At 70.6% G+C, this 54,504-nt stretch carries 56 protein-coding genes, 1 tRNA gene and 1 pseudogene (2 of these 58 only partly in view); 26 read left to right on the top strand and 32 right to left on the bottom strand.

The window, feature by feature from the left end:
* A protein-coding gene (locus ACIBI9_RS10450; protein ID WP_397221668.1) for a serine/threonine-protein kinase crosses the window boundary here: on the bottom strand, positions 1-78 show its start. 1,461 nt of this gene lie to the left of the window's left edge; only the first 78 of its 1,539 coding nucleotides appear in the window; it begins with the start codon at positions 76-78; the stop codon falls past the left edge of the window.
* A gap of 119 nt (positions 79-197) precedes the next feature.
* Here ACIBI9_RS10450 and ACIBI9_RS10455 point away from each other — a divergent pair, with 119 nt between their 5' ends.
* Positions 198-1,319 carry a CaiB/BaiF CoA transferase family protein gene (locus tag ACIBI9_RS10455; RefSeq protein ID WP_397221669.1) on the top strand — a complete coding sequence of 374 codons (1,122 nt, stop codon included), beginning with the start codon at positions 198-200 and terminating at the stop codon, positions 1,317-1,319.
* Here the strand turns inward: ACIBI9_RS10455 and ACIBI9_RS10460 are convergent.
* A complete protein-coding gene (locus ACIBI9_RS10460) occupies positions 1,274-2,503 on the bottom strand; it encodes an FAD-dependent monooxygenase (RefSeq protein WP_397221671.1) in 1,230 nt (409 codons plus the stop codon). The genes ACIBI9_RS10455 and ACIBI9_RS10460 overlap by 46 nt on opposite strands.
* 77 nt (positions 2,504-2,580) lie before the next feature.
* On the opposite strand from ACIBI9_RS10460, the gene ACIBI9_RS10465 reads away from it, so the two are divergent.
* On the top strand, positions 2,581-3,099 hold the full coding sequence (locus ACIBI9_RS10465; protein WP_397221672.1) for a TetR/AcrR family transcriptional regulator: 519 nt from the start codon (positions 2,581-2,583) through the stop codon (positions 3,097-3,099).
* Here ACIBI9_RS10465 and ACIBI9_RS10470 read toward each other — a convergent pair.
* Positions 3,096-3,548, bottom strand: coding sequence for a GyrI-like domain-containing protein (locus ACIBI9_RS10470; protein WP_397221673.1), 453 nt, complete (start codon positions 3,546-3,548; stop codon positions 3,096-3,098). The genes ACIBI9_RS10465 and ACIBI9_RS10470 overlap by 4 nt on opposite strands.
* Positions 3,549-3,645: 97 nt before the next feature.
* Between ACIBI9_RS10470 and ACIBI9_RS10475 the strand changes: the two genes are divergently transcribed.
* Positions 3,646-5,085: a GuaB1 family IMP dehydrogenase-related protein gene (locus ACIBI9_RS10475; protein ID WP_397221674.1), complete on the top strand. Its 1,440-nt coding sequence runs from the start codon at positions 3,646-3,648 to the stop codon at positions 5,083-5,085.
* Between the two features lie 11 nt (positions 5,086-5,096).
* On the opposite strand, the gene ACIBI9_RS10480 is transcribed toward ACIBI9_RS10475, so the two are convergent.
* On the bottom strand, positions 5,097-5,852 hold the full coding sequence (locus tag ACIBI9_RS10480; RefSeq protein ID WP_397221675.1) for an SDR family NAD(P)-dependent oxidoreductase: 756 nt from the start codon (positions 5,850-5,852) through the stop codon (positions 5,097-5,099).
* Positions 5,853-5,924: 72 nt separating this feature from the next.
* On the opposite strand from ACIBI9_RS10480, the gene ACIBI9_RS10485 reads away from it, so the two are divergent.
* The 3 genes from ACIBI9_RS10485 to ACIBI9_RS10495 all read left to right on the top strand — a co-directional run bounded on the left by ACIBI9_RS10485 (position 5,925) and on the right by ACIBI9_RS10495 (position 9,239).
* Positions 5,925-6,299: an FKBP-type peptidyl-prolyl cis-trans isomerase gene (locus ACIBI9_RS10485; RefSeq protein ID WP_185078082.1), complete on the top strand. Its 375-nt coding sequence runs from the start codon at positions 5,925-5,927 to the stop codon at positions 6,297-6,299.
* Positions 6,300-6,660: 361 nt separating this feature from the next.
* Positions 6,661-8,184: an ATP-dependent DNA ligase gene (locus tag ACIBI9_RS10490; protein WP_397221677.1), complete on the top strand. Its 1,524-nt coding sequence runs from the start codon at positions 6,661-6,663 to the stop codon at positions 8,182-8,184.
* Positions 8,185-8,516: 332 nt separating this feature from the next.
* The gene (locus ACIBI9_RS10495) at positions 8,517-9,239 is read left to right on the top strand and encodes a septal ring lytic transglycosylase RlpA family protein (RefSeq protein ID WP_397221678.1); all 723 of its coding nucleotides are present in this window, start codon (positions 8,517-8,519) and stop codon (positions 9,237-9,239) included.
* Between the two features lie 290 nt (positions 9,240-9,529).
* Here ACIBI9_RS10495 and ACIBI9_RS10500 read toward each other — a convergent pair whose 3' ends face one another.
* Positions 9,530-10,078: a DUF1707 and DUF4870 domain-containing protein gene (locus ACIBI9_RS10500; RefSeq protein ID WP_397221679.1), complete on the bottom strand. Its 549-nt coding sequence runs from the start codon at positions 10,076-10,078 to the stop codon at positions 9,530-9,532.
* Positions 10,079-10,258: 180 nt separating this feature from the next.
* Here ACIBI9_RS10500 and ACIBI9_RS10505 point away from each other — a divergent pair, with 180 nt between their 5' ends.
* Both ACIBI9_RS10505 and ACIBI9_RS10510 read left to right on the top strand, forming a co-directional pair.
* Positions 10,259-10,606 carry a hypothetical protein gene (locus ACIBI9_RS10505; RefSeq protein WP_397221680.1) on the top strand — a complete coding sequence of 116 codons (348 nt, stop codon included), beginning with the start codon at positions 10,259-10,261 and terminating at the stop codon, positions 10,604-10,606.
* 1,446 nt (positions 10,607-12,052) lie between these two features.
* Positions 12,053-12,958, top strand: coding sequence for an alpha/beta hydrolase (locus tag ACIBI9_RS10510; RefSeq protein WP_397221681.1), 906 nt, complete (start codon positions 12,053-12,055; stop codon positions 12,956-12,958).
* Positions 12,959-13,062: 104 nt separating this feature from the next.
* On the opposite strand, the gene ACIBI9_RS10515 is transcribed toward ACIBI9_RS10510, so the two are convergent.
* Entirely contained in the window at positions 13,063-14,124 is a 1,062-nt protein-coding gene (locus ACIBI9_RS10515) for a DUF4192 domain-containing protein (RefSeq protein WP_397221841.1), read from the bottom strand.
* Between ACIBI9_RS10515 and ACIBI9_RS10520 the strand changes: the two genes are divergently transcribed.
* A complete protein-coding gene (locus ACIBI9_RS10520; RefSeq protein WP_397221852.1) occupies positions 14,102-14,290 on the top strand; it encodes a hypothetical protein in 189 nt (62 codons plus the stop codon). The two genes, ACIBI9_RS10515 and ACIBI9_RS10520, sit on opposite strands and share 23 nt — an antisense overlap.
* A 662-nt stretch (positions 14,291-14,952) precedes the next feature.
* Positions 14,953-15,222, top strand: coding sequence for a 30S ribosomal protein S15 (gene rpsO, locus ACIBI9_RS10525; RefSeq protein WP_393172660.1), 270 nt, complete (start codon positions 14,953-14,955; stop codon positions 15,220-15,222).
* A 724-nt stretch (positions 15,223-15,946) separates the two neighbouring features.
* On the opposite strand, the gene ACIBI9_RS10530 is transcribed toward rpsO, so the two are convergent.
* From ACIBI9_RS10530 to ACIBI9_RS10550, 5 genes are all read right to left on the bottom strand, one after another.
* Complete coding sequence (locus ACIBI9_RS10530; RefSeq protein WP_397221682.1) at positions 15,947-16,681, bottom strand: EI24 domain-containing protein; 735 nt, start codon at positions 16,679-16,681, stop codon at positions 15,947-15,949.
* Positions 16,682-16,691: 10 nt separating this feature from the next.
* On the bottom strand, positions 16,692-17,273 hold the full coding sequence (locus ACIBI9_RS10535) for a Maf family protein (protein ID WP_397221683.1): 582 nt from the start codon (positions 17,271-17,273) through the stop codon (positions 16,692-16,694).
* 34 nt (positions 17,274-17,307) lie between these two features.
* A complete protein-coding gene (locus tag ACIBI9_RS10540) occupies positions 17,308-17,949 on the bottom strand; it encodes a DUF937 domain-containing protein (protein ID WP_397221684.1) in 642 nt (213 codons plus the stop codon).
* Positions 17,950-18,016: 67 nt separating this feature from the next.
* Positions 18,017-19,948 (bottom strand): ATP-dependent zinc metalloprotease FtsH, encoded by a 1,932-nt coding sequence (gene ftsH, locus ACIBI9_RS10545; protein ID WP_397221685.1) that lies wholly within the window; start codon positions 19,946-19,948, stop codon positions 18,017-18,019.
* 36 nt (positions 19,949-19,984) lie between these two features.
* Positions 19,985-20,566, bottom strand: a complete 582-nt coding sequence (locus ACIBI9_RS10550) for a hypothetical protein (protein WP_397221687.1) — start codon at positions 20,564-20,566, stop codon at positions 19,985-19,987.
* Positions 20,567-20,953: 387 nt separating this feature from the next.
* Here ACIBI9_RS10550 and ACIBI9_RS10555 point away from each other — a divergent pair, with 387 nt between their 5' ends.
* On the top strand, positions 20,954-21,922 hold the full coding sequence (locus ACIBI9_RS10555) for a DUF3616 domain-containing protein (RefSeq protein WP_397221689.1): 969 nt from the start codon (positions 20,954-20,956) through the stop codon (positions 21,920-21,922).
* On the opposite strand, the gene ACIBI9_RS10560 is transcribed toward ACIBI9_RS10555, so the two are convergent.
* On the bottom strand, positions 21,912-22,571 hold the full coding sequence (locus ACIBI9_RS10560; RefSeq protein WP_397221690.1) for a peptidyl-tRNA hydrolase: 660 nt from the start codon (positions 22,569-22,571) through the stop codon (positions 21,912-21,914). The two genes, ACIBI9_RS10555 and ACIBI9_RS10560, sit on opposite strands and share 11 nt — an antisense overlap.
* Positions 22,568-23,833 carry an MFS transporter gene (locus tag ACIBI9_RS10565; protein WP_397221692.1) on the bottom strand — a complete coding sequence of 422 codons (1,266 nt, stop codon included), beginning with the start codon at positions 23,831-23,833 and terminating at the stop codon, positions 22,568-22,570. The genes ACIBI9_RS10560 and ACIBI9_RS10565 overlap by 4 nt, the downstream gene beginning before the upstream one ends.
* A 71-nt stretch (positions 23,834-23,904) precedes the next feature.
* Here ACIBI9_RS10565 and ACIBI9_RS10570 point away from each other — a divergent pair, with 71 nt between their 5' ends.
* Both ACIBI9_RS10570 and ACIBI9_RS10575 read left to right on the top strand, forming a co-directional pair.
* The gene (locus tag ACIBI9_RS10570; RefSeq protein ID WP_397221693.1) at positions 23,905-24,852 is read left to right on the top strand and encodes a GlxA family transcriptional regulator; all 948 of its coding nucleotides are present in this window, start codon (positions 23,905-23,907) and stop codon (positions 24,850-24,852) included.
* A gap of 69 nt (positions 24,853-24,921) precedes the next feature.
* Positions 24,922-25,752 (top strand): SAM-dependent methyltransferase, encoded by an 831-nt coding sequence (locus tag ACIBI9_RS10575; RefSeq protein ID WP_397221694.1) that lies wholly within the window; start codon positions 24,922-24,924, stop codon positions 25,750-25,752.
* On the opposite strand, the gene ACIBI9_RS10580 is transcribed toward ACIBI9_RS10575, so the two are convergent.
* Together ACIBI9_RS10580 and ACIBI9_RS10585 are read right to left on the bottom strand one after the other, a co-directional pair.
* A complete protein-coding gene (locus ACIBI9_RS10580) occupies positions 25,749-27,194 on the bottom strand; it encodes an FAD-dependent monooxygenase (RefSeq protein WP_397221695.1) in 1,446 nt (481 codons plus the stop codon). The two genes, ACIBI9_RS10575 and ACIBI9_RS10580, sit on opposite strands and share 4 nt — an antisense overlap.
* 9 nt (positions 27,195-27,203) lie before the next feature.
* Entirely contained in the window at positions 27,204-27,809 is a 606-nt protein-coding gene (locus tag ACIBI9_RS10585) for a TetR family transcriptional regulator (RefSeq protein ID WP_397221696.1), read from the bottom strand.
* A 98-nt stretch (positions 27,810-27,907) separates the two neighbouring features.
* On the opposite strand from ACIBI9_RS10585, the gene ACIBI9_RS10590 reads away from it, so the two are divergent.
* The 3 genes from ACIBI9_RS10590 (at position 27,908) to ACIBI9_RS10600 (ending at position 29,893) form a co-directional block, all read left to right on the top strand.
* Positions 27,908-28,471, top strand: coding sequence for a CGNR zinc finger domain-containing protein (locus tag ACIBI9_RS10590; protein ID WP_397221698.1), 564 nt, complete (start codon positions 27,908-27,910; stop codon positions 28,469-28,471).
* Between the two features lie 76 nt (positions 28,472-28,547).
* Entirely contained in the window at positions 28,548-28,991 is a 444-nt protein-coding gene (locus ACIBI9_RS10595) for a VOC family protein (protein WP_397221700.1), read from the top strand.
* Positions 28,991-29,893 carry a pyridoxamine 5'-phosphate oxidase family protein gene (locus tag ACIBI9_RS10600; RefSeq protein WP_397221701.1) on the top strand — a complete coding sequence of 301 codons (903 nt, stop codon included), beginning with the start codon at positions 28,991-28,993 and terminating at the stop codon, positions 29,891-29,893. The genes ACIBI9_RS10595 and ACIBI9_RS10600 overlap by 1 nt, the downstream gene beginning before the upstream one ends.
* On the opposite strand, the gene ACIBI9_RS10605 is transcribed toward ACIBI9_RS10600, so the two are convergent.
* Positions 29,832-30,731, bottom strand: coding sequence for a GNAT family N-acetyltransferase (locus ACIBI9_RS10605; protein WP_397221702.1), 900 nt, complete (start codon positions 30,729-30,731; stop codon positions 29,832-29,834). The genes ACIBI9_RS10600 and ACIBI9_RS10605 overlap by 62 nt on opposite strands.
* A 38-nt stretch (positions 30,732-30,769) precedes the next feature.
* A complete protein-coding gene (locus ACIBI9_RS10610) occupies positions 30,770-31,003 on the bottom strand; it encodes a hypothetical protein (protein WP_397221703.1) in 234 nt (77 codons plus the stop codon).
* Positions 31,004-31,087: 84 nt separating this feature from the next.
* Between ACIBI9_RS10610 and ACIBI9_RS10615 the strand changes: the two genes are divergently transcribed.
* Positions 31,088-31,684: a TetR/AcrR family transcriptional regulator gene (locus ACIBI9_RS10615; RefSeq protein ID WP_397221705.1), complete on the top strand. Its 597-nt coding sequence runs from the start codon at positions 31,088-31,090 to the stop codon at positions 31,682-31,684.
* A gap of 37 nt (positions 31,685-31,721) precedes the next feature.
* Complete coding sequence (locus ACIBI9_RS10620; RefSeq protein WP_397221706.1) at positions 31,722-31,862, top strand: hypothetical protein; 141 nt, start codon at positions 31,722-31,724, stop codon at positions 31,860-31,862.
* Between the two features lie 21 nt (positions 31,863-31,883).
* Here ACIBI9_RS10620 and ACIBI9_RS10625 read toward each other — a convergent pair.
* Positions 31,884-31,956: transfer RNA gene (locus tag ACIBI9_RS10625), tRNA-Ala, on the bottom strand.
* Positions 31,957-32,061: 105 nt separating this feature from the next.
* On the opposite strand from ACIBI9_RS10625, the gene ACIBI9_RS10630 reads away from it, so the two are divergent.
* Together ACIBI9_RS10630 and ACIBI9_RS10635 are read left to right on the top strand one after the other, a co-directional pair.
* A complete protein-coding gene (locus tag ACIBI9_RS10630) occupies positions 32,062-32,745 on the top strand; it encodes a tRNA-dependent cyclodipeptide synthase (RefSeq protein WP_397221707.1) in 684 nt (227 codons plus the stop codon).
* Positions 32,746-32,820: 75 nt separating this feature from the next.
* A complete protein-coding gene (locus tag ACIBI9_RS10635; RefSeq protein ID WP_397221708.1) occupies positions 32,821-33,294 on the top strand; it encodes an EF-hand domain-containing protein in 474 nt (157 codons plus the stop codon).
* Between the two features lie 6 nt (positions 33,295-33,300).
* On the opposite strand, the gene ACIBI9_RS10640 is transcribed toward ACIBI9_RS10635, so the two are convergent.
* The 3 genes from ACIBI9_RS10640 to ACIBI9_RS10650 form a co-directional block, all read right to left on the bottom strand.
* Entirely contained in the window at positions 33,301-34,776 is a 1,476-nt protein-coding gene (locus ACIBI9_RS10640) for a von Willebrand factor type A domain-containing protein (protein ID WP_397221710.1), read from the bottom strand.
* A 151-nt stretch (positions 34,777-34,927) separates the two neighbouring features.
* Entirely contained in the window at positions 34,928-35,431 is a 504-nt protein-coding gene (locus tag ACIBI9_RS10645; protein ID WP_397221711.1) for an isoprenylcysteine carboxyl methyltransferase family protein, read from the bottom strand.
* Positions 35,428-36,549: a type III polyketide synthase gene (locus ACIBI9_RS10650; protein ID WP_397221712.1), complete on the bottom strand. Its 1,122-nt coding sequence runs from the start codon at positions 36,547-36,549 to the stop codon at positions 35,428-35,430. The genes ACIBI9_RS10645 and ACIBI9_RS10650 overlap by 4 nt, the downstream gene beginning before the upstream one ends.
* On the opposite strand from ACIBI9_RS10650, the gene ACIBI9_RS10655 reads away from it, so the two are divergent.
* Positions 36,491-37,462, top strand: a complete 972-nt coding sequence (locus tag ACIBI9_RS10655; RefSeq protein ID WP_397221713.1) for a helix-turn-helix domain-containing protein — start codon at positions 36,491-36,493, stop codon at positions 37,460-37,462. The two genes, ACIBI9_RS10650 and ACIBI9_RS10655, sit on opposite strands and share 59 nt — an antisense overlap.
* A gap of 9 nt (positions 37,463-37,471) precedes the next feature.
* Here the strand turns inward: ACIBI9_RS10655 and ACIBI9_RS10660 are convergent, their stop codons facing one another.
* Complete coding sequence (locus ACIBI9_RS10660; protein WP_397221715.1) at positions 37,472-38,560, bottom strand: methyltransferase; 1,089 nt, start codon at positions 38,558-38,560, stop codon at positions 37,472-37,474.
* Positions 38,561-38,950: 390 nt separating this feature from the next.
* On the opposite strand from ACIBI9_RS10660, the gene ACIBI9_RS10665 reads away from it, so the two are divergent.
* A complete protein-coding gene (locus ACIBI9_RS10665; protein WP_397221716.1) occupies positions 38,951-40,237 on the top strand; it encodes an RNA-guided endonuclease InsQ/TnpB family protein in 1,287 nt (428 codons plus the stop codon).
* Between the two features lie 13 nt (positions 40,238-40,250).
* Here the strand turns inward: ACIBI9_RS10665 and ACIBI9_RS10670 are convergent, their stop codons facing one another.
* On the bottom strand, positions 40,251-40,889 hold the full coding sequence (locus ACIBI9_RS10670) for a TetR/AcrR family transcriptional regulator (RefSeq protein ID WP_397221717.1): 639 nt from the start codon (positions 40,887-40,889) through the stop codon (positions 40,251-40,253).
* Positions 40,890-40,911: 22 nt separating this feature from the next.
* Here ACIBI9_RS10670 and ACIBI9_RS10675 point away from each other — a divergent pair, with 22 nt between their 5' ends.
* Positions 40,912-41,328 carry a hemerythrin domain-containing protein gene (locus ACIBI9_RS10675; RefSeq protein WP_397221718.1) on the top strand — a complete coding sequence of 139 codons (417 nt, stop codon included), beginning with the start codon at positions 40,912-40,914 and terminating at the stop codon, positions 41,326-41,328.
* A 128-nt stretch (positions 41,329-41,456) separates the two neighbouring features.
* A complete protein-coding gene (locus tag ACIBI9_RS10680) occupies positions 41,457-42,815 on the top strand; it encodes a 5'-nucleotidase C-terminal domain-containing protein (protein ID WP_397221719.1) in 1,359 nt (452 codons plus the stop codon).
* A gap of 56 nt (positions 42,816-42,871) precedes the next feature.
* Here the strand turns inward: ACIBI9_RS10680 and ACIBI9_RS10685 are convergent.
* Both ACIBI9_RS10685 and ACIBI9_RS10690 read right to left on the bottom strand, forming a co-directional pair.
* Positions 42,872-43,762, bottom strand: a pseudogene (locus ACIBI9_RS10685) (LLM class flavin-dependent oxidoreductase); the annotation flags it as partial.
* Positions 43,763-45,889 (bottom strand): LLM class flavin-dependent oxidoreductase, encoded by a 2,127-nt coding sequence (locus tag ACIBI9_RS10690; protein ID WP_397221720.1) that lies wholly within the window; start codon positions 45,887-45,889, stop codon positions 43,763-43,765.
* A 51-nt stretch (positions 45,890-45,940) separates the two neighbouring features.
* On the opposite strand from ACIBI9_RS10690, the gene ACIBI9_RS10695 reads away from it, so the two are divergent.
* On the top strand, positions 45,941-46,402 hold the full coding sequence (locus ACIBI9_RS10695; protein ID WP_397221721.1) for a MarR family winged helix-turn-helix transcriptional regulator: 462 nt from the start codon (positions 45,941-45,943) through the stop codon (positions 46,400-46,402).
* Positions 46,403-46,787: 385 nt separating this feature from the next.
* Here ACIBI9_RS10695 and ACIBI9_RS10700 read toward each other — a convergent pair whose 3' ends face one another.
* From ACIBI9_RS10700 to ACIBI9_RS10710, 3 genes are all read right to left on the bottom strand, one after another.
* Positions 46,788-47,180 carry a DUF3224 domain-containing protein gene (locus ACIBI9_RS10700; protein WP_397221722.1) on the bottom strand — a complete coding sequence of 131 codons (393 nt, stop codon included), beginning with the start codon at positions 47,178-47,180 and terminating at the stop codon, positions 46,788-46,790.
* Between the two features lie 35 nt (positions 47,181-47,215).
* A complete protein-coding gene (locus ACIBI9_RS10705; protein ID WP_397221723.1) occupies positions 47,216-47,992 on the bottom strand; it encodes an LLM class flavin-dependent oxidoreductase in 777 nt (258 codons plus the stop codon).
* Positions 47,993-48,083: 91 nt separating this feature from the next.
* Positions 48,084-49,292 carry an FAD-binding protein gene (locus ACIBI9_RS10710; protein WP_397221724.1) on the bottom strand — a complete coding sequence of 403 codons (1,209 nt, stop codon included), beginning with the start codon at positions 49,290-49,292 and terminating at the stop codon, positions 48,084-48,086.
* A 79-nt stretch (positions 49,293-49,371) separates the two neighbouring features.
* Here ACIBI9_RS10710 and ACIBI9_RS10715 point away from each other — a divergent pair, with 79 nt between their 5' ends.
* Positions 49,372-49,716 (top strand): PLD nuclease N-terminal domain-containing protein, encoded by a 345-nt coding sequence (locus ACIBI9_RS10715; RefSeq protein ID WP_397221725.1) that lies wholly within the window; start codon positions 49,372-49,374, stop codon positions 49,714-49,716.
* On the opposite strand, the gene araA is transcribed toward ACIBI9_RS10715, so the two are convergent.
* The 4 genes in view from araA to ACIBI9_RS10735 are tightly spaced (at most 58 nt apart) and all read right to left on the bottom strand, a layout consistent with a single transcriptional unit that may run on beyond the window.
* A complete protein-coding gene (araA, locus tag ACIBI9_RS10720; protein ID WP_397221726.1) occupies positions 49,713-51,167 on the bottom strand; it encodes an L-arabinose isomerase in 1,455 nt (484 codons plus the stop codon). The two genes, ACIBI9_RS10715 and araA, sit on opposite strands and share 4 nt — an antisense overlap.
* Complete coding sequence (locus tag ACIBI9_RS10725) at positions 51,164-51,811, bottom strand: L-ribulose-5-phosphate 4-epimerase (RefSeq protein ID WP_397221727.1); 648 nt, start codon at positions 51,809-51,811, stop codon at positions 51,164-51,166. The genes araA and ACIBI9_RS10725 overlap by 4 nt, the downstream gene beginning before the upstream one ends.
* Positions 51,812-51,819: 8 nt before the next feature.
* Positions 51,820-53,550 carry a ribulokinase gene (gene araB / locus ACIBI9_RS10730; RefSeq protein WP_397221842.1) on the bottom strand — a complete coding sequence of 577 codons (1,731 nt, stop codon included), beginning with the start codon at positions 53,548-53,550 and terminating at the stop codon, positions 51,820-51,822.
* A gap of 58 nt (positions 53,551-53,608) precedes the next feature.
* Positions 53,609-54,504, bottom strand: the 3' portion of a protein-coding gene (locus ACIBI9_RS10735; protein ID WP_397221843.1) for a LacI family DNA-binding transcriptional regulator. Its footprint extends 88 nt past the window's final position; the window shows 896 of its 984 coding nt (coding positions 89-984); the start codon falls outside the window, past its right edge; the stop codon is at positions 53,609-53,611.

Below are 54,504 nucleotides of genomic sequence, written 5' to 3' on the forward strand. Positions count from 1 at the left end.
GACGCCCATGCCCCCGCGGCCCAGTTCGCGTACTAACTGGTAGCGTCCCGCGATGAGCCGGTTGCTATCCGAAACCATGTCCTACCCCTGTTGACCACCCGAACACAGTGGGCAAGTTTCCCATACCTCCCACCTCTTCGCCGGAAGGTCGCGAAGGCCGCTTGCGACAGATCACCGAAGGTTGTTCTACTGGGGAGATGCCTGACGTTCACAGCGGCCCGCTCGCCGGGGTACGCGTACTGGAGCTCGCAGGGCTCGCACCTGGGCCGTTCGCCGGGATGATGCTGGCCGACCACGGCGCCGAGGTGCTGCGCATCGACCGGGTCAAGGCGGTCTCCGACCGGCCGCGCGGCGATGTCATGGACCGCGGCAAGCGCACGATCGGGCTGGACCTCAAGTCCCCCGAGGGCGTGGCCGCGTTCAAGGAGCTGGCGCGGCACGCCGACGTCGTGATCGAGGTGTTCCGCCCGGGGGTGGCCGAGCGGCTCGGCATCGGCCCCGACGACCTCCACGCGGTGAACGAGCGGCTGGTCTACGGCCGGATGACCGGCTGGGGCCAGGACGGCCCGCTCGCGCCCACCGCCGGCCACGACATCGACTACGTCGCGATCTCCGGCGTCCTGTCGATGCTGGGTCGCGAGGGCGGTCCGCCGACCCCGCCGATCAACATCCTCGGCGACTTCGCCGGCGGCGGGCTGATGCTGGCGTACGGGGTGCTGCTGGCCCTGTTCGAGCGGGAGCGCACCGGCAAGGGGCGGGTGATCGACGCGGCCATGGTCGATGGGGCGTCGATCCTGTTCTCGATGTTCTACCAGGCGGCGCAGGGCGGCTACTGGGGGCCGCGCGGCACCAACCTGCTCGACACCGGCGCCCCGCAGTACGACACGTACGAGACGGCCGACGGCGAGTTCGTGGCCGTGGGCTCGCTGGAGCCGCAGTTCTGGGACGCGATGGTGAGCCTGATGGGGCTGACCGACCTGCCCGACAGGAACGACAGGACGCAGTGGCCCGCGCTCAAGGCCCGCCTGGCCGAGGAGTTCGGGAAGCGTACGCGGGCCGAGTGGGAGGCGCTGTTCGAGGGTTCGGACGCGTGCGTCTCGCCCGTGCTGTCCATGGCCGAGGCCCCCCACCACCCGCACAACGCCGCCCGGGGCTCCTTCGTCGAGGTCGGCGGCGTCACCCAGCCGGTGCCCGCGCCCCGCCTGCTCGGCGCGCCACCGCCGGACCTCTCCCCCGCCACCCGCCTCACCGACCTTTCGGGGTGGGGGCTGTCTCAGGAGGAAGCGGAGAAACTCCGCGGCCAGGGGGTGCTCGCGTAGTCCTTCAGCACGATCGAGTCGTGCAGCCGCACGCCCTTGCTGCTGATCTTGGCGGCCGCCGTGGTGAGCGCGACCGGCAGGTGGTTGATCAGCCGCACCATCGCGGCCAGCGCCCAGAGGTCGAACCGGCTGCCGGGGACGATCTTCTTGGCCGCGTTGATGGCGAACGTGCGGCTGCGGCGCACGTAATCGCCTATCTCGGCCTCGTACGCCGGGAAGGCCCGCGTGTGGTCGCCGCCGTACGTCGCGAGCTCCCCCGCCAGGATGTACGCCCCGACGACCGCCAGGCTCGTGCTCCCGCCGACGGCGGGACCGGGGCAGTACCCGGCGTCGCCCACGAGCGTCACCCGGCCGCGTGACCAGGTGTCCATGCGCAGCTGCGTGATCGAGTCGAAGTAGAAGACGGGCGTGCGGTCCAGCTCCGCCATCAGCCGCGGCACCTCCCAGCCCATCCCCTCGAAGTGCTCGCGCAGCAGCTCCTTCTGCCGGGGGACGTCGCGGTGGTGGTAGTCGAGCTGCCGCGGCGTCCTGAACAGGAACACCGCCCGCGCGTCGTCCCTCTGCACGGAACCGATCCCGACCATCCGGCCCGCCCCCGCGATGACCTCCGTCCGGCCGTCGAGCCCGAGGTGGTCGGGCACCGAGACGACGGCCAGATAGCCGCCGATCCACGTGGTGAAGTCCGACTCGGGGCCGAAGACCAGGCGGCGGACGTTCGAGTGCAGGCCGTCGGCGCCGATGACCAGGTCGAAGGTGTCCGTCCTGCCGCTGTCGAAGGCGACCTCGCCGGCGTCGGAGATCGAGGCGATGGAGTCGCCGAAGACGTAGTCGACGTCGTGCCGGGTGGCGTCGTAGAAGATCTCGCTCAGGTCGTCGCGCATGATCTCGACGTGCCGGTCGGAGACCGCGCTCATCACGCGGCGCAGCTCCAGCTCGATGGGCCGCGACTCGCCCTCCCGGTGCACCGTGAGCCGCTCGATCCCGGTCTTCTTGGCCGTGACCTGCTCCAGCAGGCCCATCTTCTCGACGATGTCCATCGCCGGCCTGAACAGGTCGACGGCGTGGCCGCCGGTCTTCCTGAGCGCCGGTGCCCGTTCCACGACGGTGACGGTGAAGCCGTACCTGGTGAGCCAGTACGCGAGGGCCGGACCCGCGACACTCGCTCCGGAGATGAGGACCCGCATGATTCCTCCTTACTTAACGGATGGTAAGTGCCAGGCTAGCAGCTTACTTAACGATAGGTAAGGGGTATTCTTCAGCCATGCCCAGTGACACGAGGACGCGCATCCAGGAGGTGGCCCGTGAGCTGTTCGTCTCCCAGGGCGTTCAGAACACGAGCCTGCGCCAGATCTCAGACCGGCTGGGCATCACCAAGCCCGCGCTCTACTACCACTTCGCCTCGCGCGACGACCTCGTACGCAGCATCGTCCAGCCGATGGTGGAGGACATCGAGCGGTTCGTCGCGACGCGGCGGCCCGGCGACGCCCGGCGGCTGCTCGACGACTACTTCGAGCTGATCTGGCGGCACCGCGAGGTGACCACGATGATGGTGCGGGAGCTGTCCGTGCTGGGTTTCCTCGACCTCGGCACCCGCATGTTCGACTGGCGGCGGCAGATCATCGCGCTGCTGCTGGGCCCGGAGCTCACACAGGCGCAGCACATCCGGGCGACGGTGGCGCTGGGCGGCATGTCCGACTGTTCGGTGGAATATGCGCACCTGCCGGTCGAGGAGGTCAAGCCGGCGGCCGTCGACGCGGCGGCCGCCGCGCTCGGTCTCTAGATGGCCAGGTAGAGGTCCACTCCCCCCGGGTGGTGGACCTCGAGGTCAGTGGTGAACGCGCGGGACGGCGTACCCCCTGACTCGGTGTGCTTCCACACCTGCTGCCACATGTCGACCAGGGCCTGCGGCATCGGGCCGCGGACCTCCAGCCGCAGCGACGGGCCCGCAGGCACGCGTACGGCCACCATGCCCTCCGGCAACCGCGGCACGGTGCGCACGCCGGTGCCGACGATCTGCGTGTAGGCGCCGTGGTGGTCGCTCTCGTAGTCGGTCAGCACCGCGTACAGGTTTTCGTCGACCCGCCCCGGCACGTGCGCGAAGGCCCCCGGAGCTCCGGCCCGCTGCCACAGCACGGGCAGCTTCGCCCGCGACGGATCCATCTCATCGGCATTAGTGGTGCGTACGGCGAAGCCGACCACGATCAATTCACCCCGTTCGGTGACGTCCACAGGGCCCTCCCTCCCCCAAAAGTGTCCGGGCCGATCATAAGCCCCATCCAAAGGGGGAAACCCCTCAATGCGCGGTCACCGCATAAGATGAATGAACGTGAAGTTTCTCAACGACCTCGAGCCTCATTACGACCTGACCTATAGCGACGTGTTCATGGTGCCGTCGCGATCCGCGGTCGGTTCGCGGCTCGCAGTCGACCTTTCGACGAACGACGGCACAGGCACCACCATTCCCGTCGTCGTGGCGAACATGACCGCGGTCGCCGGCCGTCGCATGGCCGAGACCGTGGCACGGCGGGGCGGCATCGCCGTGATCCCGCAGGACATTCCGCTGGACGTCGTGACCGACGTCGTCGACTGGGTCAAGAAGCGCGACCTCGTCCACGACACGCCGCTCACGCTCACCTCTCACGACACCGTCGGCGAGGCGCTGCAACTGCTGCCCAAGCGGGCGCACGACGCGATCATCGTGGTCGACTGGGAAAACCGGCCGGTCGGGGTCGTGACCGACGCCGACTGCCAGGGCGTCGACATGTACACCCAGCTCTCGCAGGTCATGTCGAGCGAGCTGCTGACGCTGCCCGCCGGGCTGGACCCGCGCGCGGCCTTCGAACGGCTGCACGGCGGCCGCCACCGGCTGGCCCCCGTCGTCGATCCCGGCGGGCGGCTGGTCGGCATCCTCACCCGCCTGGGCGCGCTGCGCGCCACCCTCTACCAGCCCGCGGTCGACGCGCAGGAGCGGCTGCGCATCGCGGCCGCGGTCGGCGTGAACGGCGACGTGGCCGCCAAGGCCAAGGAACTGCTCGACGCCGGGATCGACTGCCTGGTCGTGGACACCGCGCACGGCCACCAGGAGAAGATGATCTCGGCCCTGCGCGCCGTCAAGGCCCTCGACCCCGCCGTGCCCGTCGTGGCGGGCAACGTGGTGACGGCGGAGGGCGTGCGCGACCTGGTGAACGCCGGGGCCGACATCCTCAAGGTCGGGGTCGGGCCCGGGGCGATGTGCACCACGCGGATGATGACCGGGGTGGGCCGGCCGCAGTTCTCCGCCGTGCTGGAGTGCTCGGCCGAGGCCCGGCGGCTGGGACGGCACGTGTGGGCGGACGGCGGGGTGCGCCATCCGCGCGACGTGGCGCTGGCGCTGGCCGCTGGGGCGTCCAACGTGATGATCGGCTCATGGTTCGCGGGGACGTACGAGTCGCCCGGCGACACCCACACCGATGCGAACGGGCGCAAGTACAAGGAGAACTTCGGCATGGCCTCCGCGCGGGCCGTGCGGCTGCGGACGGCCGACGACTCGGCGTTCGAGCGGGCCAGGAAGGCGCTGTTCGAGGAGGGCATCTCGACCTCCCGCATGTATCTGGACCCGAAGCGGCCGAGCGTCGAGGACCAGATCGACGGCATCGTGGCGGGGCTGCGGTCGGCGTGCACGTACGCGGGGGCGTCGAACCTGGAGGAGTTCCACGCGCAGGCGGTGATCGGGATCCAGAGCTCGTCCGGCTACGCCGAGGGGATGCCGCTGCACCAGAGCTGGTGACTCGTGGGCTCTTAGGTTCGGCGCCAGCCGCCGGCGGCGTGGATGCCGCCGTCCACGTGCAGCGTCGCCCCCGTGACGAACCTGGCCAGGTCGCTGGCCAGGAACACGGCCGCGCCGGCGGCCTCCTCCGGGCCGCCCAGCCGGCCGAGCGGCGGGACGCGTACCGGGTCGTAGGGCAGGGGGCGGGCCAGCATGCGCTCGCGCACGCCCGACTCGCCCTCGGTCCGCAGGGCGTCGGGCGCGATCGCGTTCACCCGGATGCCCCTGGGAGCCAGCTCCAGGGCCAGCGTCTTCGTCAGGCTCTCCAGGCCGGCCTTCATCGCCGCGTACACCGCGAACCCCGGGGCCGCCTGGTGGGCCTCGCTCGAGGTCACGTTGATGATCGACGCGCCTGGCGACATCATCGGCAGCAGTCGCCTGATCATGCCGGTGACCTGCGTGAAGTTCTCCTCGACGAGGATCTGCTCGCCGCGCGGCGAGGTGTCGGCGAACGACGCGTGGAAGGTGCCGCCCGCGTTGTTGACCAGGACGTCCACGCGGCCCCACCGCTCACGGATGGCCTGGGCGAAGATCTCCACCGCCACGTGGTCGCGTACGTCGAGCTTCATCGCCAGCTCGGCCCGCGGCTTGTCGCGGTCGCACACCGCGACGTGAGCGCCGAACGCGGCGAACGTCTCGGCGATCGCCAGCCCGATGCCCCTGGCCGCCCCGGTGACCACAGCGACGCGCCCGGTGAGCAGGATCCCATCCGGAGAAAGGGCGGTCATGAACGATGACGATATCCCGACCGCATAGAGTCGTCGGGTCTCATTGTCAGCAATCATCAACAGGAGCACTTCGTGGCACTCGAAAAGCCCGAGATCGACTTTCCCGAGGGCAACCCGCCCGCCGACCTGGAGATCGTCGACCTGACCGTGGGCGACGGCCCGGAGGCCAAGCCCGGCCACAACGTACGCGTCCACTACGTGGGCGTGGCCTTCTCGACCGGTGAGGAGTTCGACGCGTCGTGGAACCGCGGCGACGCGTTCGAGTTCCCGCTCGGCGCGGGCCGCGTCATCGCGGGCTGGGACCAGGGGGTCGCGGGCATGAAGGTCGGCGGGCGGCGCAAGCTCGTCATCCCGCCGCACCTCGGTTACGGCAGCCGGGGGGCCGGCGCGCGCATCAAGCCGAACGAGACGCTCATCTTCGTCGTCGACCTGCTCGGCGTCAGCTAACACGCTCTCCACCGGGGCGGGCCACCCAACCCAGACCGGCCCGCCCCACCCCTCCCGCGCTCGACGCCACCCGCTCCCCCGCCTCACCCTTTCGGACCCCACGCCCTCGGCCCTCCCGCCTCAACCCTTCCGGACCGACGCCCCCACCGCCCTGCCCCGCTACGGCGGTCGCCCACCTCAACGTGACGGCCCACCCTGGCGTGACGGGCCGCGTACACCGCACACCAAGAACCTCATCCGCGACACCACCTGCGAAGATCTCAAAAGGGAGCAACCGTACGAAGGGCCGTGCCGGGAACAAGGCAGACACTTGGCCGATATCGGGTGGGGAAATGTCGGCGCCGTGAGGCAACATAGGCGTGTGCTTCTGATCGACGTGGTCCGGGTTTCCGAGGCGGTGGCGCGCACGTCCGCTCGGCTCGGCAAGGTGGGCCATCTGGCGGAGCTACTGGGCCGGGTCGGCCCGGAGGAGGCGGAGATCGCGATCTCGTACCTCTCGGGCGAGTTGCCTCAGCGGCAGGTCGGCGTGGGCTGGCGCACGTTGGAGGACATCCCCCAGCCCAAGCTGGCCGCCACGGCCACGCTGACCGCGGTCGACGAGCTGCTGAGCAGGATCAAGGCGGTTTCCGGGCCGGGCTCGCAGGCGGCGCGCAAGGCGCTGGTGGCCGAGCTGTTCGCGGGGCTGACGAGCCAGGAGCAGCAGTTCATGCGCCGGCTGCTGTTCGGCGAGCTGCGGCAGGGCGCGCTCGACGGCGTCATGATCGAGGCGGTGGCCAAGGCGTCCGGCGCGCCGTCGGCCGACGTACGGCGCGCGCTCACGCTGCGCGGCTGGCTTCCCGCGGTCGGGGCGGCCGCGCTGAGCGGCGGGGTCGAGGCGCTGCGCGCGTTCCGGCTGCAGGTGGGGCAGGCGGTCTCGCCCATGCTGGCGGGTAGCGCGCCCAACGTGGCGGCCGCGCTGGAGAAGGCCGGCGCCCCCGCGGCGCTGGAGTGGAAGCTCGACGGCATGCGGGTGCAGGCCCACCGTTCGGGCTCGGAGGTCAAGGTCTTCACGCGTACGCTCGACGACATCACGCCGCAGGTTCCCGAGCTGGTCGAGGCCGTGCTCGAGATGCCGTACGACGATCTCGTGCTGGACGGCGAGGTGATCGCGCTGCGTCCCGACGGGCGGCCGCACCCGTTCCAGGTGACGGCAAGCCGCGCGACCAGCAAGACCAACGTCGCCCAGCTGCGCGAGCAGACGCCGCTGAGCGTGTTCTTCTTCGACGCCCTGCGGGTGGACGGCGCCGACCTGCTCGACCTGCCCTATTCACAACGCCAGGAGGCCCTTGCCCGCACGGTCCCCCAGGGGCTGCTGACACCGCGGATGGTGACGGGGGATCTGGCCGAGGCGGAGAAGTTCTTCACCGATGTGGTCAAGGCGGGCCACGAGGGCCTGGTGGTCAAGTCCCTGGCCTCCCCTTACGCGGCCGGCCGCCGGGGCGCCGGATGGATCAAGGTCAAGCCGCGCCACACGCTCGACCTGGTGGTCCTGGCCGCCGAATGGGGTCATGGGCGGCGCGAGGGCAAGCTCTCCAACCTCCACCTCGGAGCGCGTGACCCTTCGGGCGGGTTCGTGATGCTCGGCAAGACGTTCAAGGGCCTGACGGACGAACTGCTGGCCTGGCAGACCGAGCGCTTCCTCGAGCTGGCCGAGGGGCCCACCGACAGCTGGACGGTCACGTTGCGGCCGGAGCTGGTGGTGGAGATCGCCTTCGACGGGGTCCAGCGCTCTCCCCGCTATCCCGGCGGCATGGCCCTCCGTTTCGCCCGGGTCCTGCGCTACCGCCCGGACAAGCGCGTCGAGGACGCCGACACGGTCGACACCGTGCGCTCTCTGATGCTTTGACATCCACGCAGGACCGACGGCTTGATCACCCGGGCGCTCGGCCTACCACCCCGCCCAAGCTGCCACATTTGCCGATCAAGCCTGCTTTCTCGCATTTTCCGGAACCCCAAAGATCCACGGCGTACGCTGAACGTTCTTAGCAATCTTGCGGCTTAAGTGAGATATGTCACTGGATGTCGCATTAAGTTGCCTTTACTCGGGCTTTGTCGCATATGTTCGTCCTCACTGCGCGGGATCCCCCTCCCCGCCTACGGATCGGCCGCCGTACGCCCTCCACCCCCACCGGCCCGGCCTTTCCCTGCCCTATCCCCTAGCTAGGACTGTGGTTTACCTTGGGCCAGCATTCCCTCAAGCCGACCCCTCCGTACGGCAAACTCATCGCAGGCAAGCGCCGCTGGATCACCCTCGCGGCCGGCGCCGCCGTCGTGGCCGCCGCCTCCACCGCCGCCTGGGCCGCCATGGACACCACCGGTTCCCCCAACCACCCCTCGGCCGCGCCCACCCCACTCCAGGCCAAGCCCCAGAACGAAGCCGCACGCCAGGCGACCCCGCAGTCGCCCTCGCCGCTCCCCAAGCCCCCGGCGGCCCGCCCGAAGCCCACCAAATCCCCAGCGGCCGCCCAGCCGAACACCACCGGCTCCCCGACAGCGGCCTCCTCGATCCCGACCGCCAAGCCCGCAGCGACCAAGCGCTCAACCCCCGGGACCGCCTCGCCCACGCCAACGAAGGCCACCAAGTCCCCGGCCCACAAGCCGAAGACCCGCGTACTCTCATCCGGAACCTGCGGCGCCTCCTACTACGGCGACCCCCAGATGACGGCCAGCGGCGAACGCTTCAACCCCTCGGCCATGACCGCCGCCCACAAGACCCTCCCCCTGGGCAGCAAGGTCCGCGTCACCAACCCCAGCAACGGCGAATCGGTCACGGTCCGCATCAACGACCGGGGCCCGTACGTGGGCGGCCGCTGCCTCGACCTCTCCGAGGCCGCCTTCGCCGCCATCGGCAACACCGGCGCCGGCGTCATGCGCGTCAAGTACGAGGTCCTCTCCCGCTGACGGCACCCCGCCCAGCACCCTCCCCTCACCACACCTGAGCCATACGGCTGCTCAGCGTGAGTCCAGCGCGGACACTCGCTCGGCGGTCACGTCAGTCCACCGCACCTATGCCCCTGTCCGTCGCCCCGCCCCCCTTCCCCCGCACCCATGCGCCTGCCCGGGCTCCTCCCCCTGAACCTCCACCCGCCCGCCGCCACTCCGACGAGGCTTAACTGGGTGCGGTCCGTGGCCTGGGCTTAGCTAGAAAAGGCCGGGCTCGTGTGGGCCCTGAACAGTAGTGGCGGATGGAGTCACTTCACCAGGCGCAGCGTCATCGGGTAGCGGAAGTTGCCCTCCGTCAGGGACGTGACGCCGCCGACGATGGAGAGGACGACGGCGGCGACCCAGATGAACGGGAGCAGCACGACGCCGATGACCGTGAACGGCAGGAGAACCGTGGCCCCCACCACCGTGATCTGGAAGTTGAGTGCCTCGAGCGCCTGCCTGCGGATGTAGGGCGAAGTCTTGGCACCGGTGAGCAGCAGGATCAGCGGGCCGGCGATCGGGATGCCGACGACCATCAGCAGGTGGCCGATGGCGGCGGCGAGACGTTCGTTGCTCTCCGGCGCCCGCTCAGGGTGGACCGGGGGCGGAAGCGGAGCGAGCCGGGGTACGGCTTGAGCACCGTACAGCTCGGTCATGATGGGCATCAGGTCGCCGTGCGTGCGCGCCGTCATCGCGCGCTCCAGCCGGTCGTCGAACTCGAGCTTGTCGAAGCGACCCTCCGCGTATGCCGCCTTGACGTGCTCGACCACGTGCTCTCGGTCCTGGTGGGTGACGCGCAGATGAGCTGGCTGCACCTGTCCCGGCCCAGGGGTTTGCGGTACCCCAGCCATAATCGCCATGCCTCTCCTTTGAGAATCGGGCAGTCACCTCTCATACTGCGTCCCTCGAACCCTCGGTGCTATCGGGAGAATCCCGGATGTGACCCCTAGATCATCCCCGACGCACGAAGGCTCCAGACGGTATAAAAAGGATTCATGAGATGGCGAGACCGCTACGGCATTCGTCGACTGCGCGGCCCGAAGATCGCGAAGTTCGACCGCGAGGCGACTGACGCCGACATCGAAGCGCTTATCGCTTTTGCTCGCTCGCGGCGCGGCGTCGAGTTTTACGTCGAGCCAGAGACTTTCGCCACCGACACGACCGCCATGGCGGTCGCCGACGACGGCGAATGGACGAGGCGCAGGGTCGGCTCTCCTGCCGTGATCCACAAGGTTGCCCGCGATCTTGCCCTCCCGGTCTATGACGTTCAACTCACCGGATATCCACCGCGCATGCGCGCTTACAACGAGCGCCGCCGCCGCGAAGAAGACACCGGCAACTGACCGCCAACAGCCGTCCGCCAGCGAGTCACCTGTTGGCGGACCACTGACCGGCGATCGGCGCAGTGTCGGCTGACGCCGGCAGCCGACAACTCACAACCGACAGCCAGCGACCGACAGCCATTCAAGCTGCCACCGAACCAACGACCAACAGCCACCGCCCCGCGCCCAGCAACAGCGACCGGCAACGGCGACCGGCGACGGTGACGGCGACCGGCGACACTCCGAACTGCGACCGAACCGACGACCCGCGACCAACAGCCGCCAACTCGCGGCCAGCAAACAGCGACCGGCAGCCAACCGCTCACAAACGACAACCCGCAGCCCCCGACCGACAGCCCCCAACTCACGCCACGACCGGCGACCGACCGCTCACAACCACAGCCAACCGCCCGCGACCAACAACCCGCAGTCAGCAGCCCCGACCGGGGCCAGCCGCTCGCGACTGGCGACCGGCAATCGGCAGCTCGGGACCAGCGACTCGCAATCGGGAGCCCGTGACCGAAGCCCCCAACTCACGGCTAGCGACCAACCGCCCGCGACCGGCATGCGGCCACCTGCAGTCAGCAGTCCGCGGCCGGGGTCGGGGGTCGGTGGCCGGTGGCCGGTGGCCGGGGGTCGGTGGCCGGGGGTCGGTGGCCGGGGGTCGGTGGCCGGGGGTCGGGGGTCGCGACTGGAAACCGGCAATCAGCAGGCCGCGACCGGCGACCCGCAATCAGCAGGCCGCGACCGGTGACCCGCACATCGGCAACACGCGAACGGCAACCGGCAACCGGCAGTTGGTGGCGACCCACTTCCCTGTGGCTGGTGGATGGCCACTACCGGCTCAAGGTTGTCGAGCTGCTGACTCCCGCTGGCGAGTGCTGGCTCGCGACCAGCAGGTGGCGGCTTTGCAGGTGTCGCCATGCCTTCGGCGGCCTCCTGGCCGGGTACGCCGCGATGCCTGACGACGGATCTCATCGCTCTCACGATCATCCGTCGATCGGTTGTGGGAGCCAGAGGAGAGTCGCGTCGGCGACGTTTGACAGTGTTGCGGCCGCGGGCTGTAATGATCTCCGTGTCGCGTGACGTCGGCGAGGAGAACGCCGATGGCATGGAGGCGCTGTATCAGGGGGTTGATCTCGTGACGTCTCAGTTCACCGGTCACATCTGATCTTGGCGACGCCCGCGCAGTCCCTGCTCGGATGGTGTTGAGCACCGTCACCGCAGGTGAGTACGGCGCATTCTCGCGTGCCGAATGGCTGAGTGCCGATCCGCGCTTCCGATGATGCTGGGTCGTCGGATGCTCCCACCGCCTTTCCCGTCTTCGCCAGGTACGGCACCAGGCGACTCCTGGTGACCGCTGCCATCGGCGCAATGTGCCTGTCCTCGACTTGCCTCCCCCGACGCTTCACCACTCCGGAGCGAGGGAGGCCGTCCCGTCTACTGCTTCATGCAAAGGATTCATTCGTGAACTTCACCCGCATCCCCGCCTCGCCCGACGCCGGCGCCATGGTCTTGGCCGAGATCAGAGCCATGCAGTCTGAACCTCCCGTCCTACCGGCCGACGCTGACCTCACCGCCCTGTTGCCGCACACCGGTGGCATTCCCGGCACATGGGTCACTGCTCCGCGGGAGTCGGCTGCCGATGAGGTGTCTGCGTACGGGGTTACCGTTTATGTCCACGGCGGCGGTTTCGAGTACACCAATCCCCACCTGGAACAGGTCATGGCCTACCGCCTCTCTCAGGTGACCGGCCGCCCTGTCCTGGCCGTGGACTATCGCCTTGCCCCGGCTCACCGGTATCCGGCCGCCCTTGAGGACGTGGTGAGCGCCTACCGGAGTCTGCTCGCTCAAGGTGTGCCTGCCTCTCGGATCATCCTGGCCGGTGAGTCCGCCGGCGCCACACTGGTGCTGTCGGCGCTGCTCGTGCTCGAACAAACCGGCGACGCCCTGCCCGCGGGAGCGTTGGCCATCTCTCCGCAAACCGACCTCACGCTGTCCAGCCCCTCGATCGACGCCAACGACGGCCAGGACGTCATCAACCGGGCCGTGCTCGATCACGTCCGTACGCAGTACCTGGCCGATGCGCGGCCGGATCAGGCGCCCCAATCTCCTCTCCATGGCGACCTTCGCGGACTGCCGCCGCTGCTGGTCGTTGCCGGCTCGAAAGAGGTTCTGCTCGATGACGCGCGGCGGTTCGCGGAAGCGGTGTCCGACGCCGCAGGAACGGTCAGCCTCGACATCTACGACGGCATGCCGCACGCCTTCCACGCGAGCGTCGTCGGTGCCGATCCGCTTCCCACCGCCGTGACCTTGCTCCGCCGCGTCAGGGAGTGGAGCAGTTCTCTCGCCGTCCAAGACCACGCAAGCTGAGAAGCATCTTCGGTCCGTCCCTCCCCCAGTACGGATCAGGCCGCCCGCGCTGCGTCGTCGCTCTGTGGCCTCGATCGATTGGTCCACTTCGTGGTGGGCGGGTGTTATTCGGGCGGGGAATGGGGGTCGTCTTCGTCCAGGAGGTTGACCAGGGGGAGGAGCCAGGAGGGGTGGGGTGGGCCCATGGCGGCGTCGAGTTCGGCCGGGGTGGGGAGGCGGTTTCGGAGGATCGTGGGAGACAGGAGGTTTTGGAGGGCGTGCATGAGGAGGTTGGCCATCGAGTAGCTGGGGTCGATGGTCAGGGCACGTTCCAGGGCGATGGTGGCCTGGACGTTGTTTCCCGCACGCCAGGAAGCCATCGCCAGGAGGGATGCGGCCGGTGGGATGAAGCGGGGCTCCAGCCTGCGGGTCAGGTCCTTCCAGAGGAGTACGTGAAAATCTTGCATAAGGGTCCAGGCCTCGTCGCGGGCTCTGGTGATCGATAGGGCCAGACCCAGTTTCGCCGCCTCCGCGTCGTCCAGGCGGTCGCCTTCCTCGTGGGTCTGGAGGGCTGATCGGACTCTGTTCAGGCTTTCGGCGATGAACTGCGTCGCGAAGGTGTCGAGGTTTGTGGTGGCTGTCAGGTCGGCCCGGAATTCTGCGATCGCGTCGGCCGTGGCTCGGCGCATGGCCATGCGTACGGGGCCTGCGATGGGGGCGATGGTACGTTCCAGGGATTCGCGATCGGGGAGGGCCACCAGGCCGCGTATGGTCGCCTCGGCGGCGATCTGGCTGGTGGTCAGGTCGTACGGCGTGCCTTCGGCCGGGCAGCACGTCGCGAGGTCGCAGATGTAGGACCAGTAACGGCCCTCGTGGGCTCGTAGTGCTTCGCCTACATGGAGTTCGGTCTTGGCGGCGAGGAGTCTGGCCTCGTCGACTGCCGGTGTCACCAGCTCCCCTGGGCCGTAGCCGACGACGACGATCTCCGTCACGCCCTCTCGGTCGAAGACAGGCTCCAAGGAGGCGAGGGTGCCCGGCGGGAACGGGAGGCTCCATCTGGCCACCAGCTTGGCCTGGCGACGGTCGAGGCCGATCACGATGAGGCTGGTCTTCGGGTGGAAGCCGACGAGGTATGGCACGGCGGCCAGGATGTCGGTGGGACTGGTGAGAGTGAGACAGGGCTCCAGGGAGGTGAAGCTGGACGAGGCGGGTGGCGGTGAGGGGGAGGAGGTCGACGGCGAGGGCGAGGGCGCGGCGGTGGTGGGACGGGAGTCCTCGGAGGTGGAAGCGGGAGTGGGGTCGGGGGTAGGCGTGGGCGCGGGGGTGGAGTGGTTGGTCGTCATGGGCCCTTAGGGTGCCTGGGCGGCGGCTGTGTGATCGGGCCCGAATTCGGTTCTGGGGATGATGGGGGCGTCCAAGGGTGGGGTTGTGGATAACTGCTGATGGGTTTTGGGCTGGGCTCCTTGGGTGGTGGTGGTTCTGCTGCTTGAGCCATGGATGGCATGAGGATCTGGACCTTGCCTGCCGTTCCGTGGCTGGCGGGGGGCGGCGGGCTGGGTGCACCGAGCGTCGATCGGTCCGGGAGAGGGTCGAGCTGCCGTAGTAGTCCGAGGCCGGGAAGGCGGGGTCACATGGCCAAGGACGGCAGCGAGAACTGCGATGTCGAAAGACGCACCGCCGAATGGTGATGCCAGGGCGCAGGCATGGTTGGTTTCACGTACAAATGCCCAAGACGGGCGACCCGTGATCGACGGCGGATAATCAGTTGCGCTTTGCGCGTCGACGAGCCAAGGATCGGCACTACGGTACGGCGGGCGGAACCGCCGACCGCCTTTCTGGATCGTGTCGCGATACGGGAGGAGAACCAGCATGTTTACCGACTCTGATCAATGCAGCAGAGAAAGCTCTGGTCAGCGTGAACATGCCCACCCGGCCCTGAGGCCTTGAGACTTCCGGGCCCCGCTGCGGCGGCCTGACTGCGCGCGCTGACCGACCTCCAGAGATCAAGGGAGATCATGGCGCTCGAAGACGCGCGGAAGAAAGCGATCATTGCGGAGTACGCAACCTTCGAAGGTGACACCGGTTCGCCTGAAGTGCAGATCGCGCTGTTGACCCATCGGATCGCCGACATCACCGCGCATCTGCGCACCCACCAGCTGGACCATCACAGCCGTCGCGGGTTGCAGATGCTCAACGGCCGTCGGCGGCGACTGCTGAAGTACCTCCGCAGAACCGACATTGAACGCTACCGACGCCTCATCCAACGGCTCGGCCTGCGTCGATGACACCCGTGCCGGGGGACGACCGCGACGCCGCTTCCCCCGGCACGTCCCGGGGGCTCCACGCGCCATGGCGATGGCCTTGCAGGATCGCGGGCTGAGGGGCGAGGAAAATCCCGCTGATCTCAACTCAGCACAGGCCCAATGCTCGGCGGTTGATCGGGTCAACGAGGCCCCATGCGAAGTGGGCGGGGCTGAGGGATGGCTGGGCTGGTGGCGAGGAGGGGCGGGTTTGGGATGAGAGGGGACGAATTGGATGAGGGGGTGCGCCGGAGTGAGGGCGGTGACCTGGGGGTGAAGGTGGTGCGCTGGGTGCTGGCGGTGCGATGGAGGTGAAGGGGTGCTTCGGGGTGAGGGCGGCGTTCTGGGAGTGAGGGAGAGCGCTGGGGCGTGGGCGGTGCGTCGGGGCGAGGGCGGTGACCTGGGGTGTGGTTGGTGCGCTGGGCGAGGGTGGTGCGCCAGAGTAAGGGCGGCGGCCTGGGGGTGAGCGGGTGCGCTGCGGTGACCGGGTGCGCTGCGGTGAGGGGGTGCGCTGCGGTGAGGGGGTGCGCTGCGGTGAGCGGGTGCGCTGCGCTGACGAAGGTGGACTTAGGGGTGAGAGTGGTGCGATCGGATGAGGGTGATGCGGCAGGGTGGGTCGGTGACGTGGGGTGAGGGGGGTGCGCTGGCTGAGGGCCGTGACCTGGGGTGGGGGCGGCGGGCTGGGGTGAGGGCGGTGGGTTGGGGTGGGTTAGGAGGTGGGGGTCAGGCGGGTGCGGACGAGGAGGGCGGCGCCGGCTACGGCCGCGGGCATGGCGATGACGGCGACGAACGGCACCAGGAACAGCAGGAATCCCACCACCCCGAATCCCAGCGCGCTGGCCTTGTTGGCGCGCAGCAGCGCGAAGCGTTGCTTGCGTGCGAACCCCCGCCGCTCCAACGCCAGGGTGGTGAGCTCCACCGTCAGGAAGAAGCCCGAGACGAGCGCCCCGAGCACCGGCACCACCGTCTGGCCGACCACCGGGACGAAGCCCAGGAAGAAGAGCGGGATCGTGAAAAGGAGCACGTAGAACAGCGTGATCAGGCTGTCCCTGATCGAGCGGGGCAGGGTGCGCCACCACGGCTGCTCCTCGGCGTCCGGGAGCGGGTCCGCCTCCGCCGACAGCCGCTCGTAGAACGGCTCCCCGATCGCCAGGGTGAGCGCGGTGAAGGTCAGTACGGCCAGCGCCAGCCCTCCGAGGAACAGCATGATCCCCACCAGCGTCCGGAACAGGTCACGCCAGCCCCACGACTCCGCGAACGGCGTCAGGAACGCGGCCAGGTCGGTGGCGTGCGTGCCCAGCAGGATCAGCGCCGCGACGTACACCGCGAACGCGATCAGCGCCGGGATCAGCCCGAACAGCCACCACCGCCCGTGCCTGGCGACCCACCCCAACCCCTGGAAGAAGAAGCCGACGCCGGACGTGAAGTCGCGCAGTGATCGCATGCCCGGCAGGCTAGCGCCAGAACGACGTCACCGCGTAGCCCAGCTCCGCGAACAGGTCACGCAGCAGCGGCAGCGAGATGCCGATCACGTTGCCGTGGTCGCCTTCGATGCTGTCGATGAACCACCCGCCGCGGCCGTCGATGCTGAAGGCCCCCGCCACGCTGAGTGGCTCGCCCGTGGCGATGTACGCGGCGATCTCCTCGTCGGACGGCTGGCCGAAGCGGATCACGGTGGTGGCGACCTCCGCCGCCTGCTTGCCGGCGGCCACGTCGATCACGCAGTGGCCCGTCACCAGGCGCCCCGTGCGCCCGCGCATGAGCCGCCACCGCTCGGTGGCCTCCTCCGCCGTGGCGGGCTTGCCGTAGGGGCGGCCGTCCAGCTCCAGGATCGAGTCGCAGCCGATGACCAGGCCCTCGTCGAGCCCGTTGGCGACCGCCTCCGCCTTGGCCTTGGCGAGCACGAGGCTGAGCGCCGCCGGGGTGTGCGCGGAGAAGGAGTCCTCGTCGACGCCGCTGACGATCACCTTGGGGTCGAGGCCTGCGCTGCGGAGGAGGGCGAGGCGGGCGGGGGAGGCTGAGGCCAGAACGATCACCGCATAAGCCTACCGTTGACCTGCGGTGCGTCATTCACCAGTCAGGATTCGAGGTCTCGGGAGCCGGGGCAACCTCGTGGCCGTCCGGGGCGCCGCGGCGGCCCGCGGTGCCGGTGCCGAAGGGCGAGCGGGACTCGTACGGTCCGCCCTGCGCGGGCACCCCGCCGCCGAAGACGGCGTCCAGCAGGCCCTGGAGCAGCTCGCCCAGCTCCCCCGGGCGGGCCGGCTGCTCGCGGTCCAGGTCGTCGGCCAGGGCGCCCGCGTTCATGTCGCGGCTCGTGGCCCGGTTGGCCAGCAGGGACATGATCATCGGTGCGACGAGGGGCAGCAGCCTCATGATGATCCTCGGGTCGACCCCCGCGAACCGCGCGAGCCCGTCCGCGGCCTGCTCCGTTCCCGGGCCGCCCAGGACGTGGCCGAGGATGCTGTGCCCGTCTCGGGTGAGCGAGGCCACGTCGCCGGTGAACGGGTCGGTGTCCACGTGGTCGTCCAGGGCCGCGCGCAGGGCGTCGGCGCCGTCCGGGTGGCGGGCGTTGCGTGCCATGCCCCCGACGATGATGCCCGACACGGCCTCGACCACGTCGCGGGCCGTGGTCGTGTCCGTGCCGAGCATCCCGGCGATCTGCTCCAGCCCTGAATCTCCGAGCTCGGCGAGGAGCTCGTCAGTCAGCGTCACGACAGTCCCCCGATCGTTGTTCCGGGAGAGCTGCCCTGATCAGGGCCGGAGCAATGCCCGATTTGCGCTAATTCTCGGAAAAGCCCACAGGGGTGGGAGCGGCCGAAGAGATCAGGCCCGCCGCCGCGTACGCGCCGGCCTCGTCGAGCGTCTCGTGTTCGAGCAGGGCCTTGACGATGGCGTCGAGCTTGTCGCGGTTGTCGGTGAGGATCTGGATCGCGCGCTCGTAGCACTCGTCCACGATCCGCCGCGCCTCCTCGTCGACGGTGGCGAGCGTCGCGGGCGAGGCCTGCGGCTGCTGTCCGTCGTTGGGGAGGATGGTCAGCGGGCCGACCTTCTCCGACATGCCCCAGCGCCCGACCATGCCACGGGCGATCATGGTGACCTGTTCCAGGTCGTTCTCGGCGCCCGTGGTGATGACCCCGTACACGACCTGCTCGGCCGCCATGCCGCCGAGCGCGCCGGTGATGCGCCCGCGCAGGTACTGCTCGTCGTAGGCGTACCGGTCGGTGTCAGGGGTGGACAGCGTGACCCCGAGCGCCCGCCCACGCGGGATGATCGAGATCTTCCTGACCGGGTCGGCGCCCGGCTGGAGCATGCCGAGCAGCGCGTGACCGGCCTCGTGGAAGGCGGTCCTGGTGCGCTCCTCCTCCGGCATCACGATGCTGCGGGCCGCGCCGAGCTGCAGCTTCTCCAGCGCGTCGGCGAAGTCGGACATCGTGACCTTCTCCTTGCCGCGCTTGGCGGCGAGCAGGGCGGCCTCGTTGACCAGGTTGGCGAGGTCGGCGCCGGTCATGCCGGGGGTGGTCTTGGCGAGCTGGTCGGGGCTGACCTCGCCGTCCAGCGGCACGCCCCGCGTGTGCACCTCCAGGATGGCGGTACGGCCGGCCGCGTCCGGCAGCCCCACCTGGACGGTACGGTCGAAGCGCCCGGGACGCAGGAGCGCCGGGTCGAGCACCTCGGGACGGTTCGTGGCCCCGATGACGATCACGCCCTCGGCGCCGGAGAAGCCGTCCATCTCCGTGAGGATCTGGTTCAGCGTCTGCTCGCGCTCGTCGTGGCCGCCGAGGCCGCCGGCTCCGCCGCGGGCCCGGCCGATGGCGTCGATCTCGTCGATGAACACGATCGACGGCGCCACCTTCCGCGCCTCCTCGAACAGGTCGCGCACCCGGGAGGCGCCCACGCCCACGATCATCTCGATGAACTCGGAGGCGCTGGCCGAGAAGAACGGCACCTTGGCCTCGCCCGCGACCGCCCTGGCCAGCAGCGTCTTACCGGTGCCGGGAGGGCCGGCGAGCAGCACGCCCTTGGGCAGCTTCGCGCCGAGCCTGCGGTATTTGCCGGGGTCCTTGAGGTAGTCGACGATCTCGACGAGCTCGTTCTCGACCTCGTCGATGCCCGCGACGTCGTCGAACGTGACCCGCACCTGCCCGGCCTCGACCGGCTTGGCGGCCTTGGACTTGCCGATGCCTCCGAGGCCGCCGCCCATCAGGCTGGCGCCGCGGCGCATGACCCAGATCCACAGTCCGGCCAGCAGCAGCACGGGCAGCAGCGAGAGCAGCAGGTTGGAGAAGAAGCCGCGGGTGATCGGCTGGGAGGTGATCTCGACCTGGCCGGTGGACAGCTGCTGGTCGAGCTGGTCGGTGTTGGCGAAGGCCGGGATCTCGGTCGCGAACTTCGTGTAGGACTCGTTGCTCTCGGGGTTCTTCGCCGCCGACCGCAGGTCGCCCTCGACGGACAGGCCCTGGGCGTAGATGTCCTTGACGTTCTTGGAGTTCACCTGCTTGGTGAACTCGGTGTACGAGATCGTCTCGACGGATCCGCTGTCGACGAACGATGACACGACGAAGAAGCCCGCGTACACCACGAGCAAGGTGACGACGAATCGCCACCAGTTGATCTTGGGCCGGCCTCCGGGTGTGCCGGGCAGGCCCTCCGAACGCCAGGGCGGTTTGCCCTTGCCGTTCTTGGATGCCTGCGGCGGTCCCGAGCGTTCCACGGCGTCACTCCCCACATCGCCGCATACATGATCCTTTTAGCCTAGAACACGCACCCCGGCGACCACGCGGCCGATGTCTCGCCACTGCTTGTACTGCGAGTCAGGCACTGTGACGAACGCCAGCCCCGGCTTACTCATTCCCCCGTCCATCACGACGACGGCCGCCCGCGACTGATGCTTTCCGTATTTGACGCGATATACGAGCATCCAGCCGTGCTTGACCGGTTGCGAGGCCATCCAGGTGATCTTTGAGCCCTCGGGGTGGTGGTTGAGCGTCCAGCGGGCCGCGAGCAGCGCCGTGTCGCGCGGGGACTTCTGCCGCATGATCGGGAGCGGACATGTGACGAACATCCCACGCTGGCCGGCGCGCGTCTTGGGGAGCACCTGCTTGGTGGTGAACGGCGCCGCGCCGTACGACTTCCACGGCTTGGAGAGGTTCGGCACGGCCAGCCCGGTGCGTCTGTCCTTGACGAGCTTCCTGGTCGGGGAGGCCAGGGACATCCGCTTGACCCGGCCCGTCAGCTTGGGGACGCGCGGGTCGGCGTACAGGGCCTCCATGGCCGTGTAGCCGGGCGCGAGCGACGAGCCGGGCGAGGGCGCCGCCGCCGTCGGAGACACAGACGGAGGGGACGCAGACGGAGGGGACGCAGACGGAGGGGACGCGGACGCGGAAGGAGGAGCCGCGGTGGAAGGTGCGGGGCCGGACGAGGACGGTGCGGCCGGCGGCGCGGTTACCGGCCCCGCCGCGACCTCGTCCGGCCCTGACGGGAGCACCACGACCAGCGCCGCGGCCGCGGCCGCGGCCAGGCCGATCACGGCGAGCCCCCGGTACACCACCCGCATCCGGATATCTCCGATACGGGAGCGTTTGGGCGGAGAAGCAGGGGTTCCGGGCCTCGCCGCGGTCCTCACTTGGGAACCCTTGATCTCTTCTTCCCCATCGAGCACGAGCGGAGCGTACGACATATCCGGCCATTGCGCCTTGGAAGCTACCGAAGTGCAATCATGGGCGACGTGGAACAGGTTGAGCTGCGATTCGACCACGCCTCGCGAGCGTCCCAAACGCACACGAATCTCTCAGCGATCCGGCAGGGCTCCGCCGGTCTCTGGGTGGCCGGCGACGAGACCGCGACCTTCGAGCACCTAACGTGGACGGGCGACCATTTCGGCGCCCAGCGCACGTTCCCGCTGGCAGACTACGTGGAGCTGCCCGCGGGCCCCGAGGACGAGGCCGACATCGAGGGCCTGGCCCGCGCGAACGGCTACCTCTGGCTGGTCGGCTCGCACAGCCTCAAGCGCAAGAAGGTCAAGTCGAAGGACCCGGACAAGGCCGCCGACCGCCTGGCCACGGTGGTCAGGGAGGAGAACCGGTTCATCCTGACCCGGCTGCCGCTCCACGACGAGACGCCCGGCCCTGGAACGATCCTCGCAGGCAAGGACAACCTGACCGCGCACCTGCGTGACGACCGGCATCTGGCGCCGTTCCTGGAGCTGCCCGGCAAGGACAACGGGCTCGACGTCGAAGGCATCGCCGTCGTGTCCGAGCGGATCTACCTCGGGCTGCGCGGACCCGTTCTGCGGGGCTGGGCGGTCCTGCTGGAGCTGCGGCTGGAGGAGGCGGGCAGGTCACGGCTGCGGCTGCGCGAGCCGTACCGCAAGCACTTCCTGGACCTGGGCGGGCTGGGCGTGCGGGACCTCTGCCCGGACGGGGACTCGCTGCTGATCCTCGCCGGCCCGACCATGGACCTCGACGGTCCCGTACGAATCGTGCGCTGGCGGCCCGGCACCAGGCAGGGCGTCGTGCCCGAGGGCGAGCTGGAGACGGTGATCGAGCTGCCCTACGGCGTGAAGTGCGACCACCCCGAGGGGCTGGCGCTGCTGGACGACGGCAGGCTCATGATCGTGTACGACAGCCCGTCGCCCGCGCGGATCACCCCGGCGGGCGGCGTGCTGGCGGACGTCTTCACGATCTAGCGACGCGTCCGTGCAACCAGGGCGCCTCGGCCACGAACGTGCACGAGCCCGGCTCGATCTCCGTGAACCCGGCGTCGCGCACCACGGGCAGCCCCGCGGCGGCCATGGCGTCGAAGTCGCCCTGGGAGGCCGCGGTGCGCGCGGACACCGCGAGGCCGCGGGCGCGCCAGGCCTCCCGCTCGGCCGCGTCGCTGGCCCACCAGGCGAGCTGGGCGGCGTGCCCGGCCTGCGCCATGGCCTTGCCCGCGGACATGTCCAGGCCCGGGTTGGCCCACAGGACCGGCGGCTCCGCGGGCGGCGGATCGGCGGTGTCGCTCAGCTCGGTGCCGCCCACCTGCAGCCGCGCGAGGTCCCGCGGCCAGCCGTCGAGCGGCACGGGCGGATGTACGCGCACCTCGGCCGTGCGGTGCTCGACGGTGCGCCCAGGCAGCGCGACCGCCCTGCGCCACTCGGCGCCCCTCGCCCGGCGGACCACCTTGCGGATCTTGCCGGTGGACTGCCAGGAGTGCAGCTCGGCGGCCCACTCGCCGGGGTCGTCCAGCAGGCTCAGCACGGCCATGGCGGCCGCTTCCAGCGCGTCGGTGCGTTCGGGAGGAGTGGCCCTCTCGATCCTGACGACCAGCGGCAGGACATAGAGCTCAGAATTCATCGTTCCCTAGCATGCCTGATCGCCACGGACATCCCTGCGGCGAGGAGGCACAGGGCGCCGGCGCCGTACCAGGCGAGGTCGTAAGCGCCCAGGTGGTCGCGGGTGAGCCCGGCGCCGACCGCGGCGAACGCGGCGCCCACCTGGTGCGAGCCGAACACCCACCCGAACACCACGGCGCCGTCGGCCCCGTAGATCCGCCGGCACAGCGCCACCGTGGGCGGCACGGTCGCCACCCAGTCCAGCCCGTAGAACACGATGAAGATCAGCATGCTGGGCTCGGTCGTGGCCGCGAACAGGCTCGGCAGCACCATCAGGGAGAGCCCGCGCAGCGCGTAGTAGACGCCGAGCAGCACCTTGGGGTCGATCCGGTCGCTGAGCCAGCCGGACGCGATCGTGCCCGCGATGTCGAAGATCCCGATGACCGCCAGCAGGCCGGCCGCCACGGGCTCGGCCATGCCGTGGTCGTGCGCGGCGGGGATGAAGTGGGTGCCGACCAGGCCGTTCGTGCTGGCGCCGCAGATCGCGAAACCGCCGGCGAGCAGCCAGAACGGCCGGGTCCTGGCCGCCGAGGCGAGCACGGTGACCGCCCTGACCGCCGCGTTCACCTTGCCCGGCGGCGCGATGGGAACCGCGCCGGGCTCGGCGCCGAGGGCGGTCGTGCCCACGTCGGCGGGATGGTCGCGCAGCAGCCACCAGACGAACGGCACCACCGCCAGCGCCGCAGCGGCCACGGTCAGCGAGGCGAAGCGCCACCCCGGCCCCTCGGCGAGCTGGGCCAGCACGGGCAGGAAGATCAGCTGCCCGGTGGCGCCGGCCGCGGTGAGCACGCCCGTGACCAGCCCGCGGTGCCGGACGAACCAGCGGTCCACCACCGTCGCGGCGAACACCAGCGCCATCGAGCCCGTCCCGAGCCCGACGAGCACGCCCCAGAACAGCAGGAGCTGCCAGCTCGCCGTCATCAGCACGGTCAGGCCGCTGCCCGCGGCGATCAGCAGCAGCGCGAGGGAGACCACGCGGCGCATGCCGAAGCGGTCCATCAGGGCGGCGGCGAAAGGGGCGGTCAGGCCGTAGAGCACCAGGTTGACGGAGACGGCCAGCGAGATCGTGCCGGCCGACCAGCCGAACTCCTCCTGCAGGGGGGTGATCAGTACGCCGGGGGTGGCACGGAACCCGGCCGCGCCCAGGATCGCCACGAAGGCGACGGCCGCCACGAACCAGGCCCGGTGCAGGCGGCGCGTGGGGGCGGTGGTGCTCAACGTCATGCGCCAATCCTGCTTTATCCAATTACATGGTCACGAGTGGCCGGATGGTCAATATGTGAAAGAATTCGGCCATGACACATCGCGTGGCAGTCGTCGTGCTCAACCACTTCGCCACGATCGATCTCGGCGTGCCCGGGCAGGTGTTCGGGACGGCCGAGACGGCGGGCGGCGAGAAGCTGTACGAGGTGGTGACCTGCTCGGAGGGGCGGATGCCGGTCCGCTGTTCGGCGGGCTACAGCGTGCTGCCCGACTACGACCTCGACGTGCTCGACACCGCCGACACGGTCGTGGTGCCCGGCATCCACGCGGGCCGGGCGCTGTTGGACGGCACGATCTCGGAAACGCTGGCCGCGGCGCTCCAGGGGCGGCCCAGGATCCTGTCGATCTGCACGGGAGCGTTCGTGCTGGCGGCGGCGGGCCTGCTCGACGGGCGCCCGGCCACCACCCACTGGCGCGAGGCCGGCCGGTTCGCCCGGCTCTTCCCGCAGGTCAAGCTCGATCCCGACGTGCTGTACGTGGACGACGGCGACGTGCTGACCTCGGCGGGCGTGGCGGCCGGGCTTGACCTGTGCTTCCACGTGATCAGGAACGACCACGGCAGCGAGGTGGCCAACCGCGCGGCCCGCCGCTGCGTCATGCCACCGTGGCGGGACGGCGGCCAGGCCCAGTACATCGACCGCCACCTGCCGGAGGCGGGCGGCGGCACGGCGGCCACCCGCGACTGGATGCTGGCACACCTGGACCACCCGCTCGACCTGACCGCGCTGGCCGAGCATGCCAGGATGAGCGTGCGCACCTTCACCAGGCGCTTCCGCGACGAGACCGGCGTGAGCCCGGCCAGGTGGCTGAACGGCCAGCGGGTCCAGCACGCCAGGCACCTGCTGGAGACGACCGACCTGGGCGTGGAGGAGGTGGCCAGGAAGGCGGGGTTCGGGACGGCGGTCTCGCTCCGGCAGCATCTGCACGCGGCCGTGGGGGTTTCGCCGCTGGCGTACCGGCACACGTTCCGGCGACTCTGATTCTCCGGCAAAAGCCGCATTTCGGCCCTACAATCGGCCCCAGGAAGATCGACTAGAAAGGGTCGTCACATGGCCGAGGCGGACCGCGTACCCGCCGGGATCAACCCGAACGTGCCCAGCGTCGCCCGCATGTACGACTACTACCTCGGCGGCCGGGACAACTTCGCAGCCGACCGCGAGGCGGCCGAGAAGATGATGGAGATCGGCCGGCGGATGGGCAACGACGCCCGCGAGATCGCCCTGGCCAACCGCGCCTTCATCGGTCATGCCGTACGCATGCTCGCCGAGGCCGGGGTGCGCCAGTTCGTCGACATCGGCGCGGGCCTGCCCACCCAGGACAACGTGCACCAGGTGGCCCAGCGGCACGCCCCCGGCTCGCGCGTCGTCTACGTCGACAACGACCCCATCGTGCTGGTCCACGCCCGCGCGCTGCTGGCCAGGGACCCGGACGTGCTGGCGATCGAGGGCGACCTCAAGGATCCCGACGCCATCCTGGACGACCCGCGCGTCGCGGAGCACCTCGACCTCTCCCAGCCGTACGCGGTCCTGCTGGTCGCGGTGCTGCACTTCATCCCCGACAACGCCGAGGCCGACCGGATCGCCGCGCGCATCCGCGAGCGCCTGCGGCCCGGGGGCCATCTGGTGCTGTCGCACCTGCTGTACGCGGGCCACGACATGGACGACGTCGCGACGGCCGGCCAGCAGGTCTACTCCGGCACGACCTCGGGCGGCCTCGCGCGGCGCGGCTACGACGAGATCGCCTCCTACTTCGACGGCCTGGACCTGCTCGGCCCGGGCGTCGTGCCGGTGGCCGACTGGACGCCCGACGGCTCCCCCGGCGGCTCGTACGACCTCTCCAAAGGCGGCATCCTGGCCGGGGTGGGCCGCCGCCCGGCCTAAGCCGCCGCCAGACCCTCGCCGAACCAGGTCCTCAGGGCCTCGTCGAGCGTCTCGTCGGGCGTGCCCGCCCAGGCCACGTAGCCGTCGGGGCGTACCAGCACGGCGCCGTCGCCCTCGAAGGGCAGCACGTGCACGCGCCCGTGGCGTACGCGCAGGCCGCCCGTCCCGTCCAGCAGCATGGGCCACGCGCGGGCGGCCGGCTCGGCCGGCAGGTCCGCCAGGAACCGGCCCGCCAGGGGGTGCGTCGGCGCGGGCACCGGGTAGGCCAGGTCCGCTCCGGCCATCATGGCGGCGATCCGGCGGCGGGCGTCGTCGTCGCCCAGCAGCTCACCGAACACCTCGCGCAACGCCGTGATCTCGGGCCCCGGCGCGGCCAGCGCGAGCTGCGCCTGGGTATGCATGGCGACCCGCAGGGCGGCCGGACGGCGCTCGGCGTCGTAGGTGTCGAGCAGGCCGGGCGGCGCCCAGCCCCGCACCTCGGCGGCCAGCTTCCAGGCCAGGTTGGCGGCGTCCTGCAGGCCGAGGTTGAGTCCGGGCGCGCCCATGGCCGAGTGGACGTGCGCGGCGTCGCCCACCACGAACACCCTGCCCTCCCGGTAGCGGTCGGCGACGCGGGTGTTGCGGCCATTGAGCCGCCTGAGCAGGTGCGGGCCCTCGCCGGTGGGCTCGGCGAGCGGCAGGTCGGCGCCGAGCACGCGGGCCAGGCCGGCGCGCACCTCCCCGACGGTCACCGGCACGTCGTCGTCGGGCGCGGAGGCGTCCCACTCCATCGAGCTGACCAGCAGGTCGGGGCCCGCGGGGAGGATCGCGTACGCGCCGCGCTCGGTCCTGTGCCAGGCATAGAGCACGTACGTGCCCAGCCCCGGCACCTCCAGCTCGACAGTGCCGGGCCGGATCGTCGCGCCCGGCACGGTGACGTGGGCGCTGCGGCTCACGACGTCGGTCGAGGTGACGCCGGGGAAGCCGATGCCCGCGAGCTTCCTGACCGTGCTGTGCGCGCCGTCGCAGCCGACCAGGTAGCGGGTGCGCAGCTCGTACGCGCCCTCGGGCCCCCGCAGCTCCACCGAGACGCCGTGGGGGTCCTGGGTGAAGCCGAGCAGCTCGTGCCCGCGCCTGATCTCCACGCCCAGCTCGACCGCCCGCCGCTCGATCAGCTCCTCCAGGGCGGGCTGCTTGATCCCCATCCCGTACAGCGGGTTGTCCGCCAGCCCGGCCAGGTTCAGCGGCAGCGCGCCGAACACGAAGCCCGGCATCGGCGCGTCCTCCACGGCCAGGCCGCGCTGGTGGAGCAGCCTGACGACCTGGCCGATGATCCCGTTGGCCTTGGGCTGGTCGCTGCGCCGGGGCAGGCGCTCGACGACGGTCGGGCGCACTCCGGCCAAGGCCAGCTCGCAGGCCAGCATCAGCCCGTTGGGGCCGCCGCCGACGATGACGATGTCCATGTGGTCTCCTCAGAGGGAAGGATCGGGCAGCCCCGCGGCAAGCGTGCGCAGGGCCTCGCGCAACAGGGGTACGAGCGGGACCGGCGGGTCTGAGCGCAGCCAGTGGGCGACGGCCGTCTGCACGGCGGAGCCCACAGCGACGGCGACGAGGTGGGGGTAGAGGTCGCGGGCGGCGTTGGTGCCGGTGCGCTCGGCCACGGCCGCGGCCAGCTCGTTGTTGCCGGCGAACACCGCCTGCAGCGACTCGGCCCGCAGCGCGGGCTCGTCCGCCAGCATCCTGATGCTCGCCAGCGTCTCGGGGTCGGGCGCCACGTCCGTGCGGGCCAGCGCCCAGGGCTCGACCATGGCCTCGGTCAGTGCCTGCCACAGCGGCTCCTCCGGCGGCCGCGCCCGCAGCGCCGCCACGGAACGCCTGATGCGGTCGGTGTGGCGGGCGGTGATCGCCTCGTACTTGCTGGAGAAGTAGTTGTTGAACGTGCGGGGCGAGACGCCGACCTCGGCGGCGATGTCCTCGACGCGTACGCGCTCCAGCCCGCGCTCGTGAGCCAGCCGGAGGGCGGCCGTCATCAGCGCCTCGCGCGTGGCCTGCTTCTTCCGCTCTCTCAGTCCGCTCATGGGCTCACCGTACGCCAAAAAGTGCGGACTCCGCAAATTTTCGGACTACGCATTTTTGTCTAACGGGTGACAGGCGTAAGGCGCGTTAGATTGGGAGGATGTCCCTGACCCTCGAATTCGTCAGCACGATCAGGGCCGAGCGGTCCGGATTGATCGACAGGCTGTCCGACACAGACGGCCTGACGGCCTGGGCGCGGACGCACGCGCCCGACCTCGGCGACCTCACCGTCACGGAGGAGCTACGCCAGGAAACGGTGCGCCTGCGCCAGGCCGTACGCGCGCTGCTCGCCAAGGCCGTCGCGCCGGGCCCGCCGAGCCGGGCCGACGCGGCCGGCCTGCCCGGATTCGAGGAGTCGCTGGCCCTGGTCAACGCCACCGCCCTGGCCGCCCCCACCGCACCCCAACTGCGCTGGAACGGCGAGCCGTCCCTCGCCACCGCGCCCGCGACGCAGGCCGACCCCGGCGCGCGGTTGCTGGCCCGGCTCGCCACGGCGGCCGTCGAGTTCCTCGCGGGGCCGGACCGCACCTTGATCCGCACCTGCCAGGCTCCGCGCTGCGTGCTCTATTTCGTCAAGGAGCACCCGCGCCAGGAGTGGTGCTCGACGGGTTGCGGCAACCGCGCCCGCGCGGCCAGGCACTACAGGGAGCACAAGAAAATCTAACGTTTGCAAGCCCGGGTTGCCGTTATAGTCTCTTTCTAACGGCAACTCGGCCGCGCATGCGTTAGAGGAGAGTGGGATGTCCTTCCAGACCGGACATGTCGGGCTCAACGTCACCGATCTCGACAAGTCCAAAGAGTTCTACACGCGTGTCTTCGGCTTCACGGTGGCAGGCGAGTCGCAGGAGGACGGCCGCCGGTACGCGTTCCTGGCCCAGGACGGCACGCTGGTGCTGACGCTCTGGCAGCAGAGCGAGGGCCGCTTCGAGGCCGCCCGGCCGGGGCTGCACCACCTGTCGTTCCAGGTGGCGGACCTCGACGCGGTACGCCGGGCGGAGACGGTGATCAGGGAGATCGGCGCGACCCTCTACCACGACGGCGTCGTGCCGCACCGCGAGGGCGCCTCGTCGGGCGGCGTGTTCTTCGCCGACCCCGACGGCATCCGGCTGGAGATCTTCGCCCCGGACGGCGCGGGTGACCGGCCCGCGCCCAGCTCCGACGCGCCGACCTGCGGGTTCTTCTAATGAGGCATCCGGGCGAGGTCGCCGTGCAGCGCCGGGTGGGGGTGCGGCTGGAGGACCACGGGAGCTCGCGGACACGTCCGGAGATCCCGGAGCCGGCGGCCGAGTTCCTGCTGGACCAGCACATGATCGTCCTGGGTGCGGCCGACGACGGCGGGCGCGTGTGGGCGGGCGTGCTCACGGGCCCCGCGGGGTTCGCGTCCGCGACGGACGACCGCACGATCGTGCTGCACGCCCTGCCGGGCGCCGACGACCCCCTGCACGGGCTGTTCGAGCGGGAACGGGACATCGGCCTGATCGCCATCGAGCCGCACACGCGGCGCCGGATGCGCGTGAACGGCACCGCCGTGCGGGCCGGCGACGCCCTGGTGGTGTGGACGGAGCAGGTCTACTCGAACTGTCCCAAGTACATCCAGACCCGCTCCCCCACCTCCACTCCGGGCGAGCCTACGGGGCTGGGACGCGGGATCGCGCTGCCGGACCGGCACCGCAGGTGGATCGCGGAGGCGGACACGTTCTTCATCGCCACGCGGGTCGAAGGGCTCGGGGCGGACGTGTCACACCGAGGCGGCAACCCCGGATTCGTCCAGATGACGGGGGCGCGCTCGCTGGAGTTCCCGGACTACCAGGGCAACTCGATGTACATGACGCTGGGCAACCTGGAGCTGGACCCGGCGGCCGGGCTGCTGTTCGTGGACTGGGAGCGTGGAGAGACGCTGCAGCTCACGGGCCGGGCCCGGGTGGAGTGGGGGGATGAGCGGACGGTGCGCTTCGAGCTGGACGAGTACGCGCACCTGGGCGGGACCGTGTCGGCCGGCTGGACCGCCCCCGGGTATCACCGCTTCAACCCCCCGGTGGAGGCAGGCGCTTCTCGAACCAGTGATGCGCATATGGTTCGTCGCTGAACGCCGCCACCTCCCGGTAGCCGCTCGCCCGATAGAGGGCGACGGCCTCCGTGAGCGCCCGGTTGGTCTCCAGCCGCAGCGTGCGGACGCCCTGGGCGGCCGCCTTCCCCTCCGCCTCGGCGAGCAGCCGCCGCCCCAGCCCCAACCCGCGCACGGCCGGGTCCACCCACATCCGCTTGATCTCGGCGGACCCGGCCTCGCGGTGGAGCTTGAGCGCCACGCACCCGACCGGCTCGGCGTGCAGCAGGGCGACCAGCAGCATCCCGGCCGGGGGCCGCAGCTCGGCGTCGGTGGCGGAGATGCTGCGGGCCGGGTCGAAGCCGCCCTCGAACCGGCGGGCCAGCTCGCCGGCGTAGGCCTGGAGGCAGTGGCGCGCACCGGGATGGCGCGGGTCGAGGACGTCGACCGCGATCATGGAGGCGAGCAGCAGGCGCTCGACCTCGGACATGGCGGTCACGAGGCGGTCGCGCTGCGCGTCGGTGAGCGGATCGAGGATGGCCGCCGCCGCCTCGTCGGACCTGCGATCCAGCTCCTCCCGCTCGGCGAGCCCCGCAGGCGTGAGCCGGGCCGTGCGAACCCGGCCGTCGGAGCCGCCGTCGTCGACGGCCACCAGCCCGTCGGCCTCCAGCGACCGCAGTAGCCTGCTCAGGTAGCCGGAGTCGAGGTCGAGCCGCGTCCGCAGGGCGCGCACCTCGCTGCCCTCCGCTCCGATCTCCCAGAGCACCCGCGACTGCCCGAGCGCCCGGTCCCTGGCCAGGAACCTGTCGTTGAGCGCCCCGATCCGCTGCGTCACGGTCCGCTGGAACCTGCGCACCTGCCCGATCGCCGCACCGTCCATATCTCTGACCTTAGTCAGAGAATCCCTTCTTGGCGAGGTCACATCCACGGACCCGCGATCGGCACCGCGCTGTAGTCCTCCCCCGTGACCGGGCGGATCTCCTCCCAGTGCACCCATCGCGCGCCCTCGCTCGCCTGCGGCGGCCAGAGCAGGAATCCCCATCGCGCCCCTTCGGCGTCGTCGCCCCAGGCCAGCAGGTAGCGGGCCGCCGTGGCGTGCTCCACGACGGGCGGGCGCCAGAGCTCGGGCAGGTCCTGCGTGTCGATATCCATACCCTTCATTATACGAACACGCATTCGACAACTCCAGGAATGCTAGGCTATGACTGAATATTCGATCCAGTCATAGGGACATACATGGCTGTGGCATTCACGGCGGAGGACCGGGCGCGCATCACCGCGTCCCTGCTCGAGACCGCCGAAGAGCTCTTCGCCACCCAGGGCCTGAAGAAGACCTCGCTCGACGAGCTGGTCGCGGCCTCGGGCATCGCCAAGGGCAGCTTCTACGCGTTCTTCGAGTCCAAGGAGGAGCTGTACAAGGAGGTGATGATCCGCAGGGCGCCCGTGCTCGGCAAGCGGCTGGCCGCCGCCCTGGACCGGCCGCCCGGCGTCGAGGCGCTCGTCCACATCATGCGCGAGTTGATCGACGTGCTCACCACCGACCCGTTCTACCGGCGCCTGCTCACCCGGCCCGAGGAGCTGGAGGCGGTGGCGCGCAGGGTCGGGGCCGAGGAGGTCGCCCGCGTCACGCCCCACCTGCTGACACCGCTGATCGACTACCTCGCCCGGGGGCAGGCCGACGGCGTCATCGTCGCGGACGTCCCGCCCGAGGTCCTGGTCGGCGTGCTGCGCACGGCCGGCCTGCTGGTGCTCGACCGCGACAGGTTCGGGCCCGACCACCCCCAGGTGGTCGAGGCCACCATCAACGCGCTGGCCAGGGGGCTCATCGCATGAACGCAGGGAGTGGATCGGCTGGTGGGCCCTCGTCCCGGTGGGCCTGGTCGTCGTCTGGCCGGCGGTGTTCGGCGCCACGCTGATCACGCTCGGCCGGCTCTGGCGCATCGACCGGCTCGGCCAGCTCTACCTGACCCACCAGGACACAACGCAAAACCGCCCCTGCTCACCGAGGTGAGTAGAGGCGGTCGGGTCGGGGTGGAGCTATGGGGATTCGAACCCCAGACCTCCTCCATGCCATGGAGGCGCGCTACCAACTGCGCCATAGCCCCTTGCTGCGTGTACGAGTGTAGCCGACTTACGGACCCCTCAAGCACACGTTAAAAAGTAAGCATACGCAGAGTAAAAGCTTGCTACTGTCCGTTGCCGTGTTCAGCGTGCAACCACTACCCCTGACCCCGCGATGCGCCCAGATCCTCGACGACCGCGAGCATGCCGTGATCGGCGTCAGCGCGCTCAACGGCTACTTCACCCCTCTCACCATCAGGCACCTCCTCGACTGGGCGACCCGGACGTTCGCGCGGGTCCACGTCCTCGTGCCCGGCGTCGAGCTGGCCGGGACCCTGGTCGCCAGGGGTTGTCCGGCGGCCAAGGCGGGGGCCAAGGCGAGGGCGGCGGCCAACAACACGCGCAACCGGGTGATCCGCGCGCTCGACTTCCTCGACCCGCCCGACGCCACCGTGTTCGACTGGAACGAACTGGCCGCCGACCCGGCCTACGACGGCGCGAGGACGCGACTGGAGCGGCTGTTCGCCACCGATCCGGTCTTCAGGGAACACTGCATGGACGCGGTACGGCCGATCGTCGGCACGCGAGAGCTCTCCCGCGAGCAGGCCGAGAACGCCCTGCCGTTCCTCCTGGCCGAGCTGCCCTTCGTGATCGACACCCCGTCGATCCTCGGCACGGGCTCGTCGGTGTTCTGTTACCCCCGGCCGATGCCGATGGTGGACCTGCTCTACGCCGGCCTGCTGCCCGTGCGCCCGGCGCCCACGCAGGGATTCGTCTCCACCGCATTGACACAGGCCGCCCGGCCCGCCCACCATCTCAGTAACGCCATGTAAATACATCGTCACCAGAGGTGGCCGGCTATGGATGCGGATGCTCGAAATGCTGGACATGCGTTTGACACGAGCGACATGGATCACAACGGCTACCTCGACCACCGCGACATGACCGTGGTCGCCTCCGCGCTGTGCGCCCGGCTCGGGCTCCGCGGGCAGGACGCACAGCGGGTAACGGACGCGTACGAGCGGGTCTGGCAGTACGCCGTCCGCAACATCGGCACCGACCCCGAGGGCCGCATCAGCAGGGAGTCCTACATCGGCTACGCCCTGGCTCCCGGGCGCGACCGCGCCAAGTTCGTGGCCAACGTGGTCAGGCCGATCACCGACGCCCTCTGGGACGCCCTCGACGCCGACGGCGACGAGCGGCTCGACCGGGCCGAGTTCCTGCGCCTGTGGTCGGCGTACGACGTGGCGGGGGCGGCGTCACGGGCGTCGTTCGATCGGCTGCGCGGCAACAAGGTCGCGCACGTGTCGAAGGACGGGTTCGCCCAGGCGATGTACGACTTCTACTACAGCTCCGCCACCGCCGCCCCCATACTCGGCTGAAGCCTCTCACCCCACCGATCGGGCCTGGTCGATGAGCTGGACCAGCTCCGACACCATCGGGTCCTCGGTGGCCGGCGCCAGCCGGGCGGCCTGCTCCTTGAGCTCGGGCAGGTCCATGCCGAACGCCTTCCGGTCCCGCAGGTAGACCGCGAACGCGGCCACCACCACGTCCACCTGGAACCTGACCGGCGCCTTGTCCAGCGACGCGGCCAGCTCGTCGGCCCGCAGCGACTTGCTCGCCTCGGAGGCGGCCCGGGTGTCGGGGTCCTGCCAGCGTACGGTGGCCTGGGCGAGCTGCCCCTCGGCGCCCGGCTTGAGATGCAGCGAGTAGAGCGCGGTGACCGAGTGGCCGGGGCCGACCTCGCCGCCGTCGCGGGTGTCGTCGCGGAAGTCCTCCGTGTTCAGCGCCCGGTTCTCGTACCCGATGAGCTGGTAGCGCTCCACCACCGACGGGTTGAAGACCACCTGGGCCTTGGCGTCGCGCGCCCGCAGCTCGATGTTCGCGGGCAGCTGCGTGGTGAAGACCTTCTCGGCCTCCTCCTGGGTGCTGACGTACACGGCCATGCCGTCGCCGTTGTCGGCCAGCTGCTCCATCAGCTCGTCGCCGTAGTCGCGGCCGACGCCGACGGTGAGCAGCGTGACCTGCTTGCCCGCGTACTCCTTGACCTGGCCGAGGATGGTACGCCACTCGGTGGGACCCTGGTTGGCCAGGCCGTCGGAGAGCAGGATGACCCGGTTCGTGGCGGCGGGGCGGAACGCCTTGGACGCCTCCTGGTAGCCGGCGACGAGCCCGGCCGAGAGGTTGGTGCCGCCCGAGACGGTCAGCTCGTTCACCGCGTTTCGCAGCTCCTCCCTCGCGGTCAGCGGGGTCATCGACGCCAGCACCTCGGCGTCGTCGCTGAAGGACACGATCGACACCTGGTCGCCGGGCGCGAGCTGCTCGAGCAGCTTGAGCAGGGCCGACTTGACCAGGTCCAGCCGCCCGGTCTCGGCCATCGAGCCGGACACGTCGACGACGAACGTGAGGTTGGCGGGCCGCCGCGCCGCCGCGTCAGAACCGCGCGTCTGCAGGCCCACGCGCAGGATCGCCTGGTCGCGCTCCGGCAGCTTCGCGCCGTCCACGTGCACCGCGAAGCCGTCGTCCGACGGCGGCGCGTAGTCCTGCCGGAACGCGTTGATCCACTCCTCCGGCCGGATCTCGCCGGGCGCGGGCCAGCGGCCCCCCTGGAGGGTCTGCCGGGCATAACCGTACGAGGCCGTGTCCACGTCCAGGGCGAACGTGGAGATCTGGGCCGTGGTCGTGTCCTCCTCGCTGTTCGTCTTGGCGGGTGACGCGGACGGGCGGGCCGGGGCCGGTTCCGCGTTCGCCGGAGCGTCGGCCGCGCGTTCACCGCTGGTCTTGCTTCCGGAGCCACCTCCGCACGCTGAGAGGGCGAGCAGCGCAACAATCCCAATCCCCGCCGCTATAGGGCGAAATTTCATTGCAACCACCTCCATGCCCTACGACGGAACTTGATCTGCGTCGGCCGGGCCGGTGACGTAAGCGAGCACAAACCGCGATCGACGCGTGATCAGTTGCGACAAATGCGACAGTCGGGGTGACCGGGGTGGTCCGGGCCGTCGGGATGTGGCCCTACCGTGACAACGCCGCGTCCTCCACCCGCACCCGTACGGTGAGCAGCACCGCGTTGGCGGCGGCGAAGGCCAGCGCGGTGAGCCAGGCCGAGTGCACCAGCGGCAGCGCGAGCCCCTCGGCGACCACGGCCACGTAGTTGGGGTGCCGCAGCCACCGGTACGGCCCCCGGTGCACCAGCGGCATTCCCGGCACCACGACCACGCGGGTGTTCCACTGCCTGCCCAGCGTGCCGACGCACCACCAGCGCAGCCCCTGGGCCAGGACGACGACCGCCAGCATCGGCCAGCCCAGCAACGGGACGAAGGGGCGGCCTAGCAGCCACACCTCGGCGGGCGCCGCCCCGAGGAGCGCCACGTGGGCCAGGACGATCCAGGGGTAGTGCCGCCGGCCGTACTCGACGCCGCCCCTGGACCTGGCCCAGGCCAGGTTGCGGCGGGCCACCGCCAGCTCGGCCAGCCGCTCCAGGACGACCAGCCCGATCAGGACGAGGTACGCGCTCACCAGTGCAGCAGCAACAGCTCGGCGGAGAACCCCGGCCCCAGCGCGAGGAGCACGGCGGGCGCGCCCGGCCGGCCCCGCGTCTCCTGGAGCACGTGGAGCACCGAGACCGAGGACAGGTTGCCGTGCTCGCGCAGCGACCGCCAGGTCACATCGAGCGCCTTGGGAGGCAGGTCGAGGGTCCGCGCGATCGTCTCGATGACCTTGGGGCCGCCGGGGTGGCAGACCCAGGTGGCGACCTGCTCGGCGGTCAGGCCGTAGTCCGCCAGGAACGCCTTGATGTCACCGGCCAGCACCTGCTCCACGAACGCGGTCAGGTCCGGGTCCAGCACGATCCGGAACCCGTGCGGCCCGACCTCCCAGCCCATGAGGTGCTCGGTGTCCGGATAGAGCCGGCTGCGGGTGGCGACGACCTCGGGGCCCTCGCCGCGCCCGGTCGCCACGACGGCCGCCGCGCCGTCCCCGAACAGGGCGCTGGCCACCAGGTTCGCGAGCGAGGTGTCGTCCCGCTGGATCGTCAGCGAGCACAGCTCGACGCACACCAGCATCGCGACGTGGTCGGGCCAGCCGCGCAGGTAGTCGTGCAGGCGCGACAGCCCCGACGCGCCCGCCGCGCACCCGAGGCCGAACACGGGCACCCGCTTGACGTCCGGCCGCAGCCCCACCCGCTGGGCCAGCCTGGCGTCGAGCGAGGGCGTGGCGATGCCGGTGGTCGAGCAGAGCAGCAGGTGATCGACGCGCTCCGGGCGCACGCCGGCCTTGTTCAGGGCGCCTTTGACGGCCTGTTCGGTCAGGTCGAGGGCCGTTTCGACGTACGTGTCGTTCGCGCGGGTGAAGGAGTCGAGCTTGGTGTATTCGGCCAGCGGGAGCGCGAGATTGCGGCCTTCCACGCCGGCCGCCGCATGGAATCGGCGCAGCAGCTCCTCGTCGCAGTCGGTCAGCCGGGAGAACGCCTCGGTGATCTCCGCTTGTGCGTAGTGGTGATCCGGCAAAACGGTCTGCACAGCCGATATATGCATATACCTCTCTTGCCGCTGAAAGGCTGCGGCTAACATGCGAGGCATGCTCCTGCCGCATCCCTCCAGGCCGCACCGGGTGGCCGCGCTGGCGTTCGACGGCATGGCGCCGTTCGAGCTCGGCTGCGTCGTGGAGTTCTTCGGGCTGCCCCGGCCCGAGCTGGACGTCCCGTGGTACTCGCTCGCGGTGTGCGCGGAGACGCCGGCGCCGCTGCGGGTGGTGGGCGGGTTCACCATGCAGGCGGCGCACGGTCTGGACGTGCTGTCCGAGGCCGACACGGTGATCGTGCCCGGGGTGGCGGACGTGCGCGGAGAGGTCTCCGCCGCGCTCGTGTCCGCGCTGCGGCTCGCGCACTCGCGCGGCGCGCGCCTGGTGTCGATCTGCTCGGGCGCGTTCGCGCTGGCGGCGGCCGGGCTGCTCGACGGGCGCGAGGCCACCACGCACTGGAAGTACGCCGAGCTGCTCCAGGAGCGTTTCCCGCTCGTCCGGGTCAACCCCTCGGTCCTGTACGTGGACGGCGGCGACGTGCTGACCAGCGCGGGCAGCGCGGCGGGCCTCGACCTGCTGGTCCACCTCGTACGCAGCGACCACGGGCCGAACGTGGCCAACTCCGTGGCCCGCCGCCTGGTCATACCGCCGCACCGGGAGGGCGGTCAGGCGCAGTTCATCCAGGCCGCCGTGACACCGGTGACGGACGACGACGGGGTGGCCAGGGCGATGTCGTGGGCCCTGGAGCACCTGGCCGGGCCGATCGCCGTGGCGGACCTGGCCAGGGTGGCGCACATGTCGGAGCGCTCGTTCATCAGGCACTTCAGGCGGCAGACCGGCACCAGCCCGCTGCGGTGGGTGATCTCGCAGCGGGTGGCGGCCAGCCTGCCGATGCTGGAGTCCACCGGGGCGCCGGTGGAGGAGATTGGGGCGGCGGTCGGGTTCGAGAGCGCGGTGACGTTTCGGCACCACTTCACGCGGGCCATGCGGACGTCGCCGTCGGCGTACCGGCGGGCCTTCAGCGCGTGAGCCCGGGCCTCAGGCCGTGAGCCTCCACAGGGAGGTGACCTCGGCGGCGCGGGCTTCGTGCAGCGGGTCCTGCTCGTCCTTCGGCCGGTGGTGCCGGGGCGGGACGTCCAGGCGCCCGGCCACGCGCAGCCCCGCCCGCTCGAACGCGGCCAGCAGGTCGGCCCGGCTGCGCAGGCCGAGGTGCTCGGCCAGGTCGGAGAGGATGAGCCAGCCTTCGCCGCCCGGCTCCAGATGCCCGGCGAGACCGTCGAGGAACCCGTTCAGCATCCGCCCGCCGGGATCGTAAACGGCCTGGTCGAGGGGTGAGACCGGCTTGGCCGGCAACCACGGCGGGTTGCACACGACCAGCGGCGCCCTGCCGGGCGGGAAGAGATCGGCGCGCACGACCTCCACCCGGTCGTCCAGCCCGAGGCGAGCGAGGTTGTCCTCGGCGCACTCGACGGAACGCCGGTCGAGGTCGGTGGCCATGACGTGGCCGACGCCCCGCTGGGCCAGCACGGCGGCCAGCACGCCGGTGCCGGTGCCGATGTCGAAGGCCAGCCGGCGATCTTCGGGCAGCGGCGCCCGCGCGACCAGGTCGACGTACTCGCCCCTGATCGGCGAGAACACGCCGTGGTGCGGGTGGATGCGGGCCCCGAGCGCGGGGACGTACACGCCCTTCCGCCGCCACTCGTGGGCCCCGATCAGGCCGAGCAGCTCGCGTAGCTGGCCCACCGCCGGCGGGGCCTCGGCGCCGTACACCTCGGCGCACGCCTCGCGCACGTCCGGCGCCCTGCGCAGCGGCACCACGTGGTCCTCCGCGAACGGGATGAGCAGCATGCCCAGCGTGCGGGCGCGCTGGGACCGGGCCTGGCGGTAGCGGTGGAACCCGGTGCCGGGGGCGGCGGGCTTGCACCGGCGCCCCATGGCCGTCAGCAGCTGGCGGGCGTTCTGGAAGTCGCCCTGCCAGAGCAGGGCGGTGCCCTCGCAGGCCAGCCGGTAAGCGGTGTCGGCCGTCATCCGGTCGTCGGCCGTGACCACCCGCCTGGGTGGCTGCGCGCCCAGCGCCGAACGCCAGATCGCCGACCATTCCTGCCCTGCCTCGGCCCAGTGGATCATCAGAACCCGACCGTTTCACACTCCGCGCCCGCGCGGCCACCCATTTAACGGATGGTCTGCAGAAAGCCTTCGCCCTTCGGTTAGGCCTGAGATGAGCGTGGTCCCCGATAGGGGGCGGCCTGCAGGAGGTGAGGCCGCCCGGAGCGCGAAGCACGGATCTGGGATCTCAGACCGGGCTGTCTGCTGGTGAAGGTACGCCTTGATGATCGTAAGTGGCGCACCGCCGCAGGAGGCCACATAGTACGACCAGAAACTGCATCAGCGCTGCGCCGCGTAGCCGAAGAGCATTTCCACTATATGTGGTTAAGAGGACCAGATGAACGTGCATCGCGGAAACCCGTGTCTGCCGTGTCTGTATTCGGGTCCCCGTTCCATAGGCCAGGCGATAATGTGTTCGATCGTCAGGTGGTGAAGTGGCCCGGGGAGGGGGTGCTGCTGATGCTGGCGGGCCGCCGCTACCGGCTGGAGTTCGACTTTGGGCAGCGCCTGCTGGCTGAACGGGTGGGCGGGATCTGCCGCAGTGTGTGGAACACCGCCCTGGAGCAGCGCCGCGCCTACCGCCAACGGGGGACGTTCATCGGCTATACCGAGCAGTGCCGCCAGCTCTCGGACGCCAAAACCGAGTTCGGCTGGCTGGCCGAGGCGCCGTCCCAGGTGCTACAGCAGGTGCTGAAGGATCTGGATCGAGCCTGCGCCAAGCACGGGGTCTGGAAGGTGCGCTGGAAAAGCCGCACCCGATCAAGGTCCTCGTTCCGGTTCCCAGCCCCCGCCCAGATCCCCGTCAAGAAGATCAACCGTAAGTGGGGGCGGGTATACCTGCCCAAATTCGGCTGGACCCGATTCCGAATGTCCCGCCCTGAGCGGGTTGCCGGGGTGGATCGAGGGGTGGTCACCGCCGCGGCCACCAGCGACGGGGAGTTCTTCGACCGCCGCCACGCCACCTGTTCAGGGGTGTCCAGCCTGAAGCCTCCCATCCCGGGAGCGGAGACAATCGGGTACCTGCGCCCCGGCGAGGCCGAACGGTATCTGCGCCTGCAACGCCAGCTGGCCCGCACCGGCAAGGGCAGCCATGGCCGAAAGACCGCGAAGGCCGCGTTAGGACAGATCATGCGGCGGGTCCGCCAGCGGCGTGCCGACTTCAACGCGCAGACCGCCCACCGGCTCACCGCTCGCTACAGCGTGGTGATCTTGGAAGAGCTGAACACCCGGCGCATGACCATGAGCGTGGCACCAAAGCCCGATCCCAGCCGACCGGGATCCTTTCTATCGAACGGGGCAGGTGCCAAGTCCGGCCTAAACCGGGCCATCCTAGATAAAGGCTGGTACGGGCTGCAGGTCGCGCTGCTGGCCAAGGCCCGCTACACCGGCAGCCTCATTGTCACGATTGACCCGGCGTACACATCACAAACGTGCTCGGTTTGTCAGAAGGTGGACACCAAGAGCCGCAAGAGCCAAGCCCTCTTCACGTGCACCTCCTGCGGTGATGTCGAGCACGCGGACGTGAACGCCGCCAAGAACATCAAAGCCAGATGGCAGGCGGCCGGGCTGGTCGTCTCAGGGCGTGGAGACTCAGGATCGCCTGGGTCGCTGAAGCGTCAAGCATCCCGTACCACAGCTCGGGGCACGAACACGCCCCGAGCTGCTGCCGAAGGCAGCACGGGAATCCTCGTTCTTTAAGAGGAGGAGCAGGTCAAGGCAACAGGCCGTCCACCAGGGCGCGCAGCCCCCGGGCGTAGGTGTCCTGCGCGGTCAACTCCTCCCACCGTACGCCCACCGCGCTGATCAGCGGGAACTCTTCGGGATCCAGCTCGGCGAACACCCGTTCCCGATACGTCGGACCCCCTTCCGCCCGCCTCTTCCCGGCCGCCGCCCTGGAGCCGATCTCCCCCGCCGTGTAGTGCCAGATGATCCGGTACGCGTCCACGGCCCGCTCGACCGTCAGCCCGGCGCGTACGGCGGCGTCGATGATCTTCTCCGGATACCAGAGCGCGCCTACGGAGAGCAGGTCGTCGGCCCTGAGCACGTCCACGATCCACGGACAGCCGGACAGCCCCTCGCGCATGGCCGTGGCCACGGCCACCACGCACTCGCGCGGCTCGTCCGGCAGCTCGGGCCTGGGCATCCCGGCGGCGTAGTCGTCGAGCAGGAGCAGGAGCAGCTCCTCCTTGTCGCGTACGTGGTGGTACAGCGCCATCGCCGTGCTGCCCACCTCCTTGGCGAGCCTGCGCATGGTCAGGCCGCCGACTCCGTCCTCCTCTATGACGCGGTGAGCGGCGGTCACGATCTCCGCCCGGGAGATCCTGGGCGGCCTTCCTGTACGTGCGGGCATCCTGTCATGTTACTTTCTATACATGTACGAAAACTCGGCGAGGCTCGTCGCCTGGGGTGACGAGCTGATCAAGCTGCACGACGGTTTCCGGCGCGACCTGGCGAACCTGCGCTCCTCGCGCGGGACGGACCTGCGTACGCACTGCCTGGCCTTCTGCGACGCCCTCCACGCCCACCACGAGGGAGAGGACGGCGCGCTCTTCCCCCACCTCGCGGGCGAGCATGCCGAGCTGGCGCAGGCGCTGGAGCGGTTGCGGGCGGAACACGTGGTGGTGGCGCGGCTCATGGAACGCATCCGCCTGCTGCTGGACGAGGACGGCGACGGAGTGGCGGCCGAGCTCGACCGCCTGGCCCGCGAGCTGGAGGCACACCTGGACTACGAGGAGGAGCAGCTGGTGCCCATCCTGAACACGATGGAACACCTCCCGGACGAGGTCTGACCGGGCTTTGATCAAGATTGTCGTAGTGCTTCGCTAGCGTCCGGGTTCGTTCATCCACGTCCATCACGTCGTGAGAGAGGAATCCCGTGGGTTTATCCACAAAGGTTGGGCGCCGGATTTCGGTGCTGGTGGCCGCTGTCGCCCTGGCATCCGGCACCCTGGCCTCAGGAGCGCAGGCCGCCCCCGACCCGGTCACTTTCGGCACGGTCTCCGCTTCCCCGAAGGCTCATTCCGGCGACTGCCCGACGGCCGTGACGCTGTCCACCACGGTCAAGGTCAAGGCGCCGGTGACGCTGAAGTACGCGTGGACCTTCAGCGACGGAGACCGGAGCAGGGCCAGGACGTACAAGGTCGGCGGCAAGGGGCTCAGGACCATCCGGCTGTCCACGTCGCTCAAGGTCACCGGCGACGCCCGCGGATGGGGCGCGGTTCGCGTGGTCAGCCCGGTGAAGAAGACGTCCGGGAAGGCGTCGTTCTCCGTCACCTGCACCGGTGACGGGACGGGCACGGGCGACACGTGGGACAGCGTGACCACCTCCGCCGTCGGGGTCGCGGACACGCCGGTCAGCTCGCCCACACCGGCTCCCACCGGGCAGGACGCCGACACGCCCGCGCAGAACCTGGTCGGCAAGGCCACCATCGCCTTCGAGCGGACCACCGCGTCGAAGTGCCCGGTGACCTTCAAGATTCACGGCTCCTTCGAGGGGCTTCCGGCCGGCGCGCAGACGGTTCAGTACCGCGTCGTCGGCACGCAGGAGTGGAAGACCGTCAACGTGCCGGCCGACCACGGCGCCGTCTTCACCACCGTGCTGGAGACGTTCGAGTGGGAATACGACTTCGAGTCGCCCAAGTCCTCGGTGCAGATCGAGATCAACCAGCCGAACGGCCTCAAGTCCACCATCATCTACTACTTCAAGTGCGGCACGCCGGGCGACGGCGCCTCGTTCGGCGTCGCCGCCGAGGACATCTCCCGGACCGGCATGGGCGGGCCGCTGGCCGAGCTGATCGCCGACGCCCAGCTCGAAGCGGTCCAGGCGCTCTCCGGCGCGCAGGTCGCCCTCGTCAGCAAGCGTGCGGTCCGGTGGGACCTGAAGGCGGGGCCGGTCACCTTCGAGGAGCTGTGGAACATCCAGCCCGCCGGGTTCGCCGTGGACGTCTACGGGATGACCGGCGCACAGCTCAAGAAGCTGCTGGCGCACGCGAACCCGACGATCGGAGTGCTGACCCCGTCCGCCTCGATGCACTACACGCTGACCGACGGGGTGGTCACCGAGCTCACGCTGAACGGCGCTCCGGTGTCCGACACCCAGGTGATCAAGATCGCCGCCAACTACAATCTCATGGGCGGCATGGAGGGCTTCCCCGCCTGGCAGGGGGCCACCGGCGTGTACTACGGCGGGCCGGACGACACGGGGGCGCTGGCGTCGTACATCGCCAACCACTCGCCGGTCCGCGCGCCCGCGGGCGACCGCGTCACCGTCCGGTAAGGCGTCATCAGTAGCGATCGCCGGGCGGAGCGTGTTCCGCCCGGCGGTCAGTTGCCGCGTTCGGCGGTGACGAGCTCGCGGGTGGCCGGAGCGACCTCGGCCGCGAACAGCTCCACCACCGACGGCTCGTCCGCCATCAGGATGAACGTGCTGACGCCGTGGTCCAGGGCGAGGCCGGCGAGCTCTTCGGCCCACTGGTCCGGCGGCCCGTCGAGCAGGCCCCGGCTGGAGCTCGCGAAGCGGCCCGAGAGGTTCAGCAGCCGGCGGACGTCGGCGGGCGAGCGGCCGGCGGACAGCGCGGCCTCGTCGATGTGCTTGTTGCCCTCCGTGAGGTCGCCGGGGCCGCCCTGCAGGTAGGACAGCGACGGCAGCCAGCCGTCGGCGGCGCGGCCGGTCAGCTTGAGCATCTTCGGCTTGTAGGCGCCGAGCCAGATCCCGATGTCATGGGCCGGAGCGGGCCCGCGTTTGGCGCCTTTGACCTGGTAGTACTCTCCGTCCACCCGGACGCCGCCCGGCTCGTCGGCCGCCCAGATCTCGCGGAAGATCCGGATCGCCTCCTCCAGCGCGTCCACGGCCTGGCCGGGAGACAGCCGCCGGCCGCCCATGGCCTCGATGGCGTCCCAGAACCCGCCCGCGCCGATGCCCAGCTCGAAGCGGCCGCCGCTGAGCAGGTCCAGGCTGGCCGCGCTGCGGGCCAGGACGGCCGGGTGCCGCAGCGGCAGGTTGAGCACGTTGCCGCTGAGCCGGACGCGCTCGGTGCGGGCGGCGACGTAGGACAGCAGGGTCCAGGTGTCGAGGAATTTCGGCTGGTACGGGTGATCCTGGAACGTCACCAGGTCCAGGCCGGCGCGGTCGGCCGCCACGGCCAGCTCCACCGCGTGGGCGGAGGGCTGCGCCGTGGGTGTGACGAACGCGCCGAACAGCAGGTCGTGCCCGTAGTCGGTCATCTATGACTCCTCAGGTCGGATGTTGAAGTTGTCGCGGAAGACGTTGTCCGGGTCGTACCGCGCCTTGAGCTCGCGCAACCGCCGCAGGGTGCGCGGCGGGAACGCGTCGCCCAGCCGCTCGGGGCGCCCGTCGGTCTCGAAGCTGAGGTAGAGGCCGTTGACGTACGGCTCCAGCCGGGCCCATTCCTTGTCCACCCGCTGCCGGTTCGCCCCGAAGGCGATGACCGAGAAATTGGCGGAGCGGTGGGCGTAGGCGGTGGCGTCCGCGGGGACGTCGGCCACCGCGCCGCCGACCGAGCGGATCTGGAAGAAGTACACCGCGCCGCTGTGGATCAGCCGCGTCGCGGCGGCGGCGAACTCCGGGGTGATGTGCTCGACCAGCCCGGAGCGGGTGACCGGCTCCCCCTGGCCGTTGTGGCCGTCGCCGGCCGCGTTGGCCATGACGGCGGCGTACGAGGTGATCACGACCTGCTGGTCGAGCAGCGGGGCGATGTCCGCCAGCGGCTGGAGCCGGTCGATGACGGTCTCCGGGACACCCGCGTTGACCATGGCCATCACGTGCCCGGTCGCCGGGCGGCCCGCGCGCGGCGGGCTCACGATGAGGAAGCTCGTCAGGTCGCGCGGGGCCGCCTCCTGGACCGCGCCCCACCCCTCGAGGAACGTGGCCGTGTCCCGGGCGTCCATGACGAGCTGCGCCCATCCGACGTCGCCGACCTCGTCCACCTGGAACTCGAACGCCGTGACGACGCCGAAGTTCGCGCCCGCGCCGCGTACCGCCCAGAACAGGTCCGCGTTCTCCGTCTCGCTCGCCCGCACCGCCGAGCCGTCGGCGAGCACCATCTCGACGGCGCGCAGGTGGTCGATGGTCAGGCCGTGGTCGCGGGCCAGGAACCCGAGGCCGCCGGCGGTGGCCAGGCCGCCGACGCCGACCCCGCCGTAGTCGCCGGAGCTGAGCGCCCACCCGTACGGCTCCAGGGCCGCGGCGACGTCCGTCCAGCGCGCTCCCGGCCCGATCCTGACCAGGCGGCTCTCCCGGTCGAGCACCTCGATGGAGTCGAGCCCGGACACGTCGACGACGATGCCGCCGTCGTTGGTGGAGCGGCCGCTGATCCCGTGGCCGCCGCTGCGCACCCCCAACGGCAGGTGCGGGTGGGCCCGCGCGAACGCCAGCGCCTCGGCCACCTGGCCGGCGTCGCCCGGCCGGATGACCAGCCCCGGCGCGCCGCCCCGCAGGTACGTCGACCTGACCCGCGAATACCCCGGGTCGCCCGGCTCGATCACCGGCAGGGACACGGGCACCCGTTCGTAGTCGATCCCGGCTCGCCGAAGGGCGCGCACGGACGCGCGGCGCAGCTGACGGCCGGTCGGTCCCACGGCCTCGCGCAGCGCGGGCGCCACCTCCAGCGCGAACCGCTCGATGGCCTCGGGGTCGTCCGACATGAGGATGAACGTCCCGATCCCGTCCTCGAGAGCCAGCGGGAGAAGCTCCTCCACGCCGGACCGCGCCGAGACGTTGACCAGCCGGCGGATCTCCCGGGGATCGCGGCCGGCCGCCATCGCAGCCTCGTCGATGAGCTTGTTCCCCGCCCTGATCCGGTCCGGCGCGCCCTCGTCGAGGGTGACCAGCCAGCCGTCCGCCCGCTCCCCCACCAGCCGCAGCGCCCGCGCGTCGCCCGCGCCCAGCCAGATCGGCACGTCGTGCGCGGCCGGCGGCCCCGGCTGCGCGCCACCGATCCGGTAGTGCTCGCCGTCGAAGCTCAGCGGCCCGCCGTCCGCGTCCCACATGCCGCGGATCACCTCGATCGCCTCGCCGGCCCCCTCAGCGGCCCCCGCCCCTGCGCCCAGCGCGAGCGACAACCGGCCGCCGGACAGCAGGTCGAGGCTGGCCGCCGCGCGGGCGAGCACGGCGGGCGGGCGCAGCGGGAGGTTCAGGACGTTGGCCGACAGGCCCACCCTCGAGGTCCGTCCGGCCACCCACGACAGGAGCGTCCACGTGTCGAACGTGTCGGGATGATCCGGAAAGGTGACCAGGTCGTACCCCAGTTCCTCACTCCGGACCGCCAGCGACACGGCGTCGGCTCCGGGGGTGATGAACGTGCCGAACGTCAGTGGATGGCCGTAGTTCATCCGAGCCCTCTCCAGAAAAGGTTGATGCATCAACCATACTAGACTGTCGTCATGTCCTCGCTCTCCACCCGTCAGGCGGCCCACTGGGCCAGCTATCAGCGCATGCGCGTGCAGCTCACCGGGCGGATCAACCGGGAGCTCGCCGGCTCCACCGGCCTGTCGGAAGCCGACTACGAGATCCTCGCCCACCTCACCGAGTCGCCCGACGAGTCGATGCGGGCGCTGGCGCTGCGGTGCGGGCTGGCATGGGAGAAGAGCCGCCTGTCCCACCAGCTGCGGCGCATGGAGCAGCGCGGGCTGGTCACGCGCGCCGAGTGCGAGGAGGACAACCGGGGGTCGGTCATCCGGGTCACCGAGGAGGGCCGCCGGCTCGCCGCCGAGGCCAGGCTCCACCACGAGCGGGCCGTACGGCGCTACGTCGTCGACGTGCTGACCCCGGGCCAGCTGGAGGCGCTGGGCGACATCGCCGAGACCGTGCTAGGCCGGCTCACGGACGAGGAGCACCAGGCATAGGCCTGCTCCTGCTCGCCCCCACCTACGGCGGCGCCGCGGTGGTGATCCGGGAGGTGGCCCGCAGGAAGGGGCTCGGCGTGGCCGAGCATCGTGCTCATGGCCCTCGCCTACGGCGTGTTCGAGGAGGGCATCATGACGATGTCGCTCTTCAACCCCGACGCGGCGGACCACCCCGTGGCTGGGCAAGGTCGGCCTGGGCGTGGCGGCGGCGCTGGCCGTGCTGGGAACTTCCGGCTGCCGCGGCCGGGCCGCCGGGCGGGCGCCGTCACCGTGGCTGATGCTCGGGGCGGCGCTGGTCGCCGGGCTGGTGTTCGTCACCCGGGCTCGATCTCGCCGGCCACGTGGTGTTCGGGCTGGGCGCCGTGGCGCTGCTGGTCGTGGCGCTTCAGAGGGTGAAGTCGAATGTGTAGGAGTGCGAGCCGTCAGGGGCGATGATGATGTCCATCTCACCCCTGAGCCCCCGCAACTCCCCCGTGGCCGAGTCGGGGACGACCGAGATTCTCAGCGACTGCTCGCCGCGATCGCTGACCGCGTTGTGCTGCACGACGAAGGCCCCCGCGCGGCCGTCGAGAGTGCCCTCGATGCGCTCCAGCGCCACGTACGACCTCGAGTCCTCGACCTCCGTCGAGGCCGTCAGCAGGTGGACGACGCTGGTGGCCGTCAGGTCCCCGTGAAAGGTCTTGGACATGGTCACGAGCCCGATCGAGACGCCGTCACGCTCCACGAACGGCGCTTTGGCGTCCCAGTCTGCGGTGTCGAAGGTTCCCTTGGCGGTCATGGCTCCATCGTGCCGGTCGTACCTGTCAGATCCCGTCAGGTACCGGCGAGGCGCTCGACCACCGGCGCGAACTCGTCCAGGTACTGGGCGTTCACCGACACGTACGAGACGCCGAGCCTGTCGCGGCGCCTGCGCAGCGTGTCCGCCATCTCGTCCGGGGTGCCCAGCAGGACGCCGGTGCCGCCGGCCGGGACGCTCAGCCAGGAGGGCGGCTCGGCCCCGGCGGCCGCGAGGTTCATGCTGAGCTCCAGGTCGTGGAAGCGGTCGCCGGCCAGCTCGTACAGCTCGTCCAGCTTCGCCGCCACCTGATCCTCCGTGTAGTGCGGCGGCAGGCCGAGCGCCACGGTGTCGGCCTTCTGGGCGGCGAGCTTGAGAAGCCTGGTCCCGGACGCGGCAACCAGGACCCGTACGCCCTTGACCGCGTCGATGGTCTGGGCGACGCGCTCGATGCGCTGGCCGGGCGTGCCGTACCCGACGCCGAGCGTCGCGGCGTCCCGCTCCGCGTCCGGGCGTCCGGCGCCCAGGCCCAGCTCGAAGCGCCCGTCGGTGAGCGTGTGCAGGGTGGCGGTCTCCCACGCCACGGCCTCGGGAGTCCGGTTGGCGGCGCTCAGCACGAACGTGCCGACGCGCAGGGTCGTCGTGGCCGTCGCGGCCACGGCGGCGGCGACGAACGGCGACAGCGTGCCGAGCGTGTCGGGCACCAGCAGCGTCGAGTAGCCGAGGCTCTCCGCCCTGCGGGCCAGGCCGGTCCACGCGCCGGCGTCGGTGGCATGTCCGGCGACCGCGCCGAACCTGAACGGGTGATCGGTCATGCCACCAACCATCGCGGATCCACGCCCCGGCGACATCGTCCCCCGGGGCGGTGGTCTCCTACATCCGGGGGAGCATGCCCGCACGAGAGTGCTACTCCTGCAGCAGTATCCGCGTGAAGTCGTTGGCGAACTTGCCCTCGGGGTCGAGCCGCCCCACCAGCGAGCGGAACTCGTCGGGGCACGCGGGCCGGCGGGTGAACAGCTTGCCCCAGTGCGGCCTCGGCGCGAACGGCGCCAGCGTCTCCTCCACCAGCTCCAGCACCGGCAGCACCGCGGCCACGTCCCTGATCCAGGTGAAGTGGATGCCGACGCTGTCGCGACCGCGGAAGGGGCTCAGCCACAGGTCGTCGGGCGCGATCGAGCGCACCTCCGAGATCTGCAGGACGGGCCGGATCCGGTCGCCGATCGCGAACAGCTCGCGCAGCGCCTTGACCGCGTGCTCCCTGGGCAGGATGAGCTCCGACTGCAGCTCGTTGCCCGCGCCGCTCGGCTCTGCGTCCGGCCGGAAGTGCGGCAGCCGCTCGTACCACGGGCCGGGCACGCCGAGCTGGATCGTGCAGTTCTCCGCCGACATCGCGGGCAGGGGGTGGCGGGGGCCGTCGGCCGGGGTGGTGCCGTACCAGTCGGCGTCGGTCAGCTCCTCGGTGCTCTTCAGCCAGACGCGGGTGTCGCGCCAGTCGGTGAAGAGGCTGACGCTGTAGGCGCCGGACATGATCTGGTCGAAGTCGGCGAGGGCGCCCACGGTCAGGCCCTCGCGTACGTACTGGCGCACCTCGAAGGCCGGCACCAGGTCGAGGGTCAGCGAGGTGACGATGCCGAGCGCGCCGAGGGCCACCACCGCGCCGGGGAAGTCGGCGTCCCCGCGGGAGAGGGTGAGCATGGAGCCGTCGGCGGTGACGAGGTCGAGCGAGGCCACGGCCGAGGCCAGGCCGGGGATGGCGTCGCCGGAGCCGTGCGTGCCGGTCGCGACCGAGCCGGCCACGGAGATGTGCGGCAGCGAGGCCATGTTCGCCAGCGCGAACCCGGCCCGGTGCACCTGCGGCGCGAGCCTCGCGTACGTCATGCGCGCGGGCACCCGCACCGTGGCCGCCGCGCTGTCGATCTCCACCGCGTCCGGCATCCGGTCGAGCACGACGAGGTCGCCGTCGGTGTCCGCGACGTCGTTGAACGAGTGGCCGCTCCCCAGCGCCCGCACGCGGGAGCCGGCCGAGACGAGCCGCTGGAGCTCGTCGAGCGAGGTCGGGTGATGGACATCTTGCGCCCGAAATGCGGTATTTCCCGCCCAATTGGTCAGCGTCACGGCATTACCTTCCCACAAACCACCTTGTCAGCCCCGCCCGGGTGCCGCTAGCTTCGTGAGCCGCTGACGGAGGTGTGCCGTGCTCTACTTGTCCGAGGCCATCGGCCTTGTCACGCTTGTGCTCTGGCTCTACTGCCTCTTCGACGCGATCACCACGCCCGACGTGCTCTGCAGAAACCTGCCGAAGATCGTCTGGGTGGTCATCGTCGTGCTGTTCCCGCTGATCGGCTCCATCGCCTGGCTGGTGGCGGGCCGGCCGGAGCGGTCGCAGGCGGTCACGCGGCCGAGCGCGTTCCCCGAGTACGACCGCCCGGGCCGCTTCGCCGCCGTCAACCCGGACGACGACGAGGAGTTCCTGCGCCGCTGCCGCGAACGCGCCGAGGAGCAGCGCAGGAACGCCCCCAAGAAACCGCCCGAGGACTAGAAGCCCTGGGCCAGGCGGTAGTACGCCTGGTTCCAGCGGATCTCCTTGGCGAACTGCTCGGTCGTCGTGTCGGCGTCGATGATCAGCAGCTCCACGCCGAGCATGTCGGCCAGGTCGGTCAGCTCCGCGCGGCCGACGACCGTGGAGAGCACCGTGTGGTGCGGCGCGCCGGCCGTGAGCCACGACTCCGTGGACGTACGCAGGTTGGGGCGGGGGGTCCAGACCGCGCGGGCGACCGGCAGCTTGGGCAGCGGCTGGGGCGGGGCCACGAGGTCGATCTCGTTGGCCACCAGCCGGAACCGGTCACCCATGTCGGCCAGGCCCACCACGATGCCGGGGCCGGGCTCGGCATCGAACACGAGCCGGACCGGGTCCTCCCGGTTGCCGATGCCCAGCGGGTGGATCTCGCACGACGGCGTGCCGGAGGCGATCGAGGGGCAGACCTCCAGCATGTGCGCGCCCAGGATGAGCTCCTGGCCGGGCGACATGTCGTAGGTGTAGTCCTCCATGAACGAGGTGCCGCCGGGCGCCATGGACTTCAGGGTGCGCAGCAGGACCGAGGTCTTCCAGTCGCCCTCGCCGCCGAAGCCGTACCCGTCGGCCATGAGCCGCTGCACGGCCAGGCCGGGGAGCTGGCGCAGGCCGCCGAGGTCCTCGAAGTTCGTGGTGAACGCCTTGAAGCCGCCCGCCTCCAGGAAGCCGCGCAGGCCCAGCTCGATCCTGGCGGCGTACCGCAGCGACTCGCTGCGCTCGCCGAGCAGCTCGGGGGCGACCTTGTACTGCTCGGCGTACTCCTTGACCAGCGCGGTCACGTCCGCGTCCGAGGCCGCGTCCACGGCCTCCACCAGGTCGTTCACGCCGTACGTGTTGACCGAGACGCCGAAGCGGAGCTGCGCCTCGACCTTGTCGCCCTCGGTGACCGCCACGTCGCGCATGTTGTCGCCGAAGCGCGCCAGCTTCAGCGTGCGCACCTCGGCCAAGCCCTTGGCGGCCCGCACCCAGGTCAGGATGCGCTCGCCCACGGACGGGTCGCTGACGTGCCCGGCCACGGTCTTGCGCGGCACGCCCAGCCGCGTCTGCACGAACCCGAACTCGCGGTCGCCGTGCGCGGCCTGGTTGAGGTTCATGAAGTCCATGTCGATGGTGCTCCACGGGAGCTCCACGTTGGCCTGCGTGTGCAGGTGCAGCAGCGGCTTGCGCAGCGCGTCGAGCCCCGCGATCCACATCTTGGCCGGGGAGAACGTGTGCATCCACGCGATCACGCCGGCGCACGAGTCGTCGGCGTTGGCCTCCAGCATCACGCGCCTGATCGCCGCCGCGTCGGTGAGCACGGGCTTCCACTCGACGGGCATGGGCAGCTGCTCGGCGATCCGCTGAGACTGCTCGGCCACCTGGCGCAGCGTGTCCTCGCCGTACAGCCCCTGGCTGCCGGTCAGAAACCAGATCTTCAACGCGGGCTCCTCTGTCCGTAGACGTTCTGATAGCGGTCGTACAGGCGGTCGATGTCGTCCTGCGGGATCGGCAGCGGCTCGCCGAGCTGCCTGGCCACGTGGACGGTGCGGGCCACGTCCTCGCACATGACGGCGGCCTTCACAGCCGCCTTCGAATCCTTGCCGATGCTGAACACGCCGTGGTTCTGCATGAGGACGGCCTTGGAGCGGTGGCCCTTGAGCGTCTCGACGATGCCCTGGCCGATCGAGTCGTCGCCGATCAGCGCGAACGGGCCGAGGGGGATCTCGCCGCCGAACTCGTCGGCCATCGCGGTCAGCACGCAGGGGATGGCCTCACCGCGCGCCGCCCAGGCGGAGGCGTAGGTGGAGTGCGTGTGCACGACGCCGCCGACGTCGGGCATGTTGCGGTAGACGTACGCGTGCGCGGCGGTGTCGCTGGACGGCGAGTGCTCGCCCTCCACGAGGTTGCCGTCGAGGTCGCACACGACCATGTTCTCCGGCGTCAGCTCGTCGTACGAGACCCCGGACGGCTTGATGACGAACAGGTCCTCGCCCGGGACCCGGCCCGAGACGTTGCCCGCGGTCCAGACGACCAGGTTGTAGCGGACCAGCTCCGCGTGCAGGTCAGCGACGATCTTCCTCATGCTCATGTTCATGGCCTCCACTTCGCGGAGGCGGGCTCGGTCGCTCCGGAGCCGCCGCCTTCCCTCGTCGCTATGGTCGCTTCGCTCCCGCCGCTCCTCAGTCCAGGCGGCGGCGCTCCCTCGCGGGCCTCGTTCCTGATCGCGCGGAGGGTGTGCAGCGTCTTTCCGTCTCCGAAGAAGTCGTGGAGCCTGCGGTACTCGGCGTAGAGCCGGTCGTAGGCGTCGGCGCTGGCCTCGTCGGGCACGTACGCGGCCTCGGTGCGCTTGCCCATGGCCGCGGCGGCCTCCTGGATGCCCGGGTAGGCGCCGGCGGCGACGGCCGCGTGGATGGCCGAGCCGAGCGCGGGGCCCTGGTCGGAGCCGATGACCGACAGCGGGCGGCGCAGCACGTCGGCGTAGACCTGCATGAGGAAGCGGTTCTTCAGCAGGCCGCCGGCGACCACGAACTCCTCGACCGGCACGCCCGACTTCTCGAACGTCTCCACGATCATCCGGGCGCCGAACGCGGTGGACTCGATAAGCGCCCGGTAGACGTCCTCGGGCTTGGTGGCCAGGGTCTGGCCGATGATCACCCCGGAGAGGTTGTGGTCCACGAGCACCGAGCGGTTGCCGCCGAACCAGTCGAGCGCGACCAGGCCGTGTTCGCCGACCGCCTGCTTCTCGGCCAGCGCGGTCAGGCTCTCGTGGTCGAGGTCGCCCCCGAAGTTGTCCACGAACCAGGCGAAGATGTCGCCGACCGCGGACTGGCCGGCCTCGTAGCCCCAGAGGCCGGGCACGATGCCGTCGCGTACGACGCCGCACATGCCGGGCACCTCGGCGAGCTGGTCGCTGGGCATGATGTGGCAGGTGGAGGTGCCCATGATGGCCACCATCTGGCCGGGCCTGACGGCGTCGGCGGCGGCCGAGGTGACGTGCGCGTCCACGTTGCCGACGGCGACGGCCGCGCCCTCGGGCAGGCCGGTCCACTCCGCGGCCTGCGCGGTCAGGCGCCCGGCGAGGCCGCCGAGCGGGGCCAGCGTGGTGCCGTCGACCCTATCGCCAACACTGCCGGTGGCGAGCTTGCTCACGAAGCCGGCGAAGCCGGGGTTGAGCTCGGCGAGGAACTCCTCGGACGGGTAGGAGCCGTCCTGGAAGATCCCCTTGTAACCCACAGTGCAGATGTTGCGGCTCTCGACGCCGGTGAGCTGCCAGATGATCCAGTCGGCGGCCTCGATCCAGCGCTCGGCCCTGGCGTACACCTCGGGGGCCTCCTCCAGGACCTGCAGGCCCTTGGCGAACTCCCACTCCGAGGAGATCTTGCCCCCGTAGCGCGGCAGCCAGCTCTCCCCCCGGCGCGCGGCCAGCTCGTTGATCCGGTCGGCGTGCGACTGCGCGGCGTGGTGCTTCCACAGCTTCGGCCACGCGTGCGGCTCGGAGGGGGTCTCGAAGCACAGCGGCGTGCCGTCCGCCGTCGTGGGCAGCACGGTGCAGGCGGTGAAGTCGGTGCCGATGCCGATGATCTGCTCGGGCGCGACGCCCGCGGCGGCGATCGCCTGGGGTACGGCGATCTTCAGCACGTCGATCCAGTCCTGCGGCGACTGAAGCGCCCAGTCGGGGCCCAGCCTCTCGTCGGATCCCGGCAGGCTGTGCTCGATGACGCGGTGGGCGTACTCGTGGACGGCGCTGCCCAGCTCGGCGCCGTCGCTCACGCGGACGACGACGGCACGCCCCGAGAGCGTGCCGAAGTCGACTCCGACCACGTAACTGTTAGCGTTCACATTGCACTCCAGGGGATTTTTTCTGTGGCATGCACATCATCTACCGCCGAGCCGAGGTGCTCGACCTCACGACGAAGCTAGGAGGGACGACCAAGCGCTCGTACGCGGTGGGCCCGGAGTCGATCTGGCGCAGCAGCACCTCGATGCAGTGCCTGCCCACCACGTCGAAGTCCTGCCTGACCGTGGTGAGCGGCGGCGAGAAGAACTCCGACTCGGGGATGTCGTCGAAGCCCACCACGCTGATCTGGTCGGGCACCCGCACGCCCGCCTCGCTGAGCGCGCGCAGCACGCCGAGCGCCATCTGGTCGTTGCCGGCGAACACGGCCGTGACGCCCTCCATCGCCGCCAGGCTCTTGCCGGCCTCGTAACCGGCGCGCGGGCTCCAGTCGCCGGCCAGCGGCTCGGGCACCGGCCGGCCCGCCTCCTCCAGGGCCGCGCGCCAGCCCTCGATCCGGCCCTCGGTCTCCAGCCAGTCAGGAGCGCCGCTGACGTGCCAGACGGTCTCGTGGCCCAGCTCCAGAAGGTGGCGGGTGGCGAGCCTGGCGCCTTGCACCTGGTCGATGCAGACCACCGACACGTCGGCGCTGTGGGTGCCCTCGACCGCGACCGCCGGCATGCCGGTCGGCAGGTTCTCCAGGGCGCGCCCGGCGGAGCGCTGCGGCGCGACCACCACGACCCCGTCCACGCCCTGCTCGGCGAGGTAGTCGATGGCGTCGCGCACGCTCGCCGCGTCGATCGACTTCAGGCTGACGATGCTCACGAAGTAGCCTGCGGTCCTGGCCGCCTGCTCGATGCCGTAGATCGTGCTGGCCGGGCCGTACAGCGTGGTGTCGAAGCTCACCACGCCGAGCGTCCTCGACCGCTTGGTGACCAGGGCGCGGGCGACCAGGTTGCGCCGGTAGCCCAGCCGGGTGATCGCCTCCTCCACCCGGGCGC

It is taken from the genome of Nonomuraea sp. NPDC050451 (assembly GCF_044458585.1).

Excerpts from the sequence above, each read along its gene's own strand:
- ACIBI9_RS10455 (WP_397221669.1), top strand. The coding sequence starts at position 198 with ATGCCTGACGTTCACAGCGGCCCGCTCGCCGGGGTACGCGTACTGGAG.
- ACIBI9_RS10460 (WP_397221671.1), bottom strand. The coding sequence starts at position 2,503 with ATGCGGGTCCTCATCTCCGGAGCGAGTGTCGCGGGTCCGGCCCTCGCG.
- ACIBI9_RS10465 (WP_397221672.1), top strand. The coding sequence starts at position 2,581 with ATGCCCAGTGACACGAGGACGCGCATCCAGGAGGTGGCCCGTGAGCTG.
- ACIBI9_RS10480 (WP_397221675.1), bottom strand. The coding sequence starts at position 5,852 with ATGACCGCCCTTTCTCCGGATGGGATCCTGCTCACCGGGCGCGTCGCT.
- ACIBI9_RS10505 (WP_397221680.1), top strand. The coding sequence starts at position 10,259 with ATGAGATGGCGAGACCGCTACGGCATTCGTCGACTGCGCGGCCCGAAG.
- rpsO (WP_393172660.1), top strand. The coding sequence starts at position 14,953 with ATGGCGCTCGAAGACGCGCGGAAGAAAGCGATCATTGCGGAGTACGCA.
- ACIBI9_RS10530 (WP_397221682.1), bottom strand. The coding sequence starts at position 16,681 with ATGCGATCACTGCGCGACTTCACGTCCGGCGTCGGCTTCTTCTTCCAG.
- ACIBI9_RS10555 (WP_397221689.1), top strand. The coding sequence starts at position 20,954 with ATGGGCGACGTGGAACAGGTTGAGCTGCGATTCGACCACGCCTCGCGA.
- ACIBI9_RS10560 (WP_397221690.1), bottom strand. The coding sequence starts at position 22,571 with ATGAATTCTGAGCTCTATGTCCTGCCGCTGGTCGTCAGGATCGAGAGG.
- ACIBI9_RS10565 (WP_397221692.1), bottom strand. The coding sequence starts at position 23,833 with ATGACGTTGAGCACCACCGCCCCCACGCGCCGCCTGCACCGGGCCTGG.
- ACIBI9_RS10570 (WP_397221693.1), top strand. The coding sequence starts at position 23,905 with ATGACACATCGCGTGGCAGTCGTCGTGCTCAACCACTTCGCCACGATC.
- ACIBI9_RS10575 (WP_397221694.1), top strand. The coding sequence starts at position 24,922 with ATGGCCGAGGCGGACCGCGTACCCGCCGGGATCAACCCGAACGTGCCC.
- ACIBI9_RS10580 (WP_397221695.1), bottom strand. The coding sequence starts at position 27,194 with ATGGACATCGTCATCGTCGGCGGCGGCCCCAACGGGCTGATGCTGGCC.
- ACIBI9_RS10585 (WP_397221696.1), bottom strand. The coding sequence starts at position 27,809 with ATGAGCGGACTGAGAGAGCGGAAGAAGCAGGCCACGCGCGAGGCGCTG.
- ACIBI9_RS10590 (WP_397221698.1), top strand. The coding sequence starts at position 27,908 with ATGTCCCTGACCCTCGAATTCGTCAGCACGATCAGGGCCGAGCGGTCC.
- ACIBI9_RS10595 (WP_397221700.1), top strand. The coding sequence starts at position 28,548 with ATGTCCTTCCAGACCGGACATGTCGGGCTCAACGTCACCGATCTCGAC.
- ACIBI9_RS10600 (WP_397221701.1), top strand. The coding sequence starts at position 28,991 with ATGAGGCATCCGGGCGAGGTCGCCGTGCAGCGCCGGGTGGGGGTGCGG.
- ACIBI9_RS10605 (WP_397221702.1), bottom strand. The coding sequence starts at position 30,731 with ATGGACGGTGCGGCGATCGGGCAGGTGCGCAGGTTCCAGCGGACCGTG.
- ACIBI9_RS10610 (WP_397221703.1), bottom strand. The coding sequence starts at position 31,003 with ATGGATATCGACACGCAGGACCTGCCCGAGCTCTGGCGCCCGCCCGTC.
- ACIBI9_RS10615 (WP_397221705.1), top strand. The coding sequence starts at position 31,088 with ATGGCTGTGGCATTCACGGCGGAGGACCGGGCGCGCATCACCGCGTCC.
- ACIBI9_RS10635 (WP_397221708.1), top strand. The coding sequence starts at position 32,821 with ATGGATCACAACGGCTACCTCGACCACCGCGACATGACCGTGGTCGCC.
- ACIBI9_RS10640 (WP_397221710.1), bottom strand. The coding sequence starts at position 34,776 with ATGAAATTTCGCCCTATAGCGGCGGGGATTGGGATTGTTGCGCTGCTC.
- ACIBI9_RS10655 (WP_397221713.1), top strand. The coding sequence starts at position 36,491 with ATGCTCCTGCCGCATCCCTCCAGGCCGCACCGGGTGGCCGCGCTGGCG.
- ACIBI9_RS10650 (WP_397221712.1), bottom strand. The coding sequence starts at position 36,549 with ATGCCGTCGAACGCCAGCGCGGCCACCCGGTGCGGCCTGGAGGGATGC.
- ACIBI9_RS10660 (WP_397221715.1), bottom strand. The coding sequence starts at position 38,560 with ATGATCCACTGGGCCGAGGCAGGGCAGGAATGGTCGGCGATCTGGCGT.
- ACIBI9_RS10670 (WP_397221717.1), bottom strand. The coding sequence starts at position 40,889 with ATGCCCGCACGTACAGGAAGGCCGCCCAGGATCTCCCGGGCGGAGATC.
- ACIBI9_RS10675 (WP_397221718.1), top strand. The coding sequence starts at position 40,912 with ATGTACGAAAACTCGGCGAGGCTCGTCGCCTGGGGTGACGAGCTGATC.
- ACIBI9_RS10690 (WP_397221720.1), bottom strand. The coding sequence starts at position 45,889 with ATGAACTACGGCCATCCACTGACGTTCGGCACGTTCATCACCCCCGGA.
- ACIBI9_RS10695 (WP_397221721.1), top strand. The coding sequence starts at position 45,941 with ATGTCCTCGCTCTCCACCCGTCAGGCGGCCCACTGGGCCAGCTATCAG.
- ACIBI9_RS10700 (WP_397221722.1), bottom strand. The coding sequence starts at position 47,180 with ATGACCGCCAAGGGAACCTTCGACACCGCAGACTGGGACGCCAAAGCG.
- ACIBI9_RS10705 (WP_397221723.1), bottom strand. The coding sequence starts at position 47,992 with ATGACCGATCACCCGTTCAGGTTCGGCGCGGTCGCCGGACATGCCACC.
- ACIBI9_RS10725 (WP_397221727.1), bottom strand. The coding sequence starts at position 51,811 with ATGAGGAAGATCGTCGCTGACCTGCACGCGGAGCTGGTCCGCTACAAC.